Origin of the sequence: Agrobacterium vitis, from assembly GCF_014926405.1 — a bacterium.
In the GTDB taxonomy this organism is placed as follows: Bacteria; Pseudomonadota; Alphaproteobacteria; order Rhizobiales; family Rhizobiaceae; genus Allorhizobium; species Allorhizobium vitis_H.
In genome coordinates this window covers 114975-172645 of sequence record NZ_JACXXJ020000001.1, presented here as the reverse complement: position 1 = coordinate 172645, position 57671 = coordinate 114975, and the positions used below count along the sequence as shown (strand labels likewise).

Sequence of the window (57671 nt, the reverse complement as noted above, 5' to 3'; positions counted from 1 at the left end):
GGTTTCGAGCAATCCGGTCCGCCAACACACGATCTCCAAGGGCGGCTGCCAACGCCGGGCGGTGGTTGAACACGCAATAGCTGCAGCCTGTCGCTACAGACGTCACGACTGCGATCAACTCACGCTCGGATGCGCTGAGATGGCTGTTGCTCTGGTCGAACAGGTGCTCATAGAAGGCCATAATACGCAGAGCGGTACCCGGATTGGCAGACAGCGCCGTCAGGAAATTCGGGACAAAACCGAACTTCTTTCGAATCCTCACATGGATGTCGCGCAATTTCTGGGGCAGTTCGTCCTCTGTCGGAACGCGAAGACGCGAAACGGGCTCTTCCAACTGCCCGGTCGATACGGGAGATGACGTGACGGAATGGGGCGCTGTTGCCTGGCTCATAATGGAGAGTCTCCCGATTGTGGGGTTGAAGTCGAGATCGCTGTTAAAATCCCTTTGCGGCGACTACGTCCCGATCGCCACGATGCGTCGAGTACCAATGAGTCCGCCACGCCAACGAATCTTGCAAAGATCGCCATGTCATTCGGCGGCTAGCGCTGCCGGAGGAAAGACGCCGAGATGGATCTGGCCAATGAGGTCGTGGGTCGCGTCGCTGTTCGGCGGATGGAAGGGGCCGGAACGGACGTCGCGCGTCAGCCGCTCCAGTTCGTTTCGACGGAGCAACGAGCTTGCGCCGGCAACCTTGCTGGCGCGATCAACGATCCGGAGTGCCCCATCGACAGCGTGCTGTTTGGCGCCAAGCAACTTGGTTGGCCAGAGTAGCCCGTGATCCACGCCCTCGGTCCATTCCGCCGCTACGCGGCTGAGAAAAGCCCAAATACTATCGAGTTCTATAGAAGCCTTGGCGATTTCGACCTGTGTTTGCGGATGATGGGCATAGGTCCGACCGGAGAGTGCCGGAGAAACGCGGGATTTAGCCGTTTCCACCGCGATGTCGAACGCGCGATTGGCAATGCCGTAGTACACAGCACCGATCGGAAGAACAGCCGAAGCAATGATGCCGTCAATAAAAGGATCGTTCGGCGGGCCGGCTGGAAGCACGCGCGTTACATAAGGTTTTGCCGCGATCACTCCCTCCAGGATTGTATCATCACTCCGCGTCGCGCGCACGCCATGCGAATCCCAGGTTTCTCGTGTGTGGTGCCCGGGATCCTGCCGGCGAATAAAAGCGTGGACAATTTTTGGTGTGGCTGGATCGCTTGCATCGAGTGCATGGATTCCGAGCCAGTCCCAGACGGGTGAAAGAGAGGTAAAAATCTTCCGTCCGTGAAAGCGGTAGCCACCGTCGGCGAGTGGTTCGGCCACAACGTTGGAGCCTGCGAGGCCAAGATCGTTGCCTGGCTCGCCATGGCCGGCTGCAAAGATCCGACCCGCTGCCGCCTCTTCGAGGATCCAGTCGGTTGAGTGATCGCCACGCCGCCAGAGATAAGCAGCAGTACCGATCCAATAGAGGTGCATGTTGATTGCCAGTGCCGTGGCGGGTGCATGATAAGAAAGCCGCGCCTGTTCGGCCAGTACCTGTGACAGGGTCAGCCCCCGGCCCCCGAATTCCACCGGCAGTGCTGCCTGTAGGTACCCGACTGCTTTGAGATCGGCGAGATCCTCAAAAAAGAAGCGGTTTTCCCGGTCATAATCCGCAGCGCGACTTTGAAAAGTGTGAAGCAAGACTTCATCAAGGAGATGTTGGCCTGCCTCCAATTTTGCATCAAGGGAATAAGTGCCCATACTGATCCTTTAGTCCTCCTTAAGTCTTAAACGGACTATTGGAAAATCGGTTATTATGAGAAGAATTTATCATCCGGAAGGATCCCCAAAGATATAGTGACCCTGTTGGTGTGATTGAACCAGGAAGCTGTTTCAACAGCTTCCAATAATTCTTCATCGGAAAGCTCAAGATCCCTGAGCTTCTCGAAGTCGGCTTGCGAGATAGTTTTGGGGCTTAGAGTCACCTTGACCGCCAAATCAGCCAAAGCCCGCTGTCGCTTTGATAAGTCGGCGAGGTGGTAGTCGAGCGCGACCCGACGAGCAAAACCCGGATCATTGAGCAGGTCGCCAAAGGCGCGCGTGTGATGAATCTCGCAAACGCCACATCCGTTCGTCGCTGAGACAACCACGGCGATTAACTCGCGATCCTGTAGCGGCAACCGCCTGCCCGTCGCCGCGAACAGATGCTCGAAATGACCGGTGAAGCGGCGAGCTGTGTCAGGATTGAGCGAAAGCGCCCGAACCCAGTTCTCATGGTGGTGACGATCAACTAAAGCCTGAATATCTTCAGGCAGTTCGGATTCGTCCGGAATGCGCAAACGGGAAATCCGCTGGCTCCGAGCCAGCCCGTCGATCGTTGTCATGCCATTCTCCGTCGATATTGAGGGGCCGACTGAATAAACAGTAGTCAGTTCTTCATTGATACAGTTTATAAAATCTATAGACGAACTAGATGAATCCAAATTCGATCGCGCGGAGAGAAAAACGTTCTCATCGCCGCTGCTCCGGGAACGATGTCGTCATTTTACAATGTCTTGCAGGCTGACCCGGTCGGCTCGACCCAAAGCACGCCTCCACAAAAGCTGTCCTCGAGACAATTGAAGCCACGGTAGAGGATATTCCGAACCACCGCCTACATTCCCCGGATGCAGAGATCTGGGTACAGGCCGGTGTGTTGGCCGGCTTGCTCTTCCGGCTGAGCAATCTGCCCAAGGGGCAGGGAACGAGCGCTGCTTCCTGAATGACGCCCTCGTGTTCCTGCAGGCGCGTCAATTGGGGGCGAGCGTGCTGACCGGCAACGTCCGCGTTTTTGATTTCCTCACCCAGATTCTGCCGACCGGACGGATCATCCTCTATCGAGCACCGCCGGGAGCGCAGACATCATGAACGTCACGGTCGGGCCTCCTGTCGATATTCTCCACGAACTGGAACAGCTAGCGTGGGCGCCGGCGCCTGACTCGTTGCAGTCTCGAATGTTGGGAACTGTTGCTTCGTTCAAATTGCTTTTCTCTATGGCGATCAATAAACTGGATTTTAACCAGTTCTTGGGGAGAGGCGTCTATCTCTCGAAAGTGCCCAAAAGTCACCGCGAGAGGAACACGATGACGCAAATGTGGACCGTTCAATCAGAAGGAGCTCGACCGATGAACCGAGCTCAGTCGTCATGACCACGGCGCAGCAGTTGATCTCGCTGCTGAAGAGCCACGTCGAAGGCGACGACGAGCAGTTCCTGACGATTGCATTGCAGGCTGCAGCGAGTGAGGCTCGCAGAGGCCATGGAAAGGTGGCTGTGCAACTGCGCGAGCTTGTCGATGCAGCGCGCGCCAACAAGGACCGTACCTCCGGGCGCAAGAAAGCCCCTGTTCCTATTGCGCAGCCACGCGGTGATCTCGCGAATCTGGTTGCGGTCCGCTACACTGACGTTCGGTTGTCGAGCATGATCCTTCCAGCAGAGCTCGAAGCTCGTTTGAAGCGCGTTATTCTCGAGCAGCGACAACAACATAAGCTTCGCAGCCATGGGCTGGCCCCACGGCGCAAACTGTTGCTCATCGGTCCCCCCGGATCCGGAAAAACCATGACGGCCGCTGCGCTCGCCGGTGAACTCCATACACCGTTGTTCACCGTTCAGCTCGATGGTTTGATGACGAAGTTCATGGGGGAGACCGCCTCGAAGTTGCGGCTTGTGTTCTCCGCCATGGCTGAAACCAAAGGCGTCTACTTCTTCGACGAGTTCGATGCCATCGGCGCGAAGCGCGCAGAACGCAATGACGTGGGCGAGATCCGGCGTGTCCTCAATTCGTTCCTTCAGTTCCTGGAAGAGGATGAGAGTGACGGTCTGGTGGTGGCGGCGACCAATCACCCGGAATTGCTCGATCCAGCGCTCTTTCGGCGTTTCGATGACGTCATCGAGTATGCATTGCCGAGCGTTGAGGTCGCGACCGGGATTTTGCAGGCGCGCCTTTCCAGCTTCGACACCCGGGATATCAACTGGACAAAAGCGGTTACAGATGCTGCCGGTTTGAGCCAGGCCGAGATTGCTCGCGCTGCGGCCGACGCCGCGAAACTCGTCGTCCTGTCCGACCGGGACCGCATCACCCAGAACGATCTGTCCCTCGCGATAGCCGAACGCAAAGGAGCGGCGTCGCAATAATCGATGGCAGAAGAACCACCGCGTCCACTCCCACACGTTTATTTGCCCGGTCACGGGAACATCCAGGACTACACCGCCAGAGGCGGAGGTGGCGGCGCAACCGTGCCGGTGCGCGATAGGGCTCAGCATGCTGTAAAGCTGACAGAAGCCCTTACCCGGGCAGTGGCAGACGCGGAAGCACAATTAAGAGCTCGCGAGCCCGACCTTGCGGGTGGAACGCCAGGTTTCTATCTTGAGTTCGAGCTCCCTTCATCCCAGAGCGAGATCGTCGATAAGCTCGAAAACCGCCAGGGCAAGTTTCCGATCGAACTTGTTAGCGTTCGCCCGATAGGGGAGGGAGGGAACGCGATTGCCGCCACCGTCTTCGTCCCCGAACGCCAGCGCGACTATTACCTCAAGAAGGTGGCCGAATATCGCGACCAGGACCGGATCCAACGGATCGAGGTCGACGGTGAGATCGTCGAAAGAAACAACGGACCCAAGAATGAAGTGCTCGTGGCCTCGCTTGAGACCGCGCGTCTTGCGGTGGCCAGATCCCTCTATACGGATGACGAGGCGTTCTTTCCGCTGCCCGGTACGGCCATCTGGTGGGAGGTCTGGCTGCGTCTCGGGACCAGAGACACCTTTGCGGCTGCGGCAGAGCGACTGGAGCTTCCAGTGCGTGAACACGCCCTTCAGTTTCCGGAGCGGGAGGTGTTGATCGTCCACGCGAGCGCCGAAACCCTCGGGCGGATCATTGCGCACACCGACACGATCGCAGAGCTAAGAACCGCACGCGATACACCGGCTTTCTTTATGGAGATGGACGGCGCCGAGCAACGCGCCTGGGCCGCGGAGACGGCGGGCCGCATTGTGCCCCCCGATGGTGACCGTCCCGCCGTCTGCCTGCTCGATTCAGGCTCTACCCGCCGTCACCCTTTGATCCTCCCGGCGCTCGCAGCAGTGGATCAGCAGGCATTCGATCCCGGCTGGAACGTCGAAGACACGAGCAATCAGGGGCACGGCGGCCATGGGACCCAGCTTTCCGGCGTTGCCATTTATGGTGACCTGACCGATGTTCTCGCCGGAGCCGGGCAGATCATCCTGACGCACCGACTGGAGTCGGTAAAGATTCTGCCCGACCACGGTGCAAATGACCCCGATCTCTTCGGCGCCATCACCGCCCAATCGATAGCGCGTGCCGAGATCGTTGCACCGAACCGGCCTCGCGCCATCTGCCTTGCCCTGACCAGCGATGGCGATCACTGGCGCGGCCGTCCGTCGTCGTGGTCTGCGGCTCTCGACGCACTCGCCTATGGCGCCGATAATGCGCCACGCCTGATTGCGGTCTCCGCCGGCAACATTCGTGAGGATATCCATCAGAACGATTATCTCGTCCGCAACGACATCACGCCGATCGAAAGTCCTGCCCAGGCGTGGAATGTGCTCACGGTCGGGGCATTTACCGAGAAGACGGCGATCACCGACCCTGTCTTCAACGGATGGGGTGTCATGGCCCAGGTTGGCGATCTCATGCCACGTAGCCGTACCTCCGTCACTTGGAACTACGATTGGCCTCTCAAACCCGATGTCGTCTTCGAGGGCGGCAATCTGGGCGTAGATCCGGCGACGCTAATCGGCGATCACCTCGACGATCTCGCGCTGCTGACGACCTATCGGACGCCCGAGAACCGGGCGTTCACCACGACGGGCGAGACCAGTGCGGCGACCGCGCTTGCGGCAAGGATGGGTGCGCAGGTTCTGGCTCAGCGTCCTGATCTGTGGTCCGAGACGGTCAGAGCGCTGATCGTCCATTCGGCCGAATGGACGCCGACGATGAAGGCCCATCTCGGCGGGATCAACAAGAATGCCTTGATGCGGCGTTACGGTTTCGGGGTTCCATCACTGGTGCGCGCCCTTGGAAGTCTCGATAACGATGTCACCATGGTCATCGAGAACGAGATGCAACCATTCAAGACCGTCGGCAGCAAGATCGAGACCAAGGACATGGTCCTGCACGCGCTTCCCTGGCCGACGGCGGAGCTCGAGGCTCTTGGTGAAACCCAGGTCCAGTTGCGGATCACGCTCAGCTATTTCATTGAGCCCAATCCCGGGGAGCGTGGCCAAACACGCCGTCACAGCTACGCTTCGCATGGATTGCGGTTTGCGTTGAAACCGGGCGACGAGCGCCCCGATGTCTTCTTGCGTCGCATCAATGCCGCGGCCGGGGCCAGGCCGCCGGCAAGGGCGGCGGGAGACGCAGGCTGGACGCTTGGTCCCGTTCTTCGCAATCGGGGATCGCTGCATGGGGATATCTGGGAGGGAAACGCCGTCGAGCTCTCCCAGCGTGACGCTATCGCCATCTATCCGACTGGCGGATGGTGGCGCGAGAATACAGGTCAGAGAAGGGGTGATAGAGCGGTTCGTTATGCACTTGTCGCAACGTTGCGAACTGCGGCTGATGTCGATCTCTACACACCGATCAGCACCCCCATCCTTCCAGAGGTGGTGCCCGAAATTCTGATTGAGACTTAGACCCTCCCGCATGGGAGATATCGGTGAACATCCCAGACATGTCGCCTTCCAGTCAGTCACCCGACTCGGATAGCTCATAGGGTTCCGGCGCCACCGCCGTGAAGGAGAGATGTGTGCCTTTCCCCGACTGATCAGGGCACACGCGTGCTCGGCAGATACCGACGGCGCCGGGCCAGTGGAGGCGGCTGATCCGGCCTTATTCGATGGGGCCGGTACGGTCGCACGCGACGCATTGAAACCCTCCCAGACTGGCGAAGGTGCAGCGCGAAAGCGCAGCACGCGGCAAGAAAGCGGAACCGATTGAAGCCGTTCCGCCACCTTCTCCAGGCGTTCCCGCCGTTTCTGACGATGCAATCCGCCTTGATGAGGAGATCAGACTGCTGGGGGAGCAGCTGGCGCGCAATCTTCAGCTGCAAAATGCACAAGAGGATGCCGGAGCGGTTCGAACGCTGAACGTGTCATTGTCTCTGACATTCAATCGAGCTAATGTGCCTTGGCTCGGCGCATTCTGGATCCCCGCCATCGACGCCATTGCTCATCCCCACATTCGCACTACAAACCCGAGGGGAAACGTCAGTGTCGTCGGTTGTCGGCTTCTATTTAGATTCATATTCCAAGGCGCCCATTCACTGACCCGCAAGCGCTGCGTATTCGACCTGAGCCGATCCAACGGACTGATGGCCGATCAGTTCGGCGTAAAATCCACCCAGGCTCATCAGATCACGGTGTTTTCCCCGCTCGACGATCCGCCCATCCCGCATCACCAGGATCTGGTCGGCTGCCCGGATGGTCGAAAGGCGGTGGGCAATGATAATGGTGGTCCGGTTGACCATGAGCTCATCGAGCGCGGCCCGCACATGTGCTTCGCTTGCTGCGTCAAGGTGCGAGGTCGCCTCATCCAGGATCAGAACAGGCGCGTTCTTGAGGAATGCCCGGGCGATGGATATCCGCTGTCTCTGTCCACCGGATAGCTGAACGCCCCGCTCTCCGACAGGAGTTTCGAGACCAGCGGGCAATGACGCAAGAAAATCCGTGAGAGCAGCCCGCTGGATGGCGAGGTCCAGGTCGTCCTGAGTGGCATCTGGACGAGCGAGCCGAATGTTTTCAGCTAACGTCGCATTGAAGAGGTACGTATCCTGGGCGACGAGCGCGATATGTTCGCGGAGACTGTCGAGCGTGATTTCGCGCAGATCATGGCCGTCGATCGTGATGCTTCCCTGCTCAGGATCCCAGAAGCGGAGCACCAGGTTTGCGATTGTCGTCTTCCCGGCTCCAGACGAGCCGACGAGAGCGATCCGCGCCCCGGCCGGCACCTTGAAATCGATCTCCTCAAGCACGGTAGATCCGGCTTTGTCGTAGGAAAAGGTGACGTTCGAAAATTCCAGCTCAGATCCACCGGCTGTTTCGGGCAGGAGCATTGGACCGTCGACAACCGGAATGGGCTCGACATGGACGGCATGAACGCGCCGCGTGGACGCGATCGAGTCTGCCAGCTGTCGTGCCGCCTGCGCCAGTTCCGACACGGGCAGGAAGGCTGCGGACGATAGCAAGGCGACCAGCGGGAGAAGCGTCGGCTCGAACGCATGGCTATGGATCATGAAGGCCGCAGTGACCAGCACTGCCGCAGATCCGAGGGCGGATACCACCTCCTGCCTGGCCGTCTGGAACGACAGGTCCGCATTGAGCGCCACTCTCGTGCGCTGATACTCCGCCGTCTGATCGTGAAAGACCTTCCGGCGCGCAGCAACCGCGCGAAAGGCGATGAGTTCGCCCATGCCTTGCACTGTGTCCACGACAAAGGCATTGAGGCCACCCAGTTCGGCGCGAGCCTGGCCGCCGAGGGCATCAACCTTGCGTCGCTCAAACACTGGCGCGAGGGCGGCATAAACCAGGAATGGCAACAACACGACCGCCGTTGGCCAGGCGATGAAGGTGAGAGCGATCAGAACTGTCAGTGGTATCAGGAGCGCCACCATCGCCGGCGCCACGACGTGAGCGAAGAAATACTCGACCGTCTCGACGTCTTGCGTTCCGAGGGAGACTAGGTCGCCTGACCGCCGCTTCAGAAGATAGGCCGGCGCGAGCTTTTCCAGGGCGTAGTAGAGATCGACACGCATCTGGGCGAGCAGTCTGTAGGCCATGTCGTGGGAGCGCCACGATTCATTCCATTGCAGGAACGCTGCCAGAGGCACCAGCGCCACCATCCAGGCGACATACGAGCCGAATGGGGTGCCCGTCTTGATTGCCGCCACTGTCAAAGCGCTGAGCGTGCTGACGCCGATCAAGGCATAGACACGTCCCACGCCGGAGGTGACGGTGAGGATCAATTGCTTGCGCCAGGGCCCGATCAGTTTGAACAGCGTTCCCAAGGTCTGGAATGAGGTCAGGCCCGCTGCTATCCTCTCCCCTTCGGTCAGTTGAGGTTTTGCCGAGGATGTCGTCGCGATAGTGGCCGGGCGTTCTTTCTCGGGTGCGACGGCCGTGCCGAAGTCCAGCAAGGCGTCACTTTCATTGAGTTCGATCTGTTCGGCCATGAGTTTCCGGTACGGGCCGTCGCGGGCGATCAGTTCGGCATGGGTGCCGCTATCGGCGATCAGGCCATCGGAAACCACGAGGATACGGTCAGCATCGATCACGCTCGACAGGCGATGCGCGAGCACGACAGTCGTCCGCTCCCTGGAGAGATCATCAAGTGCGGTCTGGATAATGCTTTCGTTTTCAGCGTCGACCGACGAGAGTGCTTCGTCGAGGATGAGAATGGGAGCATCTCTCAAGACTGCGCGGGCAATCGCTATACGCTGTCGTTGACCGCCCGACAGTCGCAAGCCACGTTCCCCGATGATTGTGCGATAGCCCTGCGGAAGCGAAGCAATAAACTGATGGGCGTTGGCTGCATGCGCAGCGGCCTCCACCTGTTGCGGTGTCGCGTCGGGACGGGCGATACGGATGTTGTCTTCGACCGATCCGTAAAAAAGATAGGTATCCTGTTGGACCACGGCGATCTGATCGCGGATGTGATCGGCAGCCAGCGTTGTGACATCGTGCCCACCAATGCGGATCGTACCGGTGTCAGCGTCGTAGAAACGCAGCAGAAGCTTGACGATGGTCGATTTTCCCGAACCGCTGTAGCCGACAATGCCGATGCGCTCGCCTGCCCTGACGTCGAAAGAGACGCCCTTCAGGGCTGCGCCGCGTTCGACCGAATAGCTGAACTGGACATTATCAAAGGATATTGACGGCTCGATATCCGGAGTGGCAGAGGTTTCGCGTGGTGGGCGCGGTGGTGTCGCCTGCAGCAACGCCTTGATCCCCACGGCGGCTGCGTTGGCCATCATGCCCCGATGGAGTAGGGAGCGCAGATCGCGTAAGGGCCGGAACACCTCTGTCCCAGCCATCAACACGATAAGCAAGGCTTCGATACTCATGTCCCCGTGGCTGACGCGCCACGCGCCAAGCGCAATGGCGGCAGCCGCACCGCCGGCGATGGCGAGGTCCGTGAATGCCCGGCTCATAAGGGCAGCTTGCAGGACAAACATCGTGCTGTCGGCCAACTGGTTTGCTTTCAGGGCAAGCCGCTCGCCGAACGCGGCGCTTTGGCCGAACGCCTTGAGGGTTGGCAAGCCTTGCACGGCATCGAGAAAATCCGCACCGAAGGCTTTGAAGGAGCGCACGCGGCGTAGCGTCGACTGTTCGCCAATACGCTTGAGGACCACCGGAAAGATCAAGGCGAGAATGGCGGCCACCGAGATCACGGCTGCGACGGGGACGTCCCAGAACGACAGGACCGCAAACAGCAGCACGGGCGCCAGAAAGGCGATGGCGACCTGTGGGATAAACTGGCCGAAAAACGCCTGGAGTTGTTCGACACCATCAATTGTCGAAAGGGCTATACTGCCCGTCCGGCGCTCGGCGAGCCATGCCGGTCCCAGCCGCACGATCTGATCGAAGAGGCTGAGCCGGACCCGGTCCTGAATGAGTGCTGCCGTGCGATGCGCCACCATCGCGCGCCAGTATTCAAGACCCATGCGTGACAGGATGACCGCCACGAGTATGGCAATGGCAACCAACTGATCGGCCAAGGGCGCGCCTTCGAACAGACGCGCGATCAGCCAGCCGAGGATAATGAACCTTGCGATGCCGAGTGCCAGCGAAACAAATCCGAGGGCGATGGCTGCGGCGATTCGGGCCCGGAAGCCCTTCGTCGCCGCCCAGAGTTGGGCGTCAAAATGCATGTTTATGTCCTACCGAGGCGTTCACGAAGCGTAGCGTTGACTACGTTATTTAAATTACACTACGGGGAAGGTAATGTCCATTACGTCAAGTAGGAAGACTGCTCGGTTTCGATCTCGTGACGTCGATCAACGACGCGGGGGCCTTATCATCCGCCACCATCAGCATGCGGCGGTCCGCTATCGCTGTGCTCAGGTCCCGATCATGGGTGATGAGCAGGATCGCCAACTCGTCCTCGTCGGCGACTTTGCGCAGATGACGAATAACCTGCTCCTGCACCGGAGGATCGAGGCGCGACGTCGGCTCGTCGGCAATCAGCATCGTCGGCCTCATCGCTAGAATGCGGACAAGTGCCAGGCGTTGCGCTTCACCACCGCTGATTTGATGCGGGCGGCGATGAAGCAAGTCGTGACGCAGGCCAAAGCGCTGCATCAATCCGGGGACTTCGCCGAAGCCGCGGTCGCCGTCTGGCAGGCGACGCAAATCTTCGAGGCTACGCCCGAGCGACTGCCACGGCGAGAACACCCGCGTCGGATCCTGATGGAGCTTTTGAAGGGAGCCGCCACGTGCCGCTGTCGGCCGCCGGATGATCCCCCCAAGGGGGGAGGCCTGTCCGAGCAGCGTTCTGCCCAGGGTCGTCTTTCCGATACCACTCTTGCCCAGGAGGGCCGAAATATGCCCGGCATGGCAATGAAAATTTAGATCGTCCGCCAGAATTCTGCTGCCGATACCGATGCGCAGGTGATCGGCCTCGATGACTTTCGCAGTCGTTGACCGCGCATAGGGGCGGGGTTCCCACGTTGCGGGATCGCTTGCGATGTACCGACGCGCATAATCCGTGCGGGGATCCCTCAGGATTTCTTTCGCAAGTCCGGACTCTATGATCGAGCGTTCGTCGAGAAAGGCGATCTGATCGGCCAGTGACCGGACAAGCGCGATATCGTGAGTGATGAGGAGGATCGCGCGACCGCTCTTTCGCAACGCGCTGAATACCTGGGCCACAACATCGCGCCGGTCCGCATCGAGACCCTTGGTCGGTTCGTCTACGAGGACGATGCCGGCACTGGTCACGGAAGCGATCGCTGCCATCACACGCTGCGCCATGCCTCCGGACAGTTCGAATGGACGCTTGTCATGGTGTTCAGCATCCAGTTGCATGGCCGAGAGTGCTGCGCCGGCTTCATGTGATCGTCGTGGCGACTGAATTTGCTCGCCGACCTGAGACTTTGCGCTCAGCAGGGGCGCAAGCGCGTTGAGCGGCTCCTGGGGAAGCAGGAAGAGGTCTTTCGCCCATAGAGACCTAAGTGCTGTGCGGTCGGCGGCGTCATAGATGCGCCCGTTGACGATGATGCGGCCAGAGACCGAAACGCCGCCCGGAATGAGACCCATGATGGCGCTGCCGATCAGGCTTTTGCCGCTGCCTGTTTCGCCGAGGACGGCCAGGATTTCGCCGGCAGCCACGCTGAGCGAAATGTTTTCCACGATGACACGATCAGGCGTTGCGATCGTCAGCCGTTCGACAGCAAGGGTGCTCACCTAGACAACCTCCTCGATCCCCTGGCGACGGGCGCTGTAATATTCGCCGATCAGCGTTGCCGAGAGTGTGCAGATCAGAATGGCACCGGCCGGAGCCAGCACCATGTGAGGATAGGTGCGGAAGAAGGTCATGGTTCCGGCGATCATACCGCCCCATTCGGCATCCGGGGGACGAAGGCCAAGACCGAGGAAGCCGACCGACGAAATCGTCAGGACGTTGGCGCCAACAGTCAAAACGCCGAGGGAGGAAAGATAGGGGACAATTGCCGGCAGGACGTGTGTGCGGAATATGTAGACCGAACCGAACCCGAGCAGACGGGAGGCCTCGACATGATCGGTGGCCAGTTCACGCGCGGTAATGGCTGCGGTGAGGCGGGCGAAGCCTGGCCATTGCGACATCCAGAGGCCAAAGAGAATCGGACCGATCCCGCCGCCCAACAGGCCGGAAACCAGAATGACGAACAATAGGCTGGGGCAGGCGATGATCACGTCGGACAGGCGCATGATGACCTGCCTCATCCAGCCCGTCCGAAACGCGGCCAGAAATCCGAGCACCAGACCGGTGGCCAGTGAAGCGACCACTCCGGCAAAGGCAATTCCGAGCGATATGCGTGTTCCTGCAACCAGCCGGGCTGCGATGGATCGTCCAAGATTGTCGGCGCCCAGAAGATAGTCGGTGGACGGAGAAGCATAAGCGGCACCGAGATCCTGTCGATTGGGATCGACGGTCAACAGGAGAGGCCCGAACAACCCCACCAGCAGCATTGCAGCCAAAGGCATGAATCCAAAAAGCACGATCGACAGTGGCGGCATGCGCCGGGGCTTGATGGCAACCCGATCGAGCGATGAAAACGTCATGGCTGTTGGCCCGCCACAAACAGCCGCGGGTCGAGCAGCCTGACCGTGATGTCGCTGAGGCCGTTGATCGCGACCACGGAGACGCCAATCAGCAACCCTGCACCCATCGCCATCGGTATGTCGGCCGCCAGAACGCTATCGATCAGCCGAGTTCCGAGACCGTCGAGGTTGAACAACACGTCGATGACGACCAGACCACCGATCGTATGAGCAACCAGCGGCCCAAAATAGGCAATGACCGGTACGAGGGTCGGCCGCAGTGCATGGGTAAAGATGATCCGCAACCAGCTCTGGCCCTTGATCCGCCCGTAGGTCGGATAGAAGTCCTGCATCGTTGCGACCACGGCGTTACGCACCACGCGCGAAAGCTCTGGAAGGAGCGCAAGCGCAAGCGTGCAGGAGGGAAGGATCACGTAACCGGGCAGGTTATTGCCGGCCGCCGGCAGCCAGCGCAGGCCGATCGCAAATATCGTTATCAGAATGATGCCGAGCAAGAACGACGGCACTGATGACAGCACCGCGGAAACGGCGAGAAACCCCCGATCGACAATGCTGTCTCGCCGCATCCCGGCTGCAAAACCTGTTGCCAGGCTTAGGGCGAGAGCGAAACCGACCCCGATGATCGCAATGCTCATCGTCGTGCGAAAACTCTGCCACACTTCCGGCGTGACCTCGCGGCCACTGATCATGGAGCGTCCTAGCTGGCCGGTGAATACGGACCCGACCCACCGGCCATATTGCAGAATGACAGGCTGATCCAGCCCCGTCATCTGGCGCGCCTGATCCACGGTCTGCAGGGAAATCCGCTCGCCGTAACGAGCTTCCGCAACCCGAAACGCAATATCGCCCGGGGCCATCTGCACTGCGACAAAAGCGAGGCTGGCAACTGCAAACGCAACGCCCGCCGCAGCCAACAGATGACCGATAACCGCTCCGGCAATGCCGCGCATGGCCGACATGCTCAGCTAACCCATTTGACGCGGTCGATCCAGAAGCCGACCTCGAGGGCATCGATTGGCACGCTGTCGAAAGCGATCCGGTCGGAAATCGAGACATTGTAGTCGTACCAGACCACCGGAATGACCGGCAGATCGGCATTGACGAGCGCACGGATCTTCTTTCGAGCCGCTGCGCGCTGGTCCTCGCTGCGAGCGGCAAGATACTCGCTGAGGGCTTGTTCCATGTCCGGATTGCGGTAGTTCACACCGCTCCATACAGCGTTCGCCGCATTGCTTTCGGCATAATCGAGCACCAGGGTGGCGACGGGATCAGGCACGGCACCATAGTTTCGTCGCGTGAGGCCGAAGAGGAAGCTGCCCTTGGCGACGGCCTCCAGAACTTGTCCCTGGTTGCCGTTTTCGAGCTTGACCTCGATGCCGACGTCGGCGAGCTGCGCCTGGATCGCTTCCGCCAAAGATTTGACTTCCGGCTGCTTGCCAACAATCATCGCAAACGAGAAGCGCGTTCCATCGCGGGTGAGGACGCCGTCCGACCCCTTGGTCCAGCCAGCCCCAGCCAAGAGCCGCTCGGCCTCTTTGACGTCGCGTTCGATCTGCGGCAGATCGGAATCGTACCAGTCGGGAAAGGCAGCAGAGAAGAGCTGGTTGGCGGCGGCCTTTGGATTGCCGAACAGTGCCTTGGCAATCCCCTGCCTGTCGACGGCCAGCGAGATTGCCCGACGCTCAACAGGGTCATCGAAGCGCACGTCTCCCGCATTAACGAAGACGCCGTTGATCCGCGCAGTCTGGACCTGCTTGACCTTGACCTTTCCGCTGCCTTCGACCCGGTCGCGCAAGGCCTGCGGCAGACCGAGAACCAGATCGACCTGACCCGCTTCTGCCATGTTGGCAATCGTGTCGGGCGACGTCGCGCCGGTGAAATGTACCTTGGCGATATGCGCTGGCGTTCCCCAATAATCGGAGAAGGCTTCCAGATCCACCGAGGTTTTGCCCTCGATTTTGGTGATCTTGTAAGGCCCGTGCCGATGATGTGTTTGACGGTCCGTCAGGAGCAAAGGAGGATTTTGCCAGAATAACGGCGGGGCCATCGGTGAAGAAGTCCGCCACGAGGCTGAACGGTTTCGTCAGAGAGACAACCACTGACTGACCGCAACGCTCACGGACGAAATCGGCAGTTGCGGCACCATTTCGGTATTGTTGCGCGACTTGCGCATGACTTCGATCGCGTCGCGAACCAGTTCCGGGGTCAACGCACTACCATCATGGAAGCGCACGCCTTCGCGAATGACGAAAGACCAGTTCAGACCGTCGTCGCTGACCGACCAGCTTTTGGCAAGTTCCGGCGCGAGCTTGCCGTCCGGATCGATCGTCACCAGGGTTTCGGCGACCCGAAGCCTACGGAAATGGTAGCTGGTGTCAGCCAACTCGAGGCTGGTGATTCTCGCGAGGCGAGGTGATCTGAAGGATCCGTTCCTCTTTTGCCAAAGCGGCGCGGCCGAGCACGGTCGTTACGGCGCCGAGCGCCACGGACGCGGCAAGCACCGCTCTTCGGGAAATCATGAATAGGCTCCTCGGGTTAAACTCGACATGACGACCATGCCCGGACGAAGCCCCAGCCTGTCCGGCGCGTCGCTGCCCGTGGAATGGCGTCGTGTTCCGGAACCCAGCCACTACACAGCGTAGTAGCTGTTACCATTCATGATAATAACGATCAAGTTTAAATATCGGCTGATCTCCTTGGGCCAGTCGGCTTTTCGGCCGTTGGCGTCATTGTTGGTCTTCCCTGATCATCATTGGCGTAGTGTTGACGACGCAGCGTCTGGCTTTCAGGTTCTGCGATCCAGTTCACTGCGGAAATCGCGAAGTCGGCGCGCCGTCTCCATGGCCTGGTCCGGGCCAAGCTGGGTAAGAGACAGGACAAGGGTCTCAAGGGCGAGCAGGATCGTTCCATAGAACGTCATATTGCCGACCTCGGTTCGTGGTACTTCCAGAACGGACTGAGCACCGACCGCGAGGCGACCAGTCGGGTTGTCGGTAATGACGACGAGCATTCCACCGATACGTTGAAGCTCCTCCTTGATGAGAAGGCTTTCCTTGTGAACTTTGCCGTAGGCAAGGAGGATTACAGCATCGCCCGGCTGCAGGCCGAGCAGTGCGTCGGCGAAGGCGTGGCCGGTACCCTCCATCACGAAATTCGCACGGCCTATTCGGCCAAGATGCGTTGCGGTCTGCTGCGCCAGACGGGAAAGCGGCCCGCCGCCATGGAGGCCGATCCGGCTGGCATCGTTCAGGAGGTGCGCCGCAGACTGAAACTGCTCTGGCAATGCCGGTCGCGACAGTCTCTCCAGTGTCCTGGCATAGGCCTCGACCACCATTTGGAGCGGAGGCCGGCTTCCATCCTGTGTCAACTCACTCACGGTCACGCCCACCTTTTCTACCGGTGTACGGGCACCCTCGTCGAGTTTCTCTGCGATCACGGTCTTGAGGTGAGGTAGCCCATCGAAGCCAAGCGTCTGGATTGATCGGATAACGGTGGCGTCGGATGCGTCAATCTTCGCAGCTAGCTCGAGAGCAGAACTGACGAGCACGGCATTGGGATGTCGCTCGATATAGTCCAGGAGTCGAGTAGCCGCGGCGCTGAGATTTTGTCTCTGCTGCACTTCAAGCATATGATATTCCACTATCCGTTCCTGGGTTCCTCGAAGGGCTGAGCGCCATAACTAGCCCGAACAGGGAACGAATTCCAGCAGCAGGAATGTTTCGCATCCCCTCACGATGCCGTTCGCCGGAGGACAGCGTCACAAGACACCGCGGACTTGCCCAGCTTGTCGATCATTGCGAGGCATGCCTCGATAGGCCGAAATCTGTTCTTCAAGTCGAACGGCAACTTTGTGCGCTCGCTGATAAAATGCCCCTCGGCCATGCCATATCGGTCTATGTGGGTTTCCAGATTGAGCGGTGCTTCGTATTTTGTTGCCGCGATTGCGCGTGTAACGGCTTCCCAGTCGATCCGCCCATCGAAGGGCAGAAGATGATCATCGGTTGCGCCAAAATTGTCGTTGATATGCGTCGTGATAAGACGATCTCCGTACTGTTCCACCACGGAGCATGATCCTGGCGCGATCATTTCCCAATGGGCTCTCCGGATTTGGACACGATCGTGGATCCGTACGGTTCGCGCGACGAAATGATCAACGCATCATCTGGCAAAGGTCGTGCCAGTTCTTTGGCTTCGTCCCATGGCGCCTGCATCCACACCTCGGTCTCCTCTTCGGTCAGGAGAAGAACAGGCATCGCCTTCTCATGGATCGGCTTCACGAGATTGTTGGGATCAGTGGTCAAAAACCCATAGAGGTCGTCGGTCGTCGGCCCATCCTTCACCTTCCGGACGCTCTGCCATTGCGGGACATGGATGCCGGCGAAGAACATCAGCGACTTTTCCTCGTCGCGCGCAAACCAGGCGTTCGGCACGTTCCCGCCGGGTTGCTGGCTGGCGGGATCGGGTTCGGCGAAGCTGGTGACCGGGACGAGGCATCGGTGCTCGACACCAAACCATCGTTTCCAGTGTGGGAAGGTGAGCTTGCGGACGTTGGTCGTGCCGCGGTCCGCCTCCATGCGGATGAGCTCTTCAAGATCGGCGGGCTTCCCTTTGGCTTTCAGTTTTTCGGCCTTGGCTTTGGCGGCCTTTTCCAAGGTGAACCGCGGCGAGGGAAGACCCCAACGCGCATGTGCCAATTGTCTCCTTCCATCAGCGGAGTTGCGGACAATCGGTCCCATCTGATCGGGGTTCATTTGATAGGCTGGCATGAGGTTGATGAGGCTCTCGGCGTCCTGAGCCCATTTTGAAACCCAGTCCTTGTCCTCCATCCGATAGAGATTACACATGCGACCCCCTCCGCTTCGACCAAATACGGCTACTCTAGCGCATGTCGCTTGTTTCGCTAGTCGAGCTGGTAAACGTCGGCATTGTCTTGCCGTTCCCGCAGGCCCTTGTACGACGGATGACGGAGTTTCCCGTCCGATGTCCAGGCGCGAAACTCGATCTCGGCGATCAGGGTAGGCTGGACCCAGACAATGTCGGCAGTTCCGGAATGGGGCAGGGGCGGCTGCTTTCGCTTCCATCGCAGCGTGTCCAGCATCTTCCGCAACCGGATGATCTCGGCTCCCTTGAAGCCCGTGCCGACGCTTCCGACGTGGACGAGATCGCCATCGCGGTAGGCGGCAAGCGCTAACGAGCCGAAGCCGGCAGGGGATGCCGTCGACCTCTCATAGCCGACGATGAAGAACGCTTCGCTCTGTACGCATTTGACTTTCACCCAATCCCCGGTCCTGCCCGAACGATAGGGCTGATCGAGGCGCTTGCCGACGATGCCTTCCAGGCCGAGGCGGCAGACATGCTCAAGCAGGACAGCTGGCTCGGCATCGAGTGTTTCTGATATCCGAATGGCGCTGGCTTCATTCGTTGGGCCGTTTATCGTGTCCTCGAGAAGGTGTCGGCGCGAACGGTATTCAACACCGCGCAGATCGTGCCCATCCAGATAAACAAGATCGAAAGCGTATAGGACGGCGTGGGAGGCGCGCTTGCCAGCTTGTTTGCCGGATGCACCCAGCGATTGCTGCAGCAGCCCGAAATCCGGCCGCCCCTCATCGTCGAGCACGACGGCTTCCCCATCGATGATCATCGTCGCCGGCCCCAGCGCTCGGGCGGCCTGCTCTATGGCCGGAAACCGATGTGTCCAGTCGTGGCCGCCGCGGGTAAGGATCCGGATCCGCTGGGGCTCGATATGGACCGCAAGGCGATAGCCATCCCATTTCAGCTCCCAACTCCATTCGTTTCCGGTGGGAGGCTTAGCCTTCAATAGGGCCAGCGCCGGCTCGACGCGATCAGGTATGGGATCGAAGAGGAGCTGTGGTTGAGCTGGATTACGCTTCCTGCGCGGCTTTGAGCGGATTGGCGGCTCGGTGTCGCGCAGGAGGGGTTTTGATCTCGGAGGCCTCGTCATCCGGCCAGTTCATCAGAAAAACCTTAATAATACTGTGACTATCCCTATATTGTCCCCGCTATTCACCGATCAGGACATAAGACTGTAGAAGCCAGCGAAATTTCTTGGTCGCAGCTATTCACCTGATTCTCATGAAGAATCTCGAACTTCTAATGTTCGGAACAATACTCGTACGTTTTTTGCCGCCTTGACTCCTTTCTCATATGGGAACAAAAACAGAACATTGACATTTGCACGACATGAAGTCGCCCTGCCAACACGACCTTGAAGGGAGCCGTGAACAATGACTGCTGCCCGCGAAAGGGTAATCTGCGATCTGCGGGAGCGTATTGCATCGCTCGAAACCAGCACGGCGAAAAAAGCCGGTTGGTTGCCATTTGGCGTGCCGGAGATGGATGCGGTTCTGCCTGGCGGCGGCCTTGCTCATGGCGCGCTTCACGAATTTGCCGGTGGTGGATCGGGCACCGTCGATGGTGCGGCCGCTGCTCTTTTTGCAGCCGGCATAGCGGCACGGACGAAGGGGCCGATCGTGTGGTGTCTGACGCGACCAGATCTGTTTTTCCCCGCGCTTGCGCAGGTCGGACTGCATCACGACCGGATAATCTTCGTCGAGTCCGACACGGAGGAAGACGTGCTCGCCAATATGGAGGAGGGGCTGTCCTTTGGTGGGCTCGGCGCCGTCGTCGGTGAACTCGTTCGCCTGCCGATGGTCAGCTCGCGCCGCCTGCAGCTGGCGGCCGAGCGCACGGGGACACTGGCATTGGCTGTGCGTCGTTGGAGGCGGCAGACAGAGGCCAATGATTTCGGGCAGCCGACGGCGTCGACCACGCGGTGGCGGGTGAGCGTGATGCCATCGGAGGATTTGCCAGTGCCGGGTGTGGGGAGAGCCCAATGGTTGCTGGAATTGATGCGCGTGAAAGCGGGTGAATGTGCTGAGTTTCTCGTGAGGGCGTGCGATGACAAGGGTTGTCTCGATCTATCTTCCGGATCTGCCGACGGATCGCATTCGTCGCGCCGATCCATCCATTCCGCCTGAACAGGCGATCGCGGTGATCGCCAGGAGCGGCTCGAAACGCTGGGTATCGGCGGCCGACGCAGCCGCCAGACAAGCCGGCGTTCATGTCGGCATGCCGGCTGCGAAAGCACAGGCGCTGTTTCGCGGCCTGATGCTGGTCGATGCGGATCCTGCTATGGATGCCGCAGCACTCGAACGCATCACCCTCTGGGCGCTGACGCTTTATTCCCCGATCGTCGCGGTCGATGGGATCGACGGCATCGTCATGGACACAGAGGGTGCCGATCACTTGCAGGGCGGAGAGCTGCCGATGGTGACGAAGATCGCCAATCAGTTCCTGGCAAGGAAACTCACTCCCCGGGTCGCGATCGCCGACACCTGGGGTGCAGCACACGCCTGCGCCCGTGCCATCAGCCGCGAAACGGTCATAGTGCCTTCAGGTGAGACCGTCCGCGCCGTCGAGAAGCTGCCGATATCGTTGCTGCGCCTTCCCGGGAAAGTCGTCAGTGATCTGCGCACGCTTGGCTTCCAGACCGTCGGCGAATTGGCCAACACGCCGCGCGCGCCGCTGACCCTTCGTTTCGGCCCGGAGATTGGCCGGCGGCTGGACCAGATGTTTGGCCGCGCCTGCGAACCGATCGATCCGATCCGCACCGCCGAGCTCATCGAGGTGAGCCGCGCCTTCGCCGAACCGATCGGTGCTGCCGAAACCATCAACAAATATGTCGGCCGGCTGGTCGTGCAACTGATCGAGGAGCTGCAAAGGCGCGGCCTTGGTGTCCGGCGCGCCGACCTGATCGTCGACAAGGTCGATGGCACACGGCAGGCGATCCGCGCTGGCACCGTGAAGCCGGTGCGCGACGTCGCCTGGCTGACGAAGCTGTTTCGCGACCGGACGGAGAAGATCGAGCCGGGCTTCGGGATCGAAAAGCTCACTCTGGTCGCGGTGATGGCTGAGCCCCTGGAGGAGCGCCAGAAATCTTCCTCGCTGGTCGAGGAGGAAGTGAAGGACGTGACGCCGCTGATCGATATCTACGGCAACCGCGGGCAGCGCGTCTATCGGGTGGCACCGGTTGCCTCCGACGTTCCAGAGCGCTCCGTCCAGCGCATCAGTCCTGCTGCCGATCCGGTCGAGGTTACCTGGGTCAGCCATTGGCGCCGGCCGGTCCGGCTGCTGGCCCGTCCGGAGCTGATCGAGGCAATCGCCTTGCTACCGGACCGCCCGCCGGTTTCGATCACCTGGCGCGGCAAGCGGCGGAAGGTCAAGCGGGCCGATGGGCCCGAGCGGATCTTTGGCGAGTGGTGGCAGCGCGACGCGGAGATGGAGGCGGTGCGGGACTATTTCGTCATCGAAGACGAGGCCGGCGAGCGTCTCTGGGTGTTTCGCTCCGGTGATGGCATCGATCCTGAAACCGGAAGTCACCGCTGGTTCGTGCACGGGATCTTCGCATGAGCTATGCCGAGCTGCAGGTCACGACCCATTTTTCGTTCTTGCGCGGTGCAAGCTCGGCGCAGGAACTGTTCGAGACCGCGAAGGCTCTCGGCATCGAAGCCCTCGGCGTTGTCGATCGCAATTCGCTTGCCGGAATCGTCCGGGCGCTTGAAGCATCGCGCGCCACCGGCTTACGCCTCGTTGTCGGTTGCCGGCTTGATCTGGCCGACGGCATGTCGGTGCTGGTCTACCCGACCGACCGGGCTGCCTATTCCCGGCTGACCCGCCTCATCACGCTCGGCAAGTCGCGCGGCGGCAAGAACAACTGTATCCTCCACTGGGACGACGTCGTCGCATACAATGACGGCATGATCGGCATTCTGGTGCCGGACCTGCCGGATGACACCTGCGGGATCCAGCTGCGCAAGATGGCCGAGGTGTTTGGTGATCGCGCCTATGTGTCGCTTTGTCTGCGCCGTCGGCAGAACGACCAATTGCGCCTGCATGAGATTTCCAATCTTGCGGCGCGGTTCAAGGTGCGGTCGGTCGTCACCAATGATGTCCTCTTCCATGAGCCGGGCCGCCGGCAGTTGCAGGACATTGTCACCTGCATCCGAACCCGCACGACGATCGACGAAGTCGGCTTCGAACGCGAGCGCCACGCCGATCGCTACCTGAAGCCGCCCGAAGAAATGCAGCGGTTGTTTCCGCGATACCGGCAAGCCCTCGCGCGAACCATGGAGATCGTCCGTCGCTGCACGTTCTCGCTCGAGGAACTCACCTACCAATATCCGGAGGAGGCGATCGTGCCGGGCAAGGATGCTCAGGCCTCGCTGGAGCATTATGTCTGGCAATGCGTGCCCGACCGCTATCCGGAGGGACTACCGCCCGACGTGTTGAAGGTCGTGCGGCACGAGCTCTATCTTATCCGTACCATGAAATACGCCCCGTATTTTCTGACCGTCTTTTCGATCGTGCGTTATGCCCGGTCTCAAGGCATTCTCTGCCAGGGGAGGGGCTCCGCCGCCAACAGTGCCGTCTGCTACATCCTCGGCATTACCAGCATCGATCCCTCGACCAACGACCTTCTGTTCGAGCGTTTTGTATCCCAGGAGCGCGACGAGCCGCCGGACATCGATGTCGATTTCGAGCACGAGCGGCGCGAGGAGGTGATCCAGTGGATTTACCGCACCTACACCAGAGAAAAGGCAGCGCTCTGCGCCACCGTGACGCGCTACCGGGCGCGCGGCGCGATCCGCGATGTCGGCAAGGCGCTCGGCCTGCCGGAGGACGTGATCAAGGCGCTGTCATCCGGCATGTGGTCCTGGTCGGAAGAGGTCTGCGATCGCAATGTCCGCGAGCTCAATCTCAATCCAGACGACCGGCGTCTTGTGCTGACTTTGAAGCTCGCACAGCAACTGATGGGCGCCCCGCGCCATCTCGGCCAACACCCCGGCGGTTTTGTCCTCACTCATGATCGGCTCGACGATCTCGTGCCGATCGAACCGGCGACGATGAAGGACCGCCAGATCATCGAGTGGGACAAGGACGACGTCGAAGCCCTCAAATTCATGAAGGTGGACATCCTGGCGCTTGGAATGCTGACCTGCATGGCCAAGGCCTTCGATCTGATCCGCGAGCACAAGGACCGCGATCTTGATCTCTCGAAAATCGAGCAGGAGGATTCTGCGACCTATGCGATGATCCGCAAGGCCGATACGCTCGGCACGTTCCAGATAGAAAGCCGCGCGCAGATGGCGATGCTGCCGCGGTTGAAACCCCGGACCTTCTACGACCTTGTGGTACAAGTCGCAATTGTCCGGCCCGGTCCGATCCAGGGGGACATGGTGCATCCCTATCTGCACCGGCGAGAAGGCAAGGAGGCAGTCGAATATCCGACGCCGGAGCTGGAAGCGGTGCTCGGCAAGACGCTCGGCGTGCCGCTGTTTCAGGAGTCGGCGATGCGGGTCGCGATGGTCTGCGCCGGCTTTACCGGTGGCGAAGCCGACCAGCTGCGCAAGTCGATGGCGACTTTCAAGTTCACCGGCGGCGTCTCGCAGTTCAAGGACAAACTCGTCTCCGGCATGGTGAGGAACGGCTACGCGCCGGAATTCGCCGAAAAGACCTTCTCCCAGCTCGAAGGCTTTGGCTCCTATGGTTTTCCGGAGAGCCACGCGGCTTCGTTCGCGCTGATCGCCTATGCCTCGAGCTACATCAAATGCCATTATCCGGAAGCCTTTTGCGCGGCGCTCATCAATTCGCAGCCGATGGGTTTTTACGCGCCGGCGCAGATTGTCGGCGACGCGAGAGCCCACGGCGTCGAGGTGCGGCCGGTTTGCATCAATAGATCCCGGTGGGACTGCACGCTTGAACGCATCGGCAATACCGATCGGCACGCGGTGCGCCTCGGTTTCCGGCGAGTGAAGGGGCTGGCCATCGCGGATGCGGCCCGGATCGTTGCCGCCCGGATGAATAGCGATTTCCAATCTGTCGACGACATGTGGCGCCGGTCCTGTGTTCCGACCGAAGCGCTCGTCCAGCTCGCCAAGGCCGATGCCTACCGGCCGTCCCTGAAGCTTGAACGGCGTGATGCGCTCTGGGCCATCAGGGCGCTGCGCGATGAACCTCTGCCCTTGTTTGCTGCCGCGGCCGAGCGCGAGATGGCGACGATTGCCGAACAGCAGGAGCCGGAGGTCGTGCTGCGCCATATGACCGACGGGCATAACGTCATCGAGGACTATAGCCATACCGGATTGACGCTACGGCAGCATCCGATCGCCTTTCTGCGGAAAGATCTCGCGACACGCAACATCATTACCTGTGAGGAGGCAATGAGCAGCCGCGACGGCCGTTCGGTTTTTACCGCCGGCCTCGTTCTCGTTCGCCAGAAACCGGGATCTGCCAAAGGGGTGATGTTCATCACTATCGAGGACGAGACTGGCCCTGCCAATATCGTCGTCTGGCCATCGCTGTTCGAGAAACGCAGGCGTGTTGTGCTTGGATCAAGCATGATGGCGATCAATGGTCGGATCCAGCGCGAAGGCGAGGTGGTGCATCTCGTCGCGCAGCAGCTGTTCGATTTGTCGGGCGATCTATCCGCACTGGCGGACCGTGATGCTGAGTTCAAGCTACCGGCGGGCAGAGGCGATGAGTTTGTCCATGGTGGCGGGCCGGATCCGCGCGACAAGCCGAAGCCGATCGCTCGCCCGCGGGACATGTTCACCCGAGACATTCATATTGACACGCTGAAGGTGAAGGCGCGGAATTTTCACTAAGACCCCTCAAGCCGAAATGCTGGCGGCGAGGCATCCTCCGGAGCGAACCAACGAAAAGAGGGCGCCCGGACGGCAATGTCGGGATCTCGCTCCTTAAGCTTGCCCCTTGCCCCCCAAAAAGGGATGTTTCGGTCCACCTACCCACTGGAATTCTTCCCAATGGGCTTCTTTCGTCGCAAGCGCGGCCGATCCGCGGGTTGGCATACGCCCCCGATCCCGAGCAGGCCCGCATCGGAGTGGCGGGGACGGGCTGCCTGACAACCCGGCTTGAAGGGAGAGGAGTACGGCTCACATCATCGAACGTGAACTGTTCAAGCAATTCGAACAGCGCCGCTGCTTCCCGCGCGAGACTGTGGCTGGCGGCTGTCTGTTCCTCGACCACAGGAACACATGTCGGATCGCTTATACGATCGAGCCTGTCCGCGAATGGATTTTTCCGGCAGAAGAACGCTTAGGGTGGCCGTGCTGCGCGAGGGCAAGTGGGCCGCCACAGCGGCGTCGCAAAAAGAAAGGGCCATCGGAAAACCGAGGCCCATTAAGGTGTGAAGGTCAAAACCTCCAGAGGGGAACAGCTGGTGCGATGGAAACTGGGAGGAGACCATCGTGTGCATCAGCTGTAGGCTTAATGAGTAAATTTTGTGCGATGTGCAAACAAATTTTGTGCAGTGCAGCCATGCAAGAACAGAGAGGATGGCGTCTCACTTCCGATTTAAGCTGTGGCTTCCGTGCCGGTCGATACTCAATCCCGGCTTGGTGCGATGAGCGTGTACACGCGACGCGCCAATCGCAGATGGCGGCTGCTTTCATCCGCCAGCAGGACCGAGATCATCCGATTACCGAGGAAGAACAGGACGACCGCGATCAAGACCGCCGCGGGCCAGAGCTGATGCTCGACAGGGACCAGGCTGCCATGAGGATCGAGGATTTCCATCCCTTTACGATACCCGGAATATACGGCAAGAACCAATCCGAACCTGATGGGCATGAAGACGAGGAGTTCGATCAGGCGCAGGATCGCGACTTTTGAGAGGGGCGCCGGTTCGGACTGCCTGTTTGTCAACGCCGCAGTCCGCAGGCCCGGTCGTTGTTCGTCCCTCACAAGTGCCCTCCATTGACCGCTGCGCAGCGTCGCCCAGGCATTCAGCGATCGCTTTGCGTCGCGCAACAGCACGTGTCCAGGCTCGGCCCGCATCGTTATGGCGGTGCGGATGACGCTCAGCGTGGCAAGGATGATGCTGAGCCAGATCGCAACCTGGTACAGGACGGTCACGTCGCTCAGCGAGAAATTTGCCCACATCCAGTGAACCAGCCAAAGCGCTGCGATCACGACAAAAGTCCGCAGCGGAAAGATGAGAAGCTCCACTCGACGCAACTGCGACGCGGATGGTTCTGGGAACGTTGTTGTTGCTGACATTCTCAATGGCCTCCGGACGATAGAGGTAGAATCTACACTATGTTTTTAGCAGCACAAGATTTGCATGGTCCAAAGGTTTCACAGACGCTTCGGTCTCACATCGGCATCCTGGTTCTAATGGCGCAAAGGCATGCGGTCACGTGTCGCTGCGAGCCGAAGCGGTAACTTCCCAAGTGCTCGAGGCGAGCCGCAGGTCACGGCAGCGAATGGATGGACATCTGTTACGATACCGCACCAACGCCGAAGCAGACCAATCCCGCTCTCATGCGATGGCTTCCTGGTCCATCCCTGGATCTTCCACGATCAACCCTCAAGGGGTCCGCTAGCAAGCTGCGGCCGCTTGGGCGATGCCCTTCGCGGTGATCGCGACCAGGGTTGGACACTGACGGAGCCATCGAGCGGGATTGGCCCGCTCCGAAGATGGAGCCTTCAGATGAAGCAAGATCTTTCCCTCGCCCAGAACCACGCATTCCAGCTCGCCCGCACCCTGATGGTCCCGGTCACGCTCTTTAGGTCCGGTAACGAGTTCGGCGTTCTGCCGAGCGACGAACTCGACGACGAAGACGATCTGGAGATCGTGCACGAATACGTTCCGGGCGGGTCTCATTGAGACCCTTCTCGCCTTTTTGGTGCCGCTTGCGAGCCGCAGGCGGCAAGGGAAGCTTCGCCGCTGCTGGCACCCGGGCGGTGGCCCAAGGTGCAGATTGTCATCTTGCCAGCCGCGCCCTTGCCTCCTTTGCTCTTCGCGGCGTCCGGAGAGGGCTCCGCCGGGTGCGGGGAAATGGAAACAGAAAGAAGGACGGACGCAATGCGCGTCGGGAAGAAAAATGGAAAAGAAGGAACTGGAAGACCTCCGGGATCGGGTGCAATGCGCTGCCGTGCTGGAGAAGGCTGGGTTTGCCATCGACCTGAAGGAGAGCACCCGCAGGGCGGTCAAATACCGCGGCGGCGGGGCCATAATCATCGTGATTCACGAGGGCAGAGGCTGGTTCGATCCGCTGTCCGACGCCAAGGGTGACGTGTTCGGTCTTGTCGAGCATCTCGACCAAGTGCCCTTTGTCGAAGCCCTCTACCATGTAGCCTCGCTGGTCGGCTTCGTCCCGAAGGAGCCGGTCTGGACCCACGCTGCACGCGAGATCGAGCCGCCGCCCAGCGTTTCGGAACGATGGACGAAGCGCCGCAAGCCGTGGCCGGGCTCGATGACCTGGCGCTATCTCTGCGAAGAACGCTGCGTTCCTGAAGCAACCATCCGCGCAGCGATCCGGTATGATCTCGTGCGCGAAGGTCCGCGCGGCAGTATGTGGGCCGCGCACCGTGACAGCGAGGGCGCCGTCACCGGCTGGGAGGAGCGCGGGCCGGAATGGCGCGGCTTTTCGACCGGCGGGGCGAAAGTCTTGTTCAGGTTCGGCGCGATCCATGCGCCGCGCCTTTGCGTGACGGAGGCTGCCATCGACGCCATGAGCCTTGCCGCGCTGGAGAGTAATCGGCGCGATAGCCTCTATGTCAGTACCGGCGGCGGCTGGGCCCCTGCCACCGATGCGGCGATCCGTTTATTGGCGGCGCGGAAGGGTATGTCGGTGGTCGCCGCCACGGACAATAACGCGCAAGGCAATGTCTACGCTGATCGATTGGAAGCAATTGCCCGGGACGCCCACTGCGGGTTTGAGCGCCATCGCCCCCACCACGAGGATTGGAACGAGGACCTTTGCGCTCAGCTGCGCGCGAATTCGAGGAGAGGCGCGATGTCGTGATTATCCGCGGCTTGCAGTGCCGCGACGTATCGCGTGCGCAGATCTCCCACGTCGCCCAGGCTTCCGCTACCCCAGCTAAAGGACTCGGCGCCCAGTTTTTCCACGAGCAGATCGGCGGCAAGCCGAGCGTGACGTCCATTGCCGTTCGGAAACGGATGGATGGCGACCAGGCGATGGTGGAAACGTATTGCGATCTCGTCGGCTTCGAAGGTCTCATGCTCGACCCAATACCGCACGTCATCGAGCCGCGCCGTGAGTTCGACCGGAATTCGGTAGGCCTGGATGCCGATATTGCGCTCCGTCGTTCGGAAGCTGCCTGCCCATTGCCAGACCTCGCCGAACATGCGTCGGTGCAATGTGCGCATAAAGTCTTCGGTCAGCATCCTGCCGACCGGCATGCGCCGTCGTCCGCGAGCCCAGGCTGCGCCCTCGACGATATTTTCCTGTTCAGCCTCGTTGAGATCCTGCCTGTGGGTGATCCAGCTTTGAAGCAGGCCCTCGCGCTCCTGCGGCTCAAGCGGTGTTGCGTCCTCTGGTTCCTGGAAAAGGTCCGTCATTTTTGTGACCAGAGATCGCGCTCGGAAAGCTGGTCGCGGATGTAGGCCTGGACGCGGGCTTCGAGATCGTCATCGCCCGTTCCCTGCGCCTCCAGGCGCATCGTATGCGCGACCCGCTGGAGTTCGCGCATTGCGATCTTGCGCGCGCGTTCGGTCACGGCGGCCTCGAGCGATTTATTCGGGACCAATGCGTAGACCAGCGTGCAGTCGAGCGCCTCTGCCGCACGCCGCAAGGTGCTGAGCTGGATGGTTCCGGATGCCTCCGACTTCTCGATCGCTTCGACGGTCTGGGGCCGGATTCCCATCCGCGAGCCGAGCTGCGACCCGGTCATGCCAAGCGCGTCGCGCAACGCCCGGACCCATCCTTTCGGCGGCGCCCTGAAGCTCTCCGCCGGCTGCAGCCCGCGAAGACGCTCGTCAAGCCTTTTGCGCGCTCGTTTCCTTGCATCGTCCTTCATCGTTCAACTTTCCACCGACGCTACCCATCAGGCAGCAGGCTGATTGTGACGCTGTCTTTATAAGCTTGTGAACTGATAATCAATATAAAAAGATCAGCCTATGGCATGATCCAATATGCAATCTTAACAGTCTATAAGCTGACGGCTTGGGTCAGATTGAGCAGAATGGAAAATGGAATAGGAAAAAGGGAGAGGAGGAAACCGGTTGCCGCATGCCCGCCGGCCGCGTCAAGGGTAAAGCTCCGCCCGCTGCGCGGCCCTTGACCCGTCCGGGCGGAGAGGCGGCGCCAAGGGAGGGGTCAGGAAGGGCTGAAGAGGATGGCGACATCGCGAGGATGAGCCGCGTGTCCTTCCCGACGAGGCTGAAAGGAGCCCGCCGATGACCGTCTCTCCAATACGTAAAGTCTTTGAAGGCATTGCCGACCGCCGGCAGATGTTCCGCTTGTTCGACCGCCACGCGCAACGCCTGAACCGCTGGGAGGGTGACGATAACGCACTTTATCGAGGCGAATGGTTCGAAGTCGCCCAGGCGCAGCACGATTACATGTTCGAGATCCCGCCGCCGCTGTTCATGCGGGGCGATATGTTCGCCATGCGCGAGTTCCTCACCGACAGCATCACCAGCATCTTTTTCACGCTGAAGATCGATGACCGGATGCGGTATTTCCATGCCTATTGCGACCTCGCTGACAAGGGTTCGCCCGAACGGATGCGCGATGCGATCATCGAGCGCGAAACCCGGCCCGTTCGGGCGATGACGCGCGAGGAACGCCTGGACCACATCTGGTCGAGCACCCATGATGACTATCGGGGCTATGCCGGCGAGCGCTGGCCGGAACACAACCGCGGCAAGCGGACCGTGCTGTTTTACGGCGGACGCCAGGGTACCGTCCTGAAGCTGCTCGACGACCTCACGGATGCGCAGATCGCATCGAAGCTGCCGGTGCATCTGCGCTACCTCCCTGACGCGATAGCGGCGTAAGGGAGGCGGCGATGTTCACCTTTTCCGTGACGGACATCCACGTCGTCATGATGCGCGGACGCCTCGACGCGCACCTCAACGGCGGCTTCCGCAATCCCCACTACGGTATGTTTCCGGGCCGCGATGAGAAGCCCGGTCTTTGGCTGGTCGGCGACGAGAGCGTGTACCTCATGTCCAACGGCAAGCTCGCCGAAGGGCAACGTCCGTTTGTCGTCTATGCCGAAGAGTGCGATCCGAAGTCGAACCCCGACTACTGGCACTACAAGCGCCAGCATTTCGGCGGCGATGACGGGGTCGAGTTTCTCGACGGTGCCATGCTCGTGAAGCTGATCGCTGCCAGCCCAGCCTGCACGCATCTGAGGATCGCCTTCCACGGGGATTCGATGCAACTCACCGTGATCGCGCGAGACTAGCGATCCGCAGACGCTCGCCGTCCCGCGGCCGTCCAGCCCACCCAGTTCTCTTCATCCCGCACGTCGTCAGCCGACTGGAACCTTTCAGGGCGGTGGCGACGCGCGCCTTCACCCAGGAGATTCCAGCATGTCACATGACGATCCCTTCACCATCGATCTTTTCGGCAACACCGCGCTTTCGTCCAGCCTTGGCCTGGGCGTGACGGCCTTCGGCAGCGACTTCGAGCCCGACGACGATCCCGATCCTACCACTCCAGCGCCGGCCTTGCCGATCGCCGCGGTCGTGCGGCCGTCGTCCCCGGCGGGCCGTGCCCGTGGTCTGAACTTCCATCTCGCCGATGACCGTGGTCTCGCCCGCAGCTGGAAGGACCGTGCGCGCGACAATATTGCCGCGATCCGGCTCGCGGCCGAGATCGAGGCGGGCGAACGTCCTGCGACGCGCGAGGAACAGGAGACGCTGATCCGCTTCACCGGCTTCGGTGCGTCCGATCTTGCCAACGGCGTCTTCCGCCGTCCGGGCGAGCCCGAATTCCGCAAGGGCTGGGACGAGATCGGTTCCGATCTCGAGGATGCGGTCGGCGAGACCGACTATGCCTCGCTTGCCCGCTGCACCCAGTATGCCCATTTCACCCCGGAGTTCATCGTCCGGGCGATCTGGTCTGGCCTTCAGCGTCTCGGATGGCGCGGCGGCCGGGTGCTGGAGCCGGGGATCGGCACGGGCCTGTTTCCGGCGCTGATGCCGGAAGCGCTTCGTGATCTGTCGCACGTCACCGGCGTCGAGCTCGATCCCGTAACGGCACGCATCGTACGGCTTTTGCAGCCGCGAGCGCGGATCCTCACCGGAGATTTTGCGCGCACGGAGTTGCCGGCGAGCTTTGACCTTGCCATCGGCAATCCGCCTTTCTCGGACCGGACCGTCCGTTCCGACCGCGCCTATCGCTCGCTCGGGCTGCGATTGCACGACTATTTCATTGCCCGGTCGATCGACCTGTTGAAGCCCGGGGCTTTCGCAGCCTTTGTTACCAGCTCCGGCACGATGGACAAGGCGGATTCCTCGGCGCGCGAGCATATTGCCAAGACGGCGGACCTGATTGCCGCCATCCGCCTGCCGGAAGGCAGCTTCCGGGCCGACGCGGGAACCGACGTCGTCGTGGACATCCTCTTCTTCCGTAAACGCAAGGTCGCCGAGCCCGAGGGCGATCTTTCTTGGCTCGACACGGACGAAATCCGGCCCGCCACGGAGGATGAGGGCGCCATACGTGTCAACAGGTGGTTCGCCCAGCATCCGGAATTCGTGCTCGGTACCCACGCGTTGACCGCCGGTCCTTTCGGCGAGACCTATACATGCCTTCCGCGTGACAGCGAGGATCTCGCCGCGGCGCTGTCGGCCGCCGTCCATCTTCTTCCGGAAGGCCGCTATGACGGCGAGCCCACCGCGATCGATCTCGATCTTGAGGGCGCGACCGAAGATATTCCTGCCGATCTTCCGTCCGGCCAGCATGTCCGCGAAGGCAGCTTCTTCTTCGACAACGCCCGAGGCCTCATGCAGGTGATCGATGGCCAGCCGGTCACTATTACGGTCCGAAAGGGCCGCAGCGCGGACGGTATCCCGGAGAAGCACGTCCGGATCATCAGGAAGCTGATCCCGGTCCGTGACGCGGTACGTCAGGTGCTGAAGGCCCAGGAGCTGGATCAACCCTGGAAGGATCTGCAGGTCAAGCTGCGCATTGCCTGGTCGAGCTTCGTGCGCGACTTCGGCCCGATCAACCACACCACGGTCTCGATCAACGAGGATCCGGAGACAGGCGAGACGCGCGAGAGCCATCGCCGGCCTAATCTCCAGCCGTTCGCAGACGATCCCGATTGCTGGCTGGTCGCCTCGATCGAGGACTATGACCTCGAAAACGATACGGCAAGGCCCGGGCCGATCTTCACCGACCGTGTCATCTCGCCGCCCGCGCCGCCGGTGATCACCAGTGCGGCGGATGCGCTCGCCGTGGTGCTCAACGAAAGTGGGCACGTCGATCTCGACCATATCGCGGAACTTCTGCACCGTAATCCCGAAGACGTCGTCACTGAGCTTGGCAGCGCGATCTTCCGCGACCCCGCCGACGGGTCCTGGCAGATGGCCGACGCCTATCTGTCCGGTCATGTCCGCGAGAAGCTCAAGGTCGCGGAAGCTGCGGCCGCGCTCGAGCCCGCCTATGAGCGCAACGTCTCGGCGCTCACTGCCGTCCAGCCGGTCGATCTGCGCCCGTCGGACATCACCGCGCGCCTCGGCGCTCCGTGGATACCGGCTGGAGATGTCGTCGCCTTCGTCAAGGAGACGATGGGAACCGATATCCGGATCCATCACATGCCCGAACTGGCGTCATGGACCGTCGAGGCCCGCCAGCTTTCCTACCTCGCCGCCGGAACATCCGAATGGGGAACGGACCGCCGCCATGCCGGCGAACTGCTGTCCGATGCCCTGAACAGCCGGGTGCCGCAGATCTTCGATACGATCAGGGACGGCGACAGCGAAAAGCGGGTTCTCAACGTCGTCGATACCGAAGCGGCCAAGGAAAAGCTTCACAAGATCAAGCAGGCCTTCCAGCGCTGGATATGGTCCGATCCCGATCGCACCGACCGGCTGGCACGCGTCTATAACGACCGCTTCAACAACATCGCGCCGCGAAAGTTCAACGGCGATCATCTCAAACTTCCAGGCGCCTCAGGCGCCTTTGTTCTCTACGGGCATCAGAAACGCGGGATCTGGAGGATCATCTCGGCCGGCTCGACCTATCTCGCCCATGCCGTCGGCGCCGGCAAGACCATGACGATGGCAGCAAGCATCATGGAGCAGCGGCGTCTCGGCCTGGTCGCCAAGGCGATGCAGGTCGTGCCGGGGCATTGCCTTGCGCAGGCCGCGCGCGAGTTCCTGGCGCTCTATCCCACGGCTCGCATCCTCGTTGCGGACGAGACAAATTTTTCGAAGGACAAGCGCGCCCGGTTCCTGTCGCGCGCGGCGACGGCAACCTGGGATGCGATCATCATCACGCATTCCGCCTTCAGGTTCATCGGTGTGCCGGCGGTGTTTGAACAACAGATGATCCACGACGAACTGGAGCTCTACGAAACCCTACTCCTAAAGGTCGAGGATGAGGACCGCGTCTCTCGCAAGCGCCTCGAGCGCCTGAAGGAAGGGCTGCAGGAGCGGCTCGAAGCGCTTTCCACCCGCAAGGACGATCTCCTCACCATCGCCGAGATCGGCGTCGACCAGATCATCGTCGACGAGGCGCAGGAGTTCAGAAAGCTCAGCTTCGCAACCAATATGTCGACGTTGAAGGGCGTCGATCCGAACGGCTCGCAGCGGGCCTGGGATCTCTATGTGAAATCCCGTTTCATCGAGACGATCAATCCCGGCCGGGCGCTTGTCCTCGCTTCGGGCACGCCGATCACAAATACGCTCGGCGAAATGTTCTCTGTCCAGCGGTTGATGGGCCACCCGGCGCTGATGGAGCGCGGCCTGCACGAGTTCGACGCCTGGGCGTCAACCTTCGGCGACACCACCACCGAGCTGGAGCTTCAGCCTTCCGGCAAGTACAAGCCGGTCTCCCGCTTCGCGAGCTTCGTCAACGTGCCAGAACTGATCGCGATGTTCCGCAGCTTCGCGGATGTCGTGATGCCGGCGGACTTGCGCGAGTATGTAAAGGTGCCGGCGGTCTCGACCGGCAGGCGCCAGATCGTCACGTCGAAGCCAACACAGGCGTTCAAGCACTACCAGATGGTGCTGGCCGAGCGCATCAAGGCGATCGAGGAGCGCGACCGGCCGCCCGAACCCGGCGACGACATCCTGCTTTCCGTCATCACCGATGGCCGGCATGCGGCGATCGACCTGCGCCTCGTGGATGCCGACAATGACAATGAGGCGGACAACAAGCTCAACAGTCTCATCTCGAATGCCTTCAATATCTGGAAGGCGACCGAGGGCAGCACCTATCTCCGCCATGATGGCAAGCCGTTCGAACTGCCAGGTGCTGCGCAGATGATCTTTTCCGATCTGGGCACCATCAGCGTCGAGAAGACCAGAGGCTTTTCCGCCTATCGCTGGATTCGTGACGAACTGATCCGCTTAGGCGTGCCGGCATCGGAGATCGCCTTCATGCAGGACTTCAAGAAATCGGAGGCGAAGCAGCGGCTGTTTGGCGACGTCCGGGCAGGCAGGGTCCGGTTCCTGATCGGCTCGTCGGAGACGATGGGGACCGGCGTCAATGCGCAACTGCGGCTAAAGGCACTCCATCATCTCGACGTGCCCTGGCTCCCTTCCCAGATCGAGCAGCGCGAGGGCCGCATCGTGCGCCAGGGCAACCAGCATGACGAGGTCGATATCTTCGCCTACGCCACCGAAGGCAGCCTCGATGCCACGATGTGGCAGAATAATGAGCGCAAGGCCCGGTTCATCGCGGCGGCCCTTTCCGGTGATACCTCCATCCGGCGTCTCGAAGATCTCGGCGAGGGGCAGGCGAACCAGTTCGCCATGGCCAAGGCGATCGCCTCGGGCGACCAGCGCCTGATGCAGAAGGCGGGGTTGGAGGCCGACATCGCGCGGCTGGAACGCCTGCGCGCGGCACACATTGACGACCAGCACGCCGTTCGCCGCCAGCTTCGCGACGCCGAACGCGATATCGAGTATGCCACGCGGCGGATCGCAGAGGTTGGCCAGGATATCGAGCGTCTGCTTTCGACCGCTGGCGCCGCCTTCTCGATGACGGTCATGGGCAAGGTCTATGCCGAGCGCAAGGAGGCCGGTCGTGCCTTGATGAAGGAGATCCTGACCCAGGTACAACTCCAGCAGGACGACGAGACGGTGATCGCGTCGATCGGCGGCTTCGATTTGGAATATCGCGGCGAACGCTTCGGCCATGACAATTATCGCTACACCACCATGCTGATGCGCACCGGCGCGGATTTCGAGATCGATCTGCCCGTGACGGTCACGCCGCTCGGTGCCGTCTCCCGCCTCGAGCACGCGCTTGATGATTTCGAGGGTGAACGCGAGCGCAATCGCCAGCGCCTTGCTGACGCCCGCCGCAGGCTCGCGTCATACCAGACGCGCGACGATGGCGGCGACTTTGCCTTCGCCGGCGAGCTGGCCGAGAAACGCTTGCAGCTTGCGGAGGTGGAGGCTTCACTGGCCGCGGATGTTGAGGGCGCGGCACCGCCAATGGCGGCGTAAAATTTTAACAGTGAGACAAAATCGCCGGCGTTGAATTTTCATGGGAGTTTCTATCGCGCAAGTGAAAGTCTCGCGACAGTCCGACCTTGATCGCCCTATGCGTTTTCCTCGTTTCTTTGAAGTCGCTCTCCCCAATCCCGCATCGCTATCAGGACGGGAGCAAGGGAAATGCCCGACGCGGTGAGTTCATATTCCACCTTCGGCGGCACCTCCGGGTAAACAATCCGGTTGATGACCCCATCCGCTTCCAGCTCGCGCAATTGTAAGGTCATCATGCGGGGGGTAGCGGCCGGTACGAGGCGACAAAGCGCATTGAAGCGCAGCTTTCCTTCCAGGAGGTGAAACAGGATAACCGGCTTCCAGATGCCGCCGATGACCGACAGGGTTGCCTCGACCGCGCACCCCGTCTTGTCGGCGCGGCGGCGTGTGCGCTTAATGGGGATACTATCATTCATGATACTACATGCGTAATTTGTGTGTACTTCATAGATATGACTTGTACCCCTATGGTGGATCTCTCAAAAGGAGATATCTCACATGCACCGATACATTCTGACCGGAAACGAAACCCGCCGTCTCAAGCTCACGCAAGGCGACGTGCGCCAGCCCGAAAAAGGCGAGGTTGCCGTAGACGTGCGATCTGCTTCGCTGAACTACCGGGACCTGGTTATTGCCAGGAACTTCAAGGACGTTGTTCCGCTCTCGGACGGCGCGGGCGTTGTAGCAGCTGTTGGCGAAGGCGTGGAAGACTGGAAGGTCGGCGATCGCGTCGTAATCGGCTTCATGCCCGGATGGGTGGAAGGCCCGATCACCCCCGCGAAGAAGGCCACAAGTCTCGGCGGCCAGACGATGGACGGCGTGCTGACGGAACGTATCGTTGTTCCATCGAACAGTATCGTGCGCATTCCCGATGCCATGACGTTCGAGGAGGCCGCGACCTTACCATGCGCCGGGGTGACCGCATTTTCGGCCCTGTTCGAGCGTCGGCCCTTGCAGCCAGGTGAAACGGTCCTCCTGCTCGGAACTGGTGGCGTTTCGATCTTCGCCCTTCAACTCGCAAAACTGGCGGGCGCCCGTGTCATCATCACCTCCAGTTCCGACGAAAAGCTTGAGCGTGCCCGCGCGCTCGGGGCGGATGAAATGATCAACTATCGCCGCACAACGGCCTGGGAGGACGAAGTGCTGCGTCTGACGGACGGTGTCGGTGCTGACCTGGCGGTGGATGTGGCAGGCCCCGCGACGCTCAGTCAAACGCTCAAGGCCACCCGGTTCGATGGGCGTATTTCACTCATGGGCGTGCTGACCGGCTTTGACGGTCATATCGATACAGGGGCGATTCTGGAAAAGAGGATCACGCTGCAAGGGATCTATGTCGGTCCGGTCGCGACACTCGCCGCCTTGGTGAGAACCGGCATCAAGCCGCAAGTCGATCAGGTCTTCCCGTTCGCCGAAGCCGAAGCTGCCTATAATGCACTTCGTGATGCAGGACACTTCGGCAAACTGGTCGTGAACATCGCGTAAAAACACCAGCGCCCGCAGAAGGCTCAAAGCGCCTACCGCATATCTCAGGTCGATTTTCTGTATCCGGTCTTCGCAAATCGCGACCGATTATTTTGAATTTATATAATCGCTCTCCTGAAATGAGAAAATAGGGAAAGGGGGAAGCTTGCTCGCAGATCGGGCAGGCCGCTGACGCTTGCGCTCAACCGCGCCACTCGCGATCCCGGCCCGTCGCCCTGCGCAGGGCTGTCAGCCCTGCTTGACCAGCCGGGCAGGGATGCTCAGCCGCAGTTGCACCGGCCCGTCCGCTCCGCGGTCCGGGAAGTGTCTTCGGAAAGAACTGAAGACGAAAAAGGGGCTGGCAAGGCGCCGGCTCAGCAATCCCCGAAGGAGCCAATCTCATGCAAATCCTTAAACTCGACCCCCGCGGGCTGAAGGACAATCCCGACGATGCGCGCCGCTCGAAATCGTCCCCACAAGCCGATGCACTGCTGCTGGCTACGGTGAAGGCTGTCGGCATTATCCAACCTCCAGTGGTCTCACCCGAAACCGATGGCGGCAACGGCTATATCATCCAAGCAGGCCATCGCCGTGTCCGGCAGGCCATCGCCGCTGGCCTTGAGGAAATCGAGGTGATCGTCCGCGAGGCTGCCAACGACAATGGCGCCATGCGCTCAATGGTCGAAAATATCGCGAGAGAGCCTCTTGGCGCCGTCGACCAATGGCGTGGCATCGAACGTCTCGTCGCTCTCGGCTGGACCGAGGAAGCGATCGGTATCGCACTCGCCCTGCCGGTCCGGCAAATCAGGAAGCTTCGGCTTCTGGCCAACGTGCTGCCGGCCATGCTCGACCATATGGCGCTCGGCGATATCCCCAACGAGCAGCAGCTGCGCACCATCGCGGCCGCTTCGCTCGACGAGCAGAGGGAGGTGTGGAAGGCGAACAAGGCCAAGAAGACCGAGCGGGCGGACTGGTACAACATCTCCCGGTCTCTTTCAAAGACGCGCATGTTTGCCAAGGATGCGAGCTTCGGCGACGATCTTGCCAGCGCCTACGGAATCGAATGGGTCGAGGATCTGTTTGCACCAGCTGACCAGGACAGCCGATACACCACTAACGTGGAAGCGTTTCTCGGCGCCCAGCAGGAATGGATGACGACGACGCTTCCGAAGCAGGGGTCGATCGTCGAGGTCAACAACTGGGGCCAGCCGGAGCTGCCCAAAAAGGCGGAACGCGTCTACGGCAAGCCTTCGAAATCCGACCACGTCGCCATGTATCTCGACCGTGACGGCAAGGTGCAGTCGGTCGCCTTCCGCATGCCCGAGGACAAGAAGAAGGGCAAAGGCGGCGCGGCGACCGCGGGCGGTCTAGCCGAAGCCGATGATGCAATCGTCGACACGCCAAAGCCGCGCCCGGATGTGACCCAGAAGGGGCAGGACATGATCGGCGACTTCCGCACCGACGCCCTGCATGAGGCGCTTGGACGCGCCCCGATCGAGGACGACATGCTGATGGCCCTGCTCGTGCTTGCATTCGCCGGCCTGAACGTCCGCGTGGATTCCGGCGCGACCGATACCGTGTTCGGGTCGAAGCGCTTCAAGCGCCACGCCGCCCGGCTGATCGGCGAAGACGGCAGGCTCGCCTTCGACGTGGAGACACTGCGCGTGGCCGCGCGTTCGATGCTGATCGATGTGCTGTCGTGCCGGCGGGGTATGTCCAACAGCGGGGTGATCTCCAGGATCGCAGGTCACGCGATCGGCGCCGACAACTTCCTGCCGAACATGGGCTCGGAGGACTTTCTGCTGTGCCTGTCTCGCCAGGCGATGGAAGCAGCGGCGAAGGAGGCGAACGTGCTTGCTCGCCAGAAGGTGCGGGAGACTCGTGCGGCTCTCGTTGATCATTTCAGGCAAGAGCGCTTCGTTCACACGACCGCACTCTTCGCGCCCGATCCGCAGGACATCGTGGATCTCATCAAGAGTGGCGAGGTTCTCGATGCCGACGACAGCGCGGAAGAAGCAGACGTCGATGAGTCCGACCTTGATAGAGAAGAGGGCCTCGCCACCCCCGAAGACGAGGCCGACCTTCCAGACAGCGCCGACGATGCTCCCGAAGCCGTCGATCCTGACGAAGAGCAGGATGCTTACGGGATCGCCGCGGAGTAGCCGCGACCCTCCTTCTCCTTCCGAATGATTGTGCGCCGCCGGTGATTTCCACTGGCGGCGGCTTCGTTTCCAACTCTAAAGATCAAGGAGATCAACATGTCCGCACATCTCGCATTCCTGGCGCCGATCGGCACCGTTCTGGCGTGGTCCAACGGCCAGCCGCGCCCGCCGGAGCGCCATCGCAAAAAGCTCTCCGCGTGGAAGACCAACAACAGCAGAGGCCGGCTGATACGCAAGCAGGACGAGCGCGGCGCCGGCAACATCAGCCTGCCGCCCAGCTTCACGCTCCACGAAGGCGACTATGGCAGCGGCGGTGTTATTGCGATCCGCGTCCACCGCACATTTTCGCTGGAAACCAGCCTGATGTTCACCATCGTCGAACGTCCGGCGGTCGGCAGTTACCGTGTCTTCGACCGCCCTGGCGACAGCGCCGAGCTCGTCCATCTCGCGGCGAGCCGGCAGGCTGCCGAGGAATGGCTGACCACCCATGGCTATCCGTTCGCCGTTCTCGAGGACGTCACGGCGGATGAGATCGCCGCCGATGTTGTGGAAGGGAGGGCTGCCGCATGATCGATCTTCCCAACACGAACATGCCCGACTGCACCCCCGGATTTCCGGGGGTTTTCTTTGGTCTGTCCTGCGAAGGGTTCCCCGTCGCCCGCGTCGGCGATCACGCCTTTGCCATGCTGCCAGGTCAGGCCGGGCGGCATTATCTGGCCACCGGCTGGAAGATTGGACGTCCGCTTCCCGAGTGGCGACGGGGAGACTTCTACGGTCATTGCGGCGAACTCGCCGATGAGGCGGCTTTTAGTGCACACGTCCTCGAACAGGCCGAACATCAGCGCGAAAAACAGGCGCTCGGACGTCGAAATATCGCCCCCCATGTGCATACGCCATGGGGTTCGGCCCAGCACTCGACAACCTATGCCGAGGGGATCGAATTCCACTCCACTGCAAGCCACGGCGGCTTTAAGCTCTCGGCCGACCGAAACCGCATTGTCGATCCGCTGCTCCGGGCGGACGACGGGTTCTACGAGGAGGATTGCGCCTGGGCTGCCGTGGCGCACACCTTCCCTGAACTGTTCACCGGCTTCGAGAAGCGTTGCGCCAGCGAGACGCTAAAGAACTGGGAGCCCGATGCGTGGGAGGCGATTTTCGCGACTGTGCTTGCTCACGGCGAATCTCATGTGAAGGATCGCCGCGCGTTCGAGCTCGAGCACGCCAGCGACTGGATCGTGATCTCGGCACTTCGATCGGATCATCATCCAGGCATGACCGAGGTGATCGCCACGCGCGCAGGCAGGCGCGATCATGGCGGCGAGGAACGGCGATTTCTCGTGCCGTCACCCGAATACGAAGCAGGTCGTTTCGGCTTCATCATCGATGAAGCGCGCCACGCAGCCTACGACGGTCCATCAAGCTTTGCCTCATGGACGGGGAGGACGGCGGCATGAACCGGTCCATCGATCGACAGGCGGAATTGCGGCGCATGGAAGAAGCGTGCCGGCAGACGCGGCATCAGCTCGACATGATCGACCGCCAGATCATTCGCAGGATGACCGCGCTGATCCCATCGCTTGGACGGCGCAAATACGGATATCGCCGCGGCAGGCCTCCTGAACCCGAAGCCTTCCTCACCCGCTACCGCTCCAATCTTGCGGCGATCACCGCGCAGCGCCAGCCAGAGATCGATGCTCTGACGCGGAAGCTTATGCGTCAGCAGTCCGCGATTGCGGCATTGCAGGAGACGATACCATGAAGCGCCATGAACCGCTTCCGTCCCTCACGGATCAGGAGGTAAAGGCGCTTCAGCATTACGCGGTCAGGCACGGCCGATCATGGAAGCGCATCCTCAACACCGTCTGGATGGGCGAAGGCCGCTGCGATGACGGCCAGATCCTTCGCAAGCTGCGCAACACGCACGGCCCGACCTGGCTGGACCGCTATCGGCTGCCGAAACCTTGAGCAATCGGCACAGCCCTGATCAACGCTTGCGCACGAACTCGGTGCGCAGGACCAGGCCTTTGATTGCGTCATGCCGGCAGTCAATTTCTTCCGGATCGTCTGTCAGCCGGATCGAGTGGATGACCGTGCCCTGCTTCAAGGTCTGGCCGGCGCCTTTGACCTTCAGGTCCTTGATCAGCACGACGGAGTCGCCATCGGCCAGCACGTTGCCGGAGGCGTCGCGCACTTCTGCGGCTTTTGCTTTTTCGGCGGAAATCTCGGATGCCGGACGCCATTCTCCGGTTGCTTCGTCATAGACATAATCGTCGCCGCTATGATCGCTCATCTGCGGTGTTCCTTTCGCGAATACTGTTGGTCGGTCGTAACGCCAGATGCGCGTCTATCGTGGAAAGGCGGCGCAAGCAAATCAGGGTGTTCTGACAGGCACATCGGGCATATCGGCGATCCATTCTGACGACGCGGAGTTAGCCGTGGCGTCAGCAGGGAAGGACCAGCTTGCAGGTGCGGGCCTGGCGCGCATTTTGCATGACGTCCTTTTCGGCTTCGGCATCCGGGATCAGCCCCTTTGCCGTTCTGTCCTTCGGTTTCGTGGCGGTCTGAACCAGCGCCCGTCCGGTTCAAGGCCGCTGTCGCGCCGCAGGGCGGCCGGTCATGCCGCTCTCGACAAAACAGGCACGCGGGCTTCGCAGAACCGTGGGTTCCGCTTGCCCGCCCACCTGCTTCGCTCGATCAGGCCTGCCCGGACCCTGAACCGCCCGGCTTGCGCCGGTTCTTTTCGACCGCACCGAAGGACAGAACGGCCAAGGGGCCGAACGCTTCGGGCAAACCGAAAAGGAAACCACGATGGCAAAGCCCGCAAACTCTTCCCGTCAAGCTTCTCGCCCTGCCGCTCGTATCGTGCAGCTCCGCAAGGGCGCCACCCTCGAAATGGTCCGTCTGACATGCCCCGACGAAGCGCAGGCGCTCCGGATCGCCGAAAGCTTCGGAACAGCCATCCTCGACAGCGACGGCATCCGCGACATGCACGAGCGCCTTATCGTCGAAACCGCGACTGGCCTCTCCGATGGCCTCGGCGAACGGGCGATGCAGATCCATCTCCAGCGCATCGTCGGCGCCTATGTCGGATCGGCCCATGGCGCTGGCCAGTTCTACAGCAAGGCCGTCACCGAAGCACGCGATGCGACCGCCAAGGGTGCGTCGGACGCTCGCGACGAGGATCTCGATGGCCCGGTCGGTTACGACAGCGCCGCCCAGCGCAAGCGCGAGTTCGCAGCCGACATGGGTATTCAGGCCCACGCGCTCCGCCTGGCAGCTGAAGGCGCCGTCGCAGCCTACGAACAGATTGTCGGCGAAGCGTGGAAGCCATTCGATCGGCCGGTCGACAACCCCGGCCAGGCGCTCGACCGCAAGGCCGCCGCAGCACAGATGGACGCTCTCGGCTGAGACGTCTCCGGCGGAGCATCCAGCTCCGCCTTCGTCGGGACGAGGCCGCCTCACTCCGAGGCGGCCATTTTTTGTGTCGCCGTTGGAGTAAAGCTCAATGGGAATACAGAGGAAAGAGGAAGAGACGCGGGGCGACATCGCTGCCCCGTCCCGTTCGTCGGTCCTGCAGGATCCGGCGGCAAGCCGCAACGGCTGCGCCGTCCTTCACTGGCGTTCCGGCCGTTCCGGTGCGCCTTCGCCCCGATCGCTCCTGCTTTCGGCCCTCCGCGACGGGGCCGCGATGGGCGCGGCCTCCTGAAACGGAGGTTTGGAAATGAGCAGGAAAACAGCAAACACGCGGACCGATATCTATACACGCATCACCGACAGGATCGTCGCCGATCTGGAAAAGGGCGTACGCCCATGGGTGCAGCCGTGGAGCGCGGCCAATCTATCGGGCCGGGTGAGCCGGCCGCTTCGTCACAACGGACAAGCTTACACCGGCCTCAATGTTCTGCTTCTGTGGTCGGAGAGCGTTGCCAGTGGTTTCATGTCGTCAACATGGATGACGCTGCGCCAGGCAAACGAACTCGGCGCTCACGTGCGCAAGGGCGAAAGCGGCGCGACCGTCGTCTATGCCAGCCGCTTCACCAAAACCGAACCCGATGCGCGCGGCGGAGAGGTCGAGCGCGATATTCCCTTCCTGAAGGCCTATACAGTTTTCAATTGTGATCAAATCGATGGCCTTGCAGATCATTATTACAGTCGCCCCGAACCGATCGCGAAACCGCTCGAGCGTATCGAGCATGCCGATCGCTTCTTCGATAACACGGGCGCTGTCGTCCGTTACGGCGGCGACAAGGCCTATTATTCTCCTGCCTCCGACCACATCCAGCTGCCGCGGCCCGAACAATTCCGGGACATGGCCTCTTTCGTTGCGACGAGAGCGCACGAAACCTTGCATTGGGCGGGCGGTCCCGCCCGACTAAACAGGGACCTGAGCCGCTACCACAAGGATCGCCGCGAAAGGGCGTTCGAAGAGATGCTGGTGGAGCTTGGGGCAGCGATGATCTGCGCCGATCTGGGTATCGTGCCGGAGCTGGAGCCTCGGCCGGATCATGCCGCCTATATCCAGAGTTGGGCCGAAATCCTCGGATCCGACAAGCGGGCGATCTTCAATGCGGCGGCGCATGCGCAGCGCGCTGTCGCCTATCTGCACGACCTTCAGCCGCAGGCAGCTTCCGGACAGGAGGCGGCCTGATGCTACTGGTTCCGAACTTTACCGGGGACGGCGCGTCCTCCCCGATCCGGCTGCGGGCGCTTTCGCTCGGCGCCGGCGTCCAGTCCACCACCATGGCGTTGATGGCAGCGCATGGTGAGATCGGGCCGATGCCCGATTGCGCGATCTTCGCCGATACTGGTTGGGAGCCAAAAGCCGTCTACGATCATCTTGAATGGTTGATGTCGCCGAATGTCCTTCCGTTCCCGGTCCATGTCGTCTCGGCCGGCAATATTCGCGACAATCTCATGGACGCCGCCGCCGGCAAACGGTGGGCTTCGATTCCGGCTTTTGCGAAAACCGTGGCGCCAGCCGGGAGCGCACGACCGGTTCTCGATGAGGACGATGACGGCGAACTCGTCCAGATCGGTTCCCGCGCGACATCGCGCGAGACCGTATCGATCGGCATGATGCGCAGGGCCTGCACTGCGGATTACAAGATCGTGCCGATCCGGAGGAAGGTCCGGGAATTGTTGGGCCTCACGCGCAAGCGATCACCTGATCATGCGGTCGCCGAGCAGTGGATTGGTATTTCGACAGACGAGGCCAGCCGGATCAAACCCTCATTCGAGGACTGGCAGATCAATCGCTGGCCGTTGATCGAACAGCGCATGAGCAGGCGCGATTGCCTGGCCTGGTTGCGCCGTCATGGTTATCCGACGCCCCCGAAATCGGCCTGCATCGGATGCCCGTTTCACGATAATGGACGCTGGCGCCACATGCGTGATCATGATCCGGAAGCCTGGGCAGAGGCGGTGATAGTCGATCGAGCACTGCGGACCGGCATTCGACGCATCCGTGGCGAAGTTTATCTTCATCGCTCATGTGTTCCTCTTGACGAAGCCGACCTGTCGACGGCCGCCGATCATGGCCAACTCGATCTCTGGCCAATCGAATGCGAAGGCATGTGTGGCGTCTAGGGCAGAGTTCTGGCGCTGCGGTGACGGATCCGCTCCATTTGGAGCGGAAGAGGCACCACCATATGGTGGAACTCTGCCGTGAAAGACGCCGGCCCAGTCAGTTCCTGAAGCGGGGACACGTTCCATGCCGACCAGCCGTTGCGGTGTGGGGCGCTGAGGGCAAGGGGGATTGCAGCATAGCCGAGGCCCTTGCCGGTTGGGAGGAGACACCATCCAGTCGAAGATGGCTCTGCTGTCGAACGGTCGGTAATGCAGACTCACCCATCGGCGATGGCGTCGAAGGGAACTGCAGGTCCGCAGCCGTGACGTGGTGTGAGCATGGTGCCGAAAACGATTGAGCCAGCGGCGTGCTGGTTGTGAGTTCAACGATTGGTCTCGCGGCATGTCGTGGTCGATCCGGTTCGGACAGGCCACACCCACGCAGACCTCGATTGATCTGGTGTGACCGAAGGACGCCTTCGTCTCGATCGCCTTGGCCGCAACGGCCATACGCAACTTTCTTCCCCTGCGAACAGGTTCGCATTCCTCGCGGGCCAAGAAAGCCGCTCCCGGCCGTCCTCCACTTCGTTCCGACCGCCAGCGGTGCGGCGTCGATCGCCGTCGGTCTTAACACCGTCATCGAGGACGCGATGGGCGCGGCCCGAGCAAACCGGAAAAGGAACACGACAATGGCAGTCATCGGCGAATTCACCACCAACGGCAACAACTCCTTAGGTCATGCCCTAAGAAGTGTCCTTTAGCGCCATTGTTTGGGGTCTTGGCACACAGACGTCCGGGTCAAGCGTTCCCGCAGCGCAGCGAGGACAACGCTTGAGGCGGCGGCGACACCTCAAGCTTGTCCATGGGGTGCAGGTATTGTCCTGCACCCCTGCCACGTGGCGAACGGGAGAGCGCGAGGGGAACCCCTCGCGTCCAAAGGAAGACTCGCGCCGAAGGCGCTCCGCTTATTCTTTCTTCAGCGTTGTCATCTGTCCGTTTCGTCGAAGGCATAGAGTCGTGGGCGATGTCGATGTCCTTTTGCGCCTCCGGGTGCCTTGCTTCCGGAGAGCGGGATGGTTTCGATTGTACGGGCGGTGCCTGGTGTTGACGGGATTCCGGCCGGATTTCCGATTTTGCTCGACGCGCAGATGTCGATTGTGGAACCGGCCTTCAGTTATTTGCTCGAACTCGCCACTATCCCCGGCCGCTCTCACGCGCTTGAGACGCTGCGGACGTATAGCGAGCACCTGCATGATTGGTTCGACAGCCTGGAGCAGAGCGGGCTGGAATGGCGCTTCGCGGACGAAGGAACCATCGCCGCCTACCGCAATCGGATGCTGTCGGCACCCAGCCCTCATACCGGGCGACCCTATGTGCGCTCCACGGTGAATGATCGTGTCCGGACGATTTGTCGCTTTTATTCATGGGCGCATCGGCGGGGTCTGATCGATGCCATACCTTTTGATTATGTCGAGGTGTCGCTCCGGTCGGGACACCGGCAGGGCATGCTGGCGCATCTGGATCACCGGCCGCCAACTGTGATGGCAAACATTTTGACGATTTCGGAGGTTGAGCGGCTGCCTCGACCGCTCCGGATCGATCAGCTCCAATGCTTGTTCCGGCATCTTGCCTCACCTTATGATTTGATCGCCGAGTGGGCTTTGGCAACCGGCATGCGCCGCAAGGAGCTATGCGGCTTGCAGCTTCATCAGGTGCCGAGCATCGCTCATCTCGATATAGATGAGAACCCACTCATCGGGGTGCCGCTGGCTGTCACAAAGGGTGATCGGCCGCGAACCGTCTATCTGCCGCTGCGATTGATCGACCGGACCCACTGGTATGCGGGGGAGCAACGCGCGGTGCTGGTGAAGCGGCGGAGATCCGAACCCGGGTACCGTGCGCCAACGGCGCTTTTCCTCAACAGCAACGGTGATCCGGTTTCAAGAGCGAGGTTTTCAGCCGCGTTCGGGGCCGCCTTTGAGGCGGCGGGGCTGACAGGATCTGGCCATTGGCTGCGCCATACCTTTGCGATGACCATGCTGGTGCGCCTGCAAAAGCAGGCGGTGACGAAGCCGGATCTCAATCCGCTGAAGATTGTGCAAGTCTTGCTCGGCCATGCGTCGATCCAGTCGACAGCTATCTACCTGCGCTGCGTGGAACTCAACGCCGATGCACTCGCTGAGAGCCTTGCCTACCTCTACGGTGAGTTGGTGCCCGATGGCCGTCCGTAGAGGAAGCCCGATCGATCGCCGGTTTGCGGTTTCCGCCGCGCGACCGGAGATCACGATTTCCCGGCTATCGACGAACACGATCATTTTCGTGGATGCGTGGGGCAAGCCCGAGCAACGCTTCGACCTCGATCAACTCATCAGCCTGCCGGTCGATCTGCGCGACCTTCTCATCGACGCATTTCGCGAGCATTGTGCCGGTCAGAGGCTGGCAACGCGTCGCACGGCTTGGGGAGCAGTCCGCCGTTTCGCCCGCTTCGTCGCCGACGATGGCATGATCAGGCAAGCCGGCGACGTCAATACCGCAGCGATCGGCCGGTACGTGCTCTGGCTCCGCAAGGAGGGTGCCTCGCGAGCGGCGCGTGGCGCACATGCCATTGCCTTCGATCTGCTGCGTCCCTTGCTGTTATGGTGCCGGCGCAATCGACCAGGTGTGCTTCCCGTCAGTCTCGACATTCCATGGAACGCGTTTCCAGGTCGCCGGACCAGTCAACAACCACGACGCAGGCTCTCTGCCGACCATATCAAGGCGATCCTTCGTGCTTGTTATGAGGAGATCGACGAAGCATGGACGCGGTTTCAGCATGGGCAGGATGTCATCCGCCGTCCAGAGCTCCCGCCGAAGACGCTACGCGGTCAGGGGCTCGACCGATGGATATGGCGCATTGCCAGGATTGACGACGGCATGATGCCGGATGTCGCTGCTTTGGAGGAGCACGGCATCAAGTCCAGCACATTGGTGAAGTATTGGGGTGGCTCCCGTACCATGACCCAATATTTCCACATCACCACCGACACGCTCGTTCCGTTCTTTCTGGCAATTGCCATTCAGACCGCCGCCAACCCGGAAGCACTGCGTCATATTCGCCGGGATTGCCTCGTTCCTCACCCCCTCGATGAGCACCGTGTCATTATCGACTGGACCAAGGCCCGTACCGGCTCTCGACTCCAGAAGGCGCAGCGGCGCACCTTCGACCGGCGTCGGCGCTACGCTGCGCCGAATCTGATCGAGATGATGCTGGCCATGACTGCACCAATCACCGCCACGGCGCCGTCGGCAGAGCAGGATAAACTCTTCCTGACGCGCAGCATATTCAGGGAGCACGCTCGCGGCTCCCTTCGCAGCCGCACAGGGACCATCGAGCATTCCGTCCTCAGGCGCGCTATCCTCAGATTCACAAAACGCGCGAACTGCCGGATCGAAGAATGGAATGCGGCACATCCAGATAGACCACGCGAGGCGATCACCAATTTTGCTCCGGCTCTGTTTCGAGGAACGGTCGCCACCGAGCACTACCGTGCCTCTGGCGGCGATGTTCTCGTCGCACAATCTCTTCTGAACCACGCCAGCGTTGCAACAACCGAGAGCTATCTCAAGGGCGAGGAGACGACACGGTTCCAGCGCCAGACGATCGCTCGCCTGCAAGAGACGATGATCGCCTGGGTGCGCGGGCCAGCCGGAGGCGAGCCGGCGCCAGCCTCCGGCGAGACCCGTGCCACTGTTCTCTTCGGTCACGATTGTTTAGCCCCGGTCGTTTCCGGCCGGGAAGGCGGCGAGCGCCTGTGCCCGCATTTCGGCGGATGCCTTGCCTGCCCGGGCCTGGTCATTCCAATCGACCCAGAGCATCTGGCACGTATTCTCGCAGCCAAAGACCGCCTCGAGCAGGCCCGCATCCGGCTAGATCCACGGCGCTGGAGCCTGCTCTATGCGCCATCATGGAAGATCCTCACTCAAGATATCCTTCCTGACTTTCCATCGGAGATGCACGAGGCCGCACGCAAACTCGCCGCCAATATGCCGGCCCTGCCGGAACTGGAGTGATCATGTCGGCACAAGCCCAGCAGATTTCCCATTCACACGTCCTTCGGCCCATATCGTCGCGGTCGTTCTGGAGCGATCCTCAATGGCATTTCGACAAGGCGCGTGCTGACCTGCGATCCTATCAGTTTCTCATTGACTGGGCCTTCGCTCAGCCGGATGGCAGCTGCTTCACCGATGAACGGTGGCGGCATTGGCTGGAAGACGCGCGCGCTTTCATATGGTCGCTTCACGTCGATCCGCCGTCAGGCCGCCGGCAGGCTCGGCCACGAACATTGGTTACGATCTCGCTGAAGCTTCGTCTTCTGATCCGGTGGATGGCGGACCAGAGCATGCGCGGTTTTGACGAACTGGATCGCGATACGGCCGAGCAGTTCATGCAGCACGTGGCGGGACGACAAACGCAGTCTGGTGCGTCGATCAGACCAAGCACCAGGCAGGCCTATGCCAACCTCCTGATCACCCTTTATCAACAAAGGGCCAAGCTCGCCTCTCCCCCTCCGGAAAGCCCCTTCGGCGATGAACGGGCCAGCCGGTTCTCCGGCTTCCATCGTCACACCGTTCGCCGCTTGCCCTTCACCCCGGACGCCATCGCTGTTCCCCTCATATCGGCGGCAATCCGTCTGATAGGCCAGCCGGCCGACGACGTGGTTGCACTGCGCGACCGCGTCTTTCCTGTCCGTCTGGATGCTCAGGGGCAATCCCTTTTTATCCACCGGGCGACAGTCCGGACGCTTGTGTCCTCCTTCCACTTTTCCACGCCCGACGGTGAGGAAGCCCCGTGGCACGCGCCACTCTCCGGGCTGAAGGAACTACGGTTACTGATCAACCGGATTCAGGAGGCATGCTTTGTCGCGATCGCCTATCTGGTCGGCGCACGGGTCTCCGAGATCCTAACGCTGGAGGCGGGCTGCATCGAGGAGCATTTCTCGGCGGACGGAAGCGAAGCATTCGCCTATCTCCGCGGGCGGATATTCAAAACCGCGGCAGGTGAGACCGGAACGCAGCATCTGTGGCCGGCTCCGCCGCCCGTCCGGCGCGCGGTCGAGGTGCTGCATCGTCTCTCGGAGCTACATCGCGCCGAGACAGGTCGGTCGGAACTCTGGCTCTCCCTCGCTGGCCGCGGCATTATCGACGCTCGAACCCCGGACGTCATCACCGCCGCTTCCCTCATTATCCGGTTGAATGAGCGGTTTGCGCCTTTCGTCGATTTGCCCCGCAATGAGGATGGCTCCTTCTGGCATCTGACCACACATCAGGGCCGCAAGACTTTTGCCCGTTTCGTCGGCAAGCGCGACCGCACCGGCCTTCACGCCCTCCAGCATCATTTCGGGCATGTAACCCGCATCATGACCGACAGTGCCTATGTCGGCACGGACTTTGATCTTGGCGAACTCGTTGATGCACAGACGCTGGAGGAGACGCGCAACGCTCTGGAAGAGACGCGCAACGCTCTGGAAGAGCTACTTACCTCCGCACGCCTCGGCGGCAAGGCCGGGCGGTTGATGTCTTCGCGATCACGTTTCCGAGGCCGCACACGCGACGGTGAAGTTGCCGCCTATGTCGATTTCCTGATCGAGGACAGCGGCATGCGGCTCGGCGTCTGTGACTGGGGCTATTGCGTCTATCGTGCGGAGACAGCAGCTTGCATGGGCGACGAATGCGGCCCGAACCCGCTCTGGCGCACCGAGAGCACCTGCGCAAGCTGCGCCAATTTCGCAGTCAGCGATCGTCATCGGCCTGTCTGGCAGGCCCGCCTCGAACGCAATCTCGCTCTGATCGGCGACCAGCGCCTCGACCAGGCTAGCCGTGCCCTTGCCAGAACGCGCATCGCCGAATGCGAGCGCATCCTTTCCGATCTTTCCGCAACAGGGGGATCTCATGGCGAAGGCACATGACAAGCGCATGGAGGCGACTGCCGAGAAGCTGCGCGCCGCGCTCGATCGCCTCATCCAGGGGGATGGACAACGCTCCATCGTCCCGGCCTCGCGCCTGACGGTTGCGGCACTGGCGCGCGAAGCCGGCGTTGGCCGCAATGCCATCTATAGCAACCACCGCGCCATTCTCGACGATCTCAACCAAGCCCTCCAGCGGCAGAGCCGTTCCGACCGGGGCCGCCGCGTCGAAGACAGGATTTCCGAACAGCGCGGTCTGATCGAAGAGATGCAGGTGCAGATCCGACAACTCGCGACCGAGAACGCCGGGCTCATGCGGCGCGCCGTCGAAGCAGAGCGTCGCGCCGACAGGGCCGAACGGCGCAGCGCATTGTTGACGAAGGAGGTCGACATCCTCCGCCGTCCTGCGCTGCTGCGGCCAAGGGGTGAGTGATAGGGTGTGGCGCTGGACAGTGATGTTGCCCAGCTGTTCTCGTGCAATTCATCGGCGGCGCTGGCCAGCTGATCTCGCAGAATGCAGGACGGCGAGGCTTATCTTCCTTCTCATCACAATGAGCCATTCGGACTTGATACAAGATGGGGCGCGATTTCCGGCATGCCGTCGCCGACCGGCTTCCACCGTCATGAACCAGGTGTCTTCTCCTCCATAGAGCTGCCCGAGACGCGTCCACTGCGGCCTTTCTTGCTGGCGTATCTCACACCGGGTTCGCCTGCTGTGCAGCCCGACCTCGATCCCGCAACAGCGCGATGCCGACCTTCTTCCCCGCCGTACTCGGCTAAAGCCTGCGCGCGGCTTCCTCGCGATAGCCAAGAAGCTCGTCCCTGCGCTGCCCTCCATTGCATTTCGGCCCTTCGGGTGCGGGCCGGTCGCCCGGTGTTCTCCGATCGCCATCAAGGCCGCGGTGGTCGCGACCTGATACAGCAACGGAGAAGACAAATGGCTCAGATCGGCACTTTCACCCGCAACGAAGACGGCTCTTTCGCCGGAGTTATCAAGACCCTCAACCTCAACATCAAGACCCGGCTGGTTGTGGCCGAGAAGGAAAGCGACAAGTCGCCCGACCTTCGCGCCCTCGCGGGTACCATCGAGATCGGCGCCGGCTGGAAGAAGACCGCCAAGGAGACCGGCCGGGAATATCACTCGGTCAAGCTCGACGACCCGAGTTTCCCCGCTCCAATCTACGCCAGCCTCGTCGAGAACGAGGACGGTTACGCCCTCATCTGGTCACGCTGAGGTGACCAATTGCAGGACGCGGCGCTCCACTCCGGAGCGCCGCAGTTCCGCAAAGGGTGAGCCCTCGGAGAGGCTCTTCGACAGTTCATCAAGCCGGAACGGACCGTGCGACACCTTGGTGCCGCCGCGCCGGCTCGGCCTGATGAAGATAAACGGCGAAGGTGTCCCAAGGTGGGGTGGTGGAGAGTTGCCACAGTATCCGCCCGACCTCGCCGCGATGATATCCTCCATGCAGGGCAACATGGGTCAGCATTTCCTCCCTGGTCATGTAGCCCTTGTCGCCATCGGTGAAGCTAAACGGGATCGCCTCGGCCAGAGTCTCGGGCGCGACGCCGCGAAGGTAATTGAGATACCATTGATCGGACGATGTTACCGCAGCGCGCAGTTCGCCCAACGTCGGCGTATCGTCTGTGTTGTCGGATGTATAGCCATGCTGCGCACCGGTGAGATGCGCTGCGAAGATCCGAGCCACGACATAATAGTGGTTGATCAGGCGCAAGGCGGTGTGCAGCTCGGCCTTGTGCTGCTCCTGATCCAAAGTCGTCAATTTGTCGAACAGGTCATCATTGGCCCAAGCGTGATAGCCGTAGAGTTTTTGAAGCAATGTGCTCATGAGATCGGCCCTTCCAAGTTTTCCGAATGTGAGTAATTTACTCACATTCTGTACAAGGAGCGTCCTTTGTCTACTCGCATTGCAAAGCAGCAACCGGACATGCGCAAGAAGCCGCGACAGGCCCGTTCCCGTGCCACGGTCGAAGCGATCCTTCAGGCCGGAGCTCGCGTTTTGAGCGATGAAGGCTGGGCCGGTTTCACGACGAACAAGGTCGCAGACCTGGCTGGAGTGAGCATCGGCTCGCTGTACCAGTATTTTCCGGACAAGCTTTCTTTGGTCGATGCCATTCGTCGGCGGCATCTTGATGACTGCATTGCCGTCATGCGGCAATCCAGAACCGAAGGGCTGTCACCAGTGCAGTTTGTGGCGAACCTCGTTCGCGCCATGATCGCCGCCCATAGCATCTGCCCCGGCCTACATAGGGTACTGCTCGATGAAGCCCCAAGCTCGGATGACTATCGCAATCCCAACAGCGAATTTGAGATCGAATATATCGGTTACTATGCAGAGGCCGTAGCTACCTATCGGAACCGCCAGCCCGGCGAGAGCGATCGAACCGCCGCGCTGATCATTTCCGATGCGATAGACGGGGTGATCCACAATGCGGCGCGTCGCGGCATGTTGGCGGATCCGATAGTGCAAAGCGAACTTATTCGGTTGGTCAGCCTGTACATCAATGATCGAGGTGAAGCACCAGGTTGGCCTACATCAATCCGGCAAAAGGACACATCGGAAGTGTCTTTCACGGAATAATTAAGATATATCAATGTCTTATTTGTAAGAAGACAGTTGAAAACTGACCTAAAACGGCATCATCGGCAGCGTGCGCACGCTCACCGTCAGCATGAAGGCCCGCCTGAACCCCATCGAGCGCGTCTCGCGCGACGCTCCGGACTTCCGCATCACCGCCGGCAACGGCGTCGAGGTCGGCGCCGGCTGGAAGGCGGTCTCCAACGACGGCGAGGAATACATCTCGGTCAAGCTGGACGACCCGAGCTTCAACGCCCCGATCACCGCAGCCCTTTGGCCGGGCGAGAAGGAAGGCGACTACGCCCTCATCTGGAACCGCCCGAAGCGGGAGGCCTGATCACCGCCGAGGAGCTCCGCCGAAAGGCGGGGCTCTTTTCGTGTCGCAAGGGAGAGCCGGGCGCAGGCATCGAGCCTGCTTCCGGCTTTTTGGGGTGCCACACTGGAGGTGGGGGAACTGCTCAGTTCGTCCAAGGGTGCCATGGCGAACCGAAGGCGTCCAGCACGAGCGGCGCCTCCAATTTGCTCCTTCCGCCGATGGCGGCTTCCGCAAATCGGCTCCTCCACTCGCCGCCTCCGGCGGTCGCGTCCCGCGATGCTGGACCCCTCCGCTTCGCCATGACGCGCTGCGTCGTCTTTCACAAACGTCAAGGAGACGACGATGACGATTTCTCTCGAAATTCAGCGCGAAGAGCTTAAGGCCGAACTCAGGAATGCCTGCGATCCGGCCGAGCGCCGCCAGATCGCGGCGGAGCTGGAGATGGTGCAGGCCGAGCTTGCAGCCATCGAGGCCGAGCAGGACGGCCGCGTCAGCGCGGAGCCTCCTTTCTAGGAGGCTTCCATGATGCTGCCGCTTCCGGCAGCGTGATTTCTTCAGCCGTTCAACGCGTCCTTGACCGCTTTGCCGGGCGCAAAGGTCAGCTTCTTCGACGCCGCGATCTTGATTGTCGCTCCGGTTGCCGGATTGCGGCCTTCACGCGCCGGGGTGTCCTTCAGCTTAAACTTTCCAAACGATGGGATCGACGTTTCTGCGCCAGCAAGCGCCGCGTCGGTGATCTGCTTGAAGACGCTTTCGACGATCGTCTTGGCCTGCGCCTTGGTGAGGTTCTGGTCGGCTGCGATCTTGTCGGCGATCTCGTTGGTCGTGGTCATGAAGGACGGTCCTCTTAGGTTTTCGATCCATCAGCTTTGACAATGAAGATGTGGCGAAGAAAGGGGCAGAAAGGCAAGAACGCCCGTAAGATCAGCGAAAGCCACAGGAAATGCAGGAAGTCGGTCGATTGAACCGGCTATTCGGCACTTCCCGCGTCCCCATAGCCACGTCGTCTCTTGGTTCGTTCGAGACGGGAGAGTGCTGTATTCGCATCGCCCGCATGATCGAAGGTCTGCATCATCGTCTGGCCGCCCGATCCGATCCTGCCCCAGTTGCGGATGACCGAAGCCCCGCCGAACAGTGTCGGCTGGATCGCCAGCATGTAGAAGCGCCGCATGTTCTGCGCCGTCTCGATGCGGTGAAGATGAACCGGGCATGTCTCCTTGTCTTCCATGCCCTCATTGTCGCTGTCTCGGCAAGCAGCGTCCAACGAGTTATCTGAATCGATCCGGTGTCACCGATTCATCGCAGTGATGATTTCAGACAGGGAACTGGGCGAGGCGGCTTCGCCGCACGGCTCTATGCGCAAGCGCACCGAACCCGCCATACGGTTTCGGCCGATCCCGGTTACGATCCATCTCGCATGGCCGGCGATGCCGGCGGATGATAACATTGGAACGGCCTGGTTTGCGGTCAGCTATCGCACCAGCTTCGACGCGCACCGTCCCATCGACGCGCAAGGCCTTCTCCCACGAGAATCTCGCCAAACGATTGCCCTTTTCGGCTGACAGTCCTGAGCTTGCGACCATACCTGTCTTCGTCGCGCAATTCCGTGCTCATCGAGAATGGGCCAGCGTTTAGGAGAACCAGAATACGTGCTTTGGCCGCCTCGCCCTTGACCCGTTCTGCCGTGCAACGGGGCGGGCTGAGTTCGGGTGTGTCGATATCGGCGATCCGAATTTTCTCTCCCTTGAACCAGAAGGTGTCGCCGTCGACGACGCAGTTCATGCGGCGGTCTTCACCACAGATCGAGAACGAGGCTGAAAGCGTGTCCTCTGCAGAAGCAGAGGTGAGCGCGACCATCCGATCCAGCCCGCCGGTGCGCTCGAAGCACAACACACCGCCAAACACCAGCACCGCAACCCATATCGACCGATGCATCACGTGCTGACCGTTGTGGCATTCGCCGCAGTGTCGCGTTCGTCCGCCTGCTGCCGACGCTTGCCCGTCGTTGAGCGAATTCGGTTCAGGATGGGCGGCAGAAACGCAATGTCTTCCCATATGACGGCACCTTCGAAGTGTGTCTCGCTGTTGCGATTGCGCCACCGCACCTCTTCTCTCGTCACGATAGGCGGCGCGATCTCGGCAAGGGCTGCGAGCGGCGCAAGGATCAGGACACAGAACATGCCGATTGTTTTCAGGATCGTTTCGCCAGGCAGCGGGAGCACGCCAAGAGAGGCGATCGCTGCCACACCGAAAAACGGCGTGACGATAATGAACGCGACCCAGATCATCAGCGGGCCGATCAGCGAGTACCAGGTTTTTCTCCAATGCCTCATGGGCGCGTCCCTTCCTTCTGCCATGGCGGCGCATGTTCGGTGTGCGTATCGGTTCCGGTTCCGGTTCGATGGAACCTGTTCTCGCCGACACAGGCTTTCATGTCATCACGGCGGAACCAGATGGCCCGGCCGCACCGGAGCGGCGGATTGCCCGAGGTGAAGACGATCTGCTCGTCGCTGCGCATGCGCAGAACTTCATGCGGCAGGATCAGCGGCCGGCGACTGAGCTGCTTCGATCTCGATCGCGAAGATCCCTTCATTCCGGTTGAACGGTTGGTCTGGTCGACCTCGACAGTGGTGTCTCCACAGCGCTTCGAGATATAGTCGGCGGTATCGGGATCGTTAATTGCCGCAAACGAAATCCACGATGCGGATTCGAACCATTTGCTGGTCGCATCCCGCCCGCCATAGGCCTCACGCATCTGGCCGAGCGACTGGAAGATCGTCGTCAGCATGATGCCGTATTTGCGGCCTGCGTCGCGAGCGGTTTCGAGGATGCGCAGGTAGCCGAGACGCGCCACCTCGTCGAGCAGGAAGAGGGTGCGACCCTTCACGTTGCCGTTGCGGTTATAGATCGCGTTGAGCAGCGAGCCGATGACGACACGCGCGAGGCCGGGATGGGCTTCCAGCACCTTCAGGTCGAGCGCGATGAAGATGTCCGTTCCGCCGTCGGCGAGATCGTCGGTCGAAAAGCTGTCGCCCGATACAAGTCCGGCATAGTTGGGATAGGACAGCCAATGGGTTTCCTTCACCGCATTGGCATAAACACCGGAAAACGTCTCCGGCGTCATGTTGACGAAGACTGACACATTCTCCTTCACGAAGTCGGATTCAGACCCTTCGTAGATCTTCGTCAGACGCGCGCGCAGCTTGGGTTCCGGTTCGGACAGGTTGGCGCGGACGCGGCGCAGCGTCTGGTCTTCCACTTCCGTGTGCCCTGACAGGCACACGTCGGCGATTAGGGCGGTCAGCAGCTGCATGGCGGAAGCGCGGAAGAAGTCGTCGCGGGCGGATGCCGTTCGGGGATTGTCGGTCATGATCCATGTGGCGACGGCGACGATATCCTCTTCCTTGGTATTGCCATGACGGCCGATCCAGTCGAGGGCGTTGAAGCCGACACCGCCGGCTGTCGGATCGAGCACGATCACCTTGCGGCCGGCCTGACGCCGGTGCTCGCAGACCATCGGCGCGACCTCGCTTGACGGGTCCAGAACGACAAGCCCGCCGCCCCATTTGAGCGCGGTCGGGATCGTCACCGATGTCGTCTTGAAACCGCCGGAGCCGGCGAAGACGATGCCATGCGATGATCCGAAGGAACCGTCGAAGCAGAGCAGCGGCGACTTGCCGCCAGCGCCCCAGCTTTGGCGATCGTCAGCGCGAAACGGCATGGCGGCAACACTGTCCCGATCAACCCGATAGCGCTCGCCGATGACGATACCGCCCGGTTCGGGAAACAGTTTTGCCGCCTCCTGGATCTTCATCCAGTCGGCCTCGCC

Annotated in this window: 52 protein-coding genes and 1 pseudogene (2 of these 53 cut by a window edge); 28 read left to right on the top strand and 25 right to left on the bottom strand. The window is 61.1% G+C overall.

The annotated features are described in order from the left end of the window. The 3 genes from IEI95_RS00790 to IEI95_RS00780 form a co-directional block, all read right to left on the bottom strand. On the bottom strand, positions 1-391 hold the 5' portion of the coding sequence (locus IEI95_RS00790; protein WP_081344243.1) for a peroxidase-related enzyme. The gene continues 233 nt to the left of window position 1, outside the view; only the first 391 of its 624 coding nucleotides appear in the window; its start codon is at positions 389-391; the stop codon falls past the left edge of the window. 138 nt (positions 392-529) lie between these two features. Beyond that, entirely contained in the window at positions 530-1735 is a 1206-nt protein-coding gene (locus IEI95_RS00785; RefSeq protein WP_194415568.1) for an acyl-CoA dehydrogenase family protein, read from the bottom strand. Between the two features lie 53 nt (positions 1736-1788). Then, positions 1789-2358, bottom strand: a complete 570-nt coding sequence (locus tag IEI95_RS00780; RefSeq protein WP_010974858.1) for a peroxidase-related enzyme — start codon at positions 2356-2358, stop codon at positions 1789-1791. Between the two features lie 185 nt (positions 2359-2543). On the opposite strand from IEI95_RS00780, the pseudogene IEI95_RS29195 reads away from it, so the two are divergent. The 3 genes and pseudogenes from IEI95_RS29195 to IEI95_RS00770 all read left to right on the top strand — a co-directional run. Beyond that, positions 2544-2881 (top strand): annotated as a pseudogene (locus IEI95_RS29195) (hypothetical protein); the annotation flags it as partial. 277 nt (positions 2882-3158) lie between these two features. Continuing rightward, positions 3159-4145: an AAA family ATPase gene (locus IEI95_RS00775; protein WP_045231753.1), complete on the top strand. Its 987-nt coding sequence runs from the start codon at positions 3159-3161 to the stop codon at positions 4143-4145. Positions 4146-4148: 3 nt separating this feature from the next. Further along, positions 4149-6659: a S8 family peptidase gene (locus tag IEI95_RS00770; RefSeq protein ID WP_194415566.1), complete on the top strand. Its 2511-nt coding sequence runs from the start codon at positions 4149-4151 to the stop codon at positions 6657-6659. Between the two features lie 626 nt (positions 6660-7285). Here the strand turns inward: IEI95_RS00770 and IEI95_RS00765 are convergent. From IEI95_RS00765 to ligD, 11 genes are all read right to left on the bottom strand, one after another. Further along, positions 7286-10891, bottom strand: a complete 3606-nt coding sequence (locus IEI95_RS00765; RefSeq protein ID WP_194415564.1) for an ABC transporter ATP-binding protein — start codon at positions 10889-10891, stop codon at positions 7286-7288. Between the two features lie 85 nt (positions 10892-10976). Then, complete coding sequence (locus IEI95_RS00760) at positions 10977-12425, bottom strand: ABC transporter ATP-binding protein (protein ID WP_194415563.1); 1449 nt, start codon at positions 12423-12425, stop codon at positions 10977-10979. Continuing rightward, complete coding sequence (locus IEI95_RS00755; protein WP_174045392.1) at positions 12426-13283, bottom strand: ABC transporter permease; 858 nt, start codon at positions 13281-13283, stop codon at positions 12426-12428. Continuing rightward, positions 13280-14242: an ABC transporter permease gene (locus tag IEI95_RS00750; RefSeq protein ID WP_194415561.1), complete on the bottom strand. Its 963-nt coding sequence runs from the start codon at positions 14240-14242 to the stop codon at positions 13280-13282. Before IEI95_RS00750 ends, IEI95_RS00755 begins: the two co-directional genes overlap by 4 nt. Positions 14243-14244: 2 nt before the next feature. Beyond that, entirely contained in the window at positions 14245-15330 is a 1086-nt protein-coding gene (locus IEI95_RS00745) for an ABC transporter substrate-binding protein (protein ID WP_194415559.1), read from the bottom strand. A gap of 36 nt (positions 15331-15366) precedes the next feature. Then, a complete protein-coding gene (locus IEI95_RS00740) occupies positions 15367-15666 on the bottom strand; it encodes an ABC transporter substrate-binding protein (RefSeq protein WP_194415557.1) in 300 nt (99 codons plus the stop codon). Continuing rightward, a complete protein-coding gene (locus IEI95_RS00735) occupies positions 15659-15802 on the bottom strand; it encodes a hypothetical protein (protein WP_194415555.1) in 144 nt (47 codons plus the stop codon). The genes IEI95_RS00740 and IEI95_RS00735 overlap by 8 nt, the downstream gene beginning before the upstream one ends. A 266-nt stretch (positions 15803-16068) precedes the next feature. Beyond that, on the bottom strand, positions 16069-16923 hold the full coding sequence (locus IEI95_RS00730) for a MurR/RpiR family transcriptional regulator (RefSeq protein WP_194415553.1): 855 nt from the start codon (positions 16921-16923) through the stop codon (positions 16069-16071). An 89-nt stretch (positions 16924-17012) separates the two neighbouring features. After that, on the bottom strand, positions 17013-17345 hold the full coding sequence (locus tag IEI95_RS00725; RefSeq protein ID WP_139093125.1) for a TIM barrel protein: 333 nt from the start codon (positions 17343-17345) through the stop codon (positions 17013-17015). A 20-nt stretch (positions 17346-17365) separates the two neighbouring features. Next, positions 17366-18127: an SOS response-associated peptidase gene (locus tag IEI95_RS00720; protein ID WP_045025188.1), complete on the bottom strand. Its 762-nt coding sequence runs from the start codon at positions 18125-18127 to the stop codon at positions 17366-17368. A 56-nt stretch (positions 18128-18183) separates the two neighbouring features. After that, positions 18184-19245, bottom strand: a complete 1062-nt coding sequence (gene ligD / locus IEI95_RS00715; RefSeq protein ID WP_045025189.1) for a non-homologous end-joining DNA ligase — start codon at positions 19243-19245, stop codon at positions 18184-18186. A gap of 283 nt (positions 19246-19528) precedes the next feature. On the opposite strand from ligD, the gene IEI95_RS00710 reads away from it, so the two are divergent. The 3 genes from IEI95_RS00710 to IEI95_RS00700 are packed head-to-tail and all read left to right on the top strand — an operon-like array spanning position 19529 to position 24967. Then, positions 19529-20281: an ImuA family protein gene (locus IEI95_RS00710; RefSeq protein WP_194415551.1), complete on the top strand. Its 753-nt coding sequence runs from the start codon at positions 19529-19531 to the stop codon at positions 20279-20281. Further along, positions 20202-21713: a Y-family DNA polymerase gene (locus tag IEI95_RS00705; RefSeq protein WP_068950842.1), complete on the top strand. Its 1512-nt coding sequence runs from the start codon at positions 20202-20204 to the stop codon at positions 21711-21713. Before IEI95_RS00710 ends, IEI95_RS00705 begins: the two co-directional genes overlap by 80 nt. Then, positions 21710-24967, top strand: coding sequence for an error-prone DNA polymerase (locus tag IEI95_RS00700; protein ID WP_068950844.1), 3258 nt, complete (start codon positions 21710-21712; stop codon positions 24965-24967). The genes IEI95_RS00705 and IEI95_RS00700 overlap by 4 nt, the downstream gene beginning before the upstream one ends. 739 nt (positions 24968-25706) lie before the next feature. Here IEI95_RS00700 and IEI95_RS00695 read toward each other — a convergent pair. Then, positions 25707-26381 carry a hypothetical protein gene (locus IEI95_RS00695; RefSeq protein WP_139093126.1) on the bottom strand — a complete coding sequence of 225 codons (675 nt, stop codon included), beginning with the start codon at positions 26379-26381 and terminating at the stop codon, positions 25707-25709. 433 nt (positions 26382-26814) lie between these two features. Here IEI95_RS00695 and IEI95_RS00690 point away from each other — a divergent pair, with 433 nt between their 5' ends. Next, positions 26815-26991, top strand: coding sequence for a hypothetical protein (locus tag IEI95_RS00690; RefSeq protein WP_194415548.1), 177 nt, complete (start codon positions 26815-26817; stop codon positions 26989-26991). Positions 26992-27208: 217 nt separating this feature from the next. Beyond that, positions 27209-28132, top strand: coding sequence for a DUF3991 and toprim domain-containing protein (locus IEI95_RS00685; protein WP_156538613.1), 924 nt, complete (start codon positions 27209-27211; stop codon positions 28130-28132). Here IEI95_RS00685 and IEI95_RS00680 read toward each other — a convergent pair. Both IEI95_RS00680 and IEI95_RS00675 read right to left on the bottom strand, forming a co-directional pair. Next, entirely contained in the window at positions 28093-28689 is a 597-nt protein-coding gene (locus IEI95_RS00680; protein WP_156538614.1) for a mobile mystery protein B, read from the bottom strand. The two genes, IEI95_RS00685 and IEI95_RS00680, sit on opposite strands and share 40 nt — an antisense overlap. After that, the gene (locus IEI95_RS00675; RefSeq protein ID WP_156538615.1) at positions 28686-29147 is read right to left on the bottom strand and encodes a mobile mystery protein A; all 462 of its coding nucleotides are present in this window, start codon (positions 29145-29147) and stop codon (positions 28686-28688) included. The genes IEI95_RS00680 and IEI95_RS00675 overlap by 4 nt, the downstream gene beginning before the upstream one ends. A 379-nt stretch (positions 29148-29526) precedes the next feature. Between IEI95_RS00675 and IEI95_RS00670 the strand changes: the two genes are divergently transcribed. The 3 genes from IEI95_RS00670 to IEI95_RS00660 all read left to right on the top strand — a co-directional run bounded on the left by IEI95_RS00670 (position 29527) and on the right by IEI95_RS00660 (position 35760). Next, the gene (locus IEI95_RS00670; protein ID WP_194415546.1) at positions 29527-30129 is read left to right on the top strand and encodes a DUF1419 domain-containing protein; all 603 of its coding nucleotides are present in this window, start codon (positions 29527-29529) and stop codon (positions 30127-30129) included. An 11-nt stretch (positions 30130-30140) separates the two neighbouring features. Beyond that, positions 30141-30542 carry a DUF3085 domain-containing protein gene (locus tag IEI95_RS00665; protein WP_194415544.1) on the top strand — a complete coding sequence of 134 codons (402 nt, stop codon included), beginning with the start codon at positions 30141-30143 and terminating at the stop codon, positions 30540-30542. Positions 30543-30669: 127 nt separating this feature from the next. Further along, positions 30670-35760, top strand: a complete 5091-nt coding sequence (locus IEI95_RS00660; RefSeq protein ID WP_194415542.1) for a helicase-like domain-containing protein — start codon at positions 30670-30672, stop codon at positions 35758-35760. Between the two features lie 95 nt (positions 35761-35855). Here IEI95_RS00660 and IEI95_RS00655 read toward each other — a convergent pair whose 3' ends face one another. After that, positions 35856-36215, bottom strand: a complete 360-nt coding sequence (locus tag IEI95_RS00655) for a winged helix-turn-helix transcriptional regulator (RefSeq protein WP_045231734.1) — start codon at positions 36213-36215, stop codon at positions 35856-35858. 82 nt (positions 36216-36297) lie between these two features. On the opposite strand from IEI95_RS00655, the gene IEI95_RS00650 reads away from it, so the two are divergent. The 6 genes from IEI95_RS00650 to IEI95_RS00625 all read left to right on the top strand — a co-directional run bounded on the left by IEI95_RS00650 (position 36298) and on the right by IEI95_RS00625 (position 41387). After that, positions 36298-37281, top strand: coding sequence for a zinc-dependent alcohol dehydrogenase family protein (locus IEI95_RS00650; RefSeq protein WP_045231733.1), 984 nt, complete (start codon positions 36298-36300; stop codon positions 37279-37281). Positions 37282-37661: 380 nt separating this feature from the next. Further along, entirely contained in the window at positions 37662-39422 is a 1761-nt protein-coding gene (locus IEI95_RS00645) for a ParB N-terminal domain-containing protein (RefSeq protein WP_194415541.1), read from the top strand. Between the two features lie 96 nt (positions 39423-39518). Beyond that, positions 39519-39992 (top strand): UCP036055 family protein, encoded by a 474-nt coding sequence (locus IEI95_RS00640; protein ID WP_045231731.1) that lies wholly within the window; start codon positions 39519-39521, stop codon positions 39990-39992. Then, positions 39989-40876 carry a DUF7007 domain-containing protein gene (locus IEI95_RS00635; RefSeq protein WP_194415539.1) on the top strand — a complete coding sequence of 296 codons (888 nt, stop codon included), beginning with the start codon at positions 39989-39991 and terminating at the stop codon, positions 40874-40876. Before IEI95_RS00640 ends, IEI95_RS00635 begins: the two co-directional genes overlap by 4 nt. Further along, a complete protein-coding gene (locus IEI95_RS00630; protein WP_194415537.1) occupies positions 40873-41181 on the top strand; it encodes a hypothetical protein in 309 nt (102 codons plus the stop codon). The genes IEI95_RS00635 and IEI95_RS00630 overlap by 4 nt, the downstream gene beginning before the upstream one ends. Continuing rightward, entirely contained in the window at positions 41178-41387 is a 210-nt protein-coding gene (locus IEI95_RS00625) for a hypothetical protein (protein ID WP_194415535.1), read from the top strand. Before IEI95_RS00630 ends, IEI95_RS00625 begins: the two co-directional genes overlap by 4 nt. A gap of 19 nt (positions 41388-41406) precedes the next feature. On the opposite strand, the gene IEI95_RS00620 is transcribed toward IEI95_RS00625, so the two are convergent. Next, complete coding sequence (locus tag IEI95_RS00620) at positions 41407-41712, bottom strand: alkylphosphonate utilization protein (RefSeq protein WP_194415534.1); 306 nt, start codon at positions 41710-41712, stop codon at positions 41407-41409. Between the two features lie 518 nt (positions 41713-42230). On the opposite strand from IEI95_RS00620, the gene IEI95_RS00615 reads away from it, so the two are divergent. The 8 genes from IEI95_RS00615 (at position 42231) to IEI95_RS00580 (ending at position 52163) form a co-directional block, all read left to right on the top strand. After that, positions 42231-42830 carry a hypothetical protein gene (locus IEI95_RS00615; RefSeq protein ID WP_194415532.1) on the top strand — a complete coding sequence of 200 codons (600 nt, stop codon included), beginning with the start codon at positions 42231-42233 and terminating at the stop codon, positions 42828-42830. A gap of 313 nt (positions 42831-43143) precedes the next feature. Then, positions 43144-44070, top strand: coding sequence for an ArdC family protein (locus IEI95_RS00610; RefSeq protein ID WP_194415529.1), 927 nt, complete (start codon positions 43144-43146; stop codon positions 44068-44070). After that, complete coding sequence (locus IEI95_RS00605) at positions 44070-45008, top strand: hypothetical protein (RefSeq protein WP_194415528.1); 939 nt, start codon at positions 44070-44072, stop codon at positions 45006-45008. Before IEI95_RS00610 ends, IEI95_RS00605 begins: the two co-directional genes overlap by 1 nt. A gap of 1052 nt (positions 45009-46060) precedes the next feature. Continuing rightward, a complete protein-coding gene (locus tag IEI95_RS00600; RefSeq protein WP_194415526.1) occupies positions 46061-47218 on the top strand; it encodes a tyrosine-type recombinase/integrase in 1158 nt (385 codons plus the stop codon). After that, complete coding sequence (locus tag IEI95_RS00595) at positions 47205-49037, top strand: site-specific integrase (protein ID WP_194415524.1); 1833 nt, start codon at positions 47205-47207, stop codon at positions 49035-49037. The genes IEI95_RS00600 and IEI95_RS00595 overlap by 14 nt, the downstream gene beginning before the upstream one ends. Before the next feature lie 2 nt (positions 49038-49039). Next, on the top strand, positions 49040-50932 hold the full coding sequence (locus tag IEI95_RS00590) for a site-specific integrase (RefSeq protein WP_194415522.1): 1893 nt from the start codon (positions 49040-49042) through the stop codon (positions 50930-50932). Then, entirely contained in the window at positions 50916-51362 is a 447-nt protein-coding gene (locus IEI95_RS00585) for a hypothetical protein (protein ID WP_194415519.1), read from the top strand. Before IEI95_RS00590 ends, IEI95_RS00585 begins: the two co-directional genes overlap by 17 nt. Before the next feature lie 504 nt (positions 51363-51866). Continuing rightward, positions 51867-52163, top strand: coding sequence for a DUF736 domain-containing protein (locus tag IEI95_RS00580; RefSeq protein WP_194415517.1), 297 nt, complete (start codon positions 51867-51869; stop codon positions 52161-52163). Positions 52164-52251: 88 nt separating this feature from the next. On the opposite strand, the gene IEI95_RS00575 is transcribed toward IEI95_RS00580, so the two are convergent. After that, positions 52252-52776 carry a DinB family protein gene (locus IEI95_RS00575; RefSeq protein WP_194415515.1) on the bottom strand — a complete coding sequence of 175 codons (525 nt, stop codon included), beginning with the start codon at positions 52774-52776 and terminating at the stop codon, positions 52252-52254. A gap of 99 nt (positions 52777-52875) precedes the next feature. Here IEI95_RS00575 and IEI95_RS00570 point away from each other — a divergent pair, with 99 nt between their 5' ends. The 3 genes from IEI95_RS00570 (at position 52876) to IEI95_RS00560 (ending at position 54355) form a co-directional block, all read left to right on the top strand. Then, complete coding sequence (locus IEI95_RS00570) at positions 52876-53529, top strand: TetR/AcrR family transcriptional regulator (protein ID WP_194415513.1); 654 nt, start codon at positions 52876-52878, stop codon at positions 53527-53529. A gap of 58 nt (positions 53530-53587) precedes the next feature. After that, entirely contained in the window at positions 53588-53863 is a 276-nt protein-coding gene (locus IEI95_RS00565) for a DUF736 domain-containing protein (RefSeq protein WP_194415653.1), read from the top strand. A 321-nt stretch (positions 53864-54184) separates the two neighbouring features. After that, a complete protein-coding gene (locus IEI95_RS00560) occupies positions 54185-54355 on the top strand; it encodes a hypothetical protein (RefSeq protein WP_162996216.1) in 171 nt (56 codons plus the stop codon). Positions 54356-54396: 41 nt separating this feature from the next. Here IEI95_RS00560 and IEI95_RS00555 read toward each other — a convergent pair whose 3' ends face one another. The 5 genes from IEI95_RS00555 to traG form a co-directional block, all read right to left on the bottom strand. After that, positions 54397-54675, bottom strand: a complete 279-nt coding sequence (locus IEI95_RS00555; protein ID WP_012654901.1) for an HU family DNA-binding protein — start codon at positions 54673-54675, stop codon at positions 54397-54399. 137 nt (positions 54676-54812) lie between these two features. After that, the gene (locus tag IEI95_RS00550; RefSeq protein WP_194415652.1) at positions 54813-55070 is read right to left on the bottom strand and encodes a WGR domain-containing protein; all 258 of its coding nucleotides are present in this window, start codon (positions 55068-55070) and stop codon (positions 54813-54815) included. Between the two features lie 239 nt (positions 55071-55309). Further along, positions 55310-55777 carry a thermonuclease family protein gene (locus IEI95_RS00545; protein ID WP_194415511.1) on the bottom strand — a complete coding sequence of 156 codons (468 nt, stop codon included), beginning with the start codon at positions 55775-55777 and terminating at the stop codon, positions 55310-55312. Then, on the bottom strand, positions 55777-56175 hold the full coding sequence (locus IEI95_RS00540; protein WP_041723938.1) for a hypothetical protein: 399 nt from the start codon (positions 56173-56175) through the stop codon (positions 55777-55779). The genes IEI95_RS00545 and IEI95_RS00540 overlap by 1 nt, the downstream gene beginning before the upstream one ends. Further along, positions 56172-57671: the 3' portion of a Ti-type conjugative transfer system protein TraG gene (gene traG, locus IEI95_RS00535; protein WP_194415508.1), read on the bottom strand. 477 nt of this gene lie beyond the right edge of the window; the window shows 1500 of its 1977 coding nt (coding positions 478-1977); the start codon falls outside the window, past its right edge; it ends in the stop codon at positions 56172-56174. The genes IEI95_RS00540 and traG overlap by 4 nt, the downstream gene beginning before the upstream one ends.

Excerpts from the sequence above, each read along its gene's own strand:
- IEI95_RS00555 (WP_012654901.1), bottom strand. The coding sequence starts at position 54,675 with ATGACCACGACCAACGAGATCGCCGACAAGATCGCAGCCGACCAGAAC.
- IEI95_RS00550 (WP_194415652.1), bottom strand. The coding sequence starts at position 55,070 with ATGGAAGACAAGGAGACATGCCCGGTTCATCTTCACCGCATCGAGACG.
- IEI95_RS00620 (WP_194415534.1), bottom strand. The coding sequence starts at position 41,712 with ATGAGCGATCATAGCGGCGACGATTATGTCTATGACGAAGCAACCGGA.
- IEI95_RS00660 (WP_194415542.1), top strand. The coding sequence starts at position 30,670 with ATGTCACATGACGATCCCTTCACCATCGATCTTTTCGGCAACACCGCG.
- IEI95_RS00585 (WP_194415519.1), top strand. The coding sequence starts at position 50,916 with ATGGCGAAGGCACATGACAAGCGCATGGAGGCGACTGCCGAGAAGCTG.
- IEI95_RS00690 (WP_194415548.1), top strand. The coding sequence starts at position 26,815 with ATGAAGCAAGATCTTTCCCTCGCCCAGAACCACGCATTCCAGCTCGCC.
- IEI95_RS00745 (WP_194415559.1), bottom strand. The coding sequence starts at position 15,330 with ATGGCCCCGCCGTTATTCTGGCAAAATCCTCCTTTGCTCCTGACGGAC.
- IEI95_RS00580 (WP_194415517.1), top strand. The coding sequence starts at position 51,867 with ATGGCTCAGATCGGCACTTTCACCCGCAACGAAGACGGCTCTTTCGCC.
- IEI95_RS00735 (WP_194415555.1), bottom strand. The coding sequence starts at position 15,802 with ATGATTTCCCGAAGAGCGGTGCTTGCCGCGTCCGTGGCGCTCGGCGCC.
- IEI95_RS00770 (WP_194415566.1), top strand. The coding sequence starts at position 4,149 with ATGGCAGAAGAACCACCGCGTCCACTCCCACACGTTTATTTGCCCGGT.
- IEI95_RS00640 (WP_045231731.1), top strand. The coding sequence starts at position 39,519 with ATGTCCGCACATCTCGCATTCCTGGCGCCGATCGGCACCGTTCTGGCG.
- IEI95_RS00700 (WP_068950844.1), top strand. The coding sequence starts at position 21,710 with ATGAGCTATGCCGAGCTGCAGGTCACGACCCATTTTTCGTTCTTGCGC.
- IEI95_RS00780 (WP_010974858.1), bottom strand. The coding sequence starts at position 2,358 with ATGACAACGATCGACGGGCTGGCTCGGAGCCAGCGGATTTCCCGTTTG.
- IEI95_RS00755 (WP_174045392.1), bottom strand. The coding sequence starts at position 13,283 with ATGACGTTTTCATCGCTCGATCGGGTTGCCATCAAGCCCCGGCGCATG.
- IEI95_RS00710 (WP_194415551.1), top strand. The coding sequence starts at position 19,529 with ATGACTGCTGCCCGCGAAAGGGTAATCTGCGATCTGCGGGAGCGTATT.
- IEI95_RS00750 (WP_194415561.1), bottom strand. The coding sequence starts at position 14,242 with ATGTCGGCCATGCGCGGCATTGCCGGAGCGGTTATCGGTCATCTGTTG.
- IEI95_RS00635 (WP_194415539.1), top strand. The coding sequence starts at position 39,989 with ATGATCGATCTTCCCAACACGAACATGCCCGACTGCACCCCCGGATTT.
- IEI95_RS00630 (WP_194415537.1), top strand. The coding sequence starts at position 40,873 with ATGAACCGGTCCATCGATCGACAGGCGGAATTGCGGCGCATGGAAGAA.
- IEI95_RS00545 (WP_194415511.1), bottom strand. The coding sequence starts at position 55,777 with ATGCATCGGTCGATATGGGTTGCGGTGCTGGTGTTTGGCGGTGTGTTG.
- IEI95_RS00720 (WP_045025188.1), bottom strand. The coding sequence starts at position 18,127 with ATGTGTAATCTCTATCGGATGGAGGACAAGGACTGGGTTTCAAAATGG.
- IEI95_RS00560 (WP_162996216.1), top strand. The coding sequence starts at position 54,185 with ATGACGATTTCTCTCGAAATTCAGCGCGAAGAGCTTAAGGCCGAACTC.
- IEI95_RS00595 (WP_194415524.1), top strand. The coding sequence starts at position 47,205 with ATGGCCGTCCGTAGAGGAAGCCCGATCGATCGCCGGTTTGCGGTTTCC.
- IEI95_RS00570 (WP_194415513.1), top strand. The coding sequence starts at position 52,876 with ATGCGCAAGAAGCCGCGACAGGCCCGTTCCCGTGCCACGGTCGAAGCG.
- IEI95_RS00615 (WP_194415532.1), top strand. The coding sequence starts at position 42,231 with ATGGCAAAGCCCGCAAACTCTTCCCGTCAAGCTTCTCGCCCTGCCGCT.
- IEI95_RS00645 (WP_194415541.1), top strand. The coding sequence starts at position 37,662 with ATGCAAATCCTTAAACTCGACCCCCGCGGGCTGAAGGACAATCCCGAC.
- IEI95_RS00655 (WP_045231734.1), bottom strand. The coding sequence starts at position 36,215 with ATGAATGATAGTATCCCCATTAAGCGCACACGCCGCCGCGCCGACAAG.
- IEI95_RS00680 (WP_156538614.1), bottom strand. The coding sequence starts at position 28,689 with ATGACGGACCTTTTCCAGGAACCAGAGGACGCAACACCGCTTGAGCCG.
- IEI95_RS00590 (WP_194415522.1), top strand. The coding sequence starts at position 49,040 with ATGTCGGCACAAGCCCAGCAGATTTCCCATTCACACGTCCTTCGGCCC.
- IEI95_RS00765 (WP_194415564.1), bottom strand. The coding sequence starts at position 10,891 with ATGCATTTTGACGCCCAACTCTGGGCGGCGACGAAGGGCTTCCGGGCC.
- IEI95_RS00650 (WP_045231733.1), top strand. The coding sequence starts at position 36,298 with ATGCACCGATACATTCTGACCGGAAACGAAACCCGCCGTCTCAAGCTC.
- ligD (WP_045025189.1), bottom strand. The coding sequence starts at position 19,245 with ATGACGAGGCCTCCGAGATCAAAACCCCTCCTGCGCGACACCGAGCCG.
- IEI95_RS00705 (WP_068950842.1), top strand. The coding sequence starts at position 20,202 with ATGACAAGGGTTGTCTCGATCTATCTTCCGGATCTGCCGACGGATCGC.
- IEI95_RS00540 (WP_041723938.1), bottom strand. The coding sequence starts at position 56,175 with ATGAGGCATTGGAGAAAAACCTGGTACTCGCTGATCGGCCCGCTGATG.
- IEI95_RS00605 (WP_194415528.1), top strand. The coding sequence starts at position 44,070 with ATGCTACTGGTTCCGAACTTTACCGGGGACGGCGCGTCCTCCCCGATC.
- IEI95_RS00675 (WP_156538615.1), bottom strand. The coding sequence starts at position 29,147 with ATGAAGGACGATGCAAGGAAACGAGCGCGCAAAAGGCTTGACGAGCGT.
- IEI95_RS00575 (WP_194415515.1), bottom strand. The coding sequence starts at position 52,776 with ATGAGCACATTGCTTCAAAAACTCTACGGCTATCACGCTTGGGCCAAT.
- IEI95_RS00625 (WP_194415535.1), top strand. The coding sequence starts at position 41,178 with ATGAAGCGCCATGAACCGCTTCCGTCCCTCACGGATCAGGAGGTAAAG.
- IEI95_RS00685 (WP_156538613.1), top strand. The coding sequence starts at position 27,209 with ATGGAAAAGAAGGAACTGGAAGACCTCCGGGATCGGGTGCAATGCGCT.
- IEI95_RS00600 (WP_194415526.1), top strand. The coding sequence starts at position 46,061 with ATGGTTTCGATTGTACGGGCGGTGCCTGGTGTTGACGGGATTCCGGCC.
- IEI95_RS00775 (WP_045231753.1), top strand. The coding sequence starts at position 3,159 with ATGACCACGGCGCAGCAGTTGATCTCGCTGCTGAAGAGCCACGTCGAA.
- IEI95_RS00670 (WP_194415546.1), top strand. The coding sequence starts at position 29,527 with ATGACCGTCTCTCCAATACGTAAAGTCTTTGAAGGCATTGCCGACCGC.
- IEI95_RS00695 (WP_139093126.1), bottom strand. The coding sequence starts at position 26,381 with ATGTCAGCAACAACAACGTTCCCAGAACCATCCGCGTCGCAGTTGCGT.
- IEI95_RS00785 (WP_194415568.1), bottom strand. The coding sequence starts at position 1,735 with ATGGGCACTTATTCCCTTGATGCAAAATTGGAGGCAGGCCAACATCTC.
- IEI95_RS00610 (WP_194415529.1), top strand. The coding sequence starts at position 43,144 with ATGAGCAGGAAAACAGCAAACACGCGGACCGATATCTATACACGCATC.
- IEI95_RS00665 (WP_194415544.1), top strand. The coding sequence starts at position 30,141 with ATGTTCACCTTTTCCGTGACGGACATCCACGTCGTCATGATGCGCGGA.